Below are 57671 nucleotides of genomic sequence, written 5' to 3'. Positions count from 1 at the left end.
ACGAACCTGCCCCGCGGCCTCGGCCGCGCGGGCGCGTGGGGACGCAACAAGCGCTGGGAGTACTGGGGGATCATCAGCCCCACGCACGTCGTGGGGCTGACGGTCTCGAGCCTGGACTACGCCGGGGTGCACCAGCTGTGGGTGCTGGACCGCGCCACCGGCGAGGTGGTGGACGCCTCCGTGCTCGCCCCCTTCGCCGCCGACACCGTGCTCCCGCACAGCCTGAGCACCGGCACCGCCTCTGCCCGACGTCGCGGCTTCACCGCGGAGATCACCCCCGGCCCGGAGTCGGTCCGGTTGCAGGCCGCGACCGACCGGGTCCGCCTCGACCTCACCGTGGCGATGCCCGCGGACCAGGAGTCGATGTGCGTGGTGGTCCCGTGGAGCGCGCGGCGCTTCCAGTACACGGTCAAGGCCCCCGCGCTGCGGGTCGGCGGCCGGCTGCGGGTGGACGGCGTGGAGGTCGTGGTGCCGGCGGACGCCAGCTGGGCGGTCCTCGACCACGGCCGCGGACGCTGGCCGTACTCGATGACGTGGAACTGGGGCGCCGGGTCTGGTGTGGTCGACGGGCGGACGGTCGGGCTGACCATCGGCGGTCAGTGGACGGTGGGGACCGGGTCGACCGAGAACGCCCTCGTCGTGGACGGCCGCGTGCACAAGCTGCACGACGAGCTGACCTGGACCTATGACCGCGAGAGCTGGTTGGCGCCGTGGCGGGTCACCGGCCCCCGCGCAGACCTGACCTTCACCCCGTTCCACGAGCGGGTCGCGGTGACCAACCTCGTGGTGCTCGCCGGCCAGACGCACCAGTGCTTCGGCCACTGGTCCGGGCACGTGGTGGACGACGCGGGCCGGGAGGTGCGGGTGGACGGGCTGGTCGGCTGGGCCGAGGAGGCCCGCAACCGCTGGTGAGGGCAGGTCAGCGCGGCTCAGTGGGAGTCAGCGCGGCTCAGCGCGGCTCGGGCGCGGTCCCGTCGCCGAAGGGTCGTCCGCCCAGCGCCTCACGTCCGTGCGGGGTGGTCCAGACCGTCTCGTCCGGGCCTGCGGGGATGATCCCGGAGGGGTTGAGGTCGCGGTGCACCCCGTAGTAGTGGGTCTTGATCTGGTCGAAGTCGATCGTCTCGCCGAAGCCGGGGGTCTGGAACAGGTCCCGTGCGTACGCCCACAGCACCGGCATCTCCGTGAGCTTGGACCGGTTGCACTTGAAGTGCCCGTGGTAGACCGCGTCGAAGCGGGCCAGGGTGGTGAACAGGCGAACGTCGGCCTCGGTGATCGAGTCGCCCATGAGGTAGCGCTGGGAGGCGAGGCGCTCCTCGAGCCAGTCGAGCGCCGTCCACAGCCGGTCGTAGGCGGCGTCGTAGGCCTCCTGGGTGCCGGCGAAGCCGCAGCGGTACACCCCGTTGTTGACCTCGGTGTAGATCCGTCGCATGACCTGGTCCATCTCGGCGCGCAGGTGCACGGGGTAGAGGTCCGGGGCTCCCTCACGGTGGAAGGCGGTCCACTCGGTCGAGAAGTCCAGGGTGATCTGGGCGAAGTCGTTGGTGACGACCTTCCCGGTGGGGACGTCCACGATCACCGGGACCGTGATCCCGCGGGGGTAGTCGGGGTCATAGGCGAAGTAGGCCTGCTGGATCCGCTCGATCCCCAGGACCGGGTCCACCCCGCCGGGGTCGAGGTCGAAGGTCCAGCTGTTCTTGTCGTGCAGCGGACCGGGCATCCCCAAGGAGATGGCGTCCTCCAGGCCGAGCAGCCGGCGGACGATGATCGACCGGTTGGCCCACGGGCAGGCCTTCGCCGCGATGAGGCGGTACCGGCCGGCCTCGACCGGGAACCCCTCACGCCCGTCGGCGGTGATGCGGGTCTGGATGTAGTTCGTGTCCCGGGTGAAGGACGTTCCGGGGACGGAGTACACACCTTGTTCGTTGCTCATTCAACTAGTCTCCTACACACCGGCCTTCCGCTCGACCTCACCCCGAGCCAGCACGAGCTTCACCGGCCACGTCAGCCCGGAGCGTCCGCGAGGACCGGGTGAATCTGCACGATGAGCCCGAAACCCTCGTCCGGCGCATCTCGAAGACCTCTACTGTGAGGCCGTGACCAGTCAAGACGCATACACGCCGCCGCCCTCCGGCCCCGGCGCAGCCCCCTCCTCCACCGGCTACGCAGCCCCCACGGACGGCTATGCCGCCTACCCCGTGGCGACCGTCCCGCAGCCCGGCTCCTACCGCAACGGCCCGTCAGGCCTGCCCCGGTCGCCGATCGGGGTCTTCCTGCTCTCGATCATCACCTTCGGGATCTACGGCCTGGTCTGGTACTACAAGATCAACGTCGAGCTGAAGAACTTCAACTCCTCGATCCAGGTCAACCCGGCCAACATGATCCTGCTGTGCCTGTTCGTGCCGTACTTCTTGCTCTTCTCGGTCTACTGCACCGGGCAGCGCATCCAGCAGGCGCAGGCCGCCGCCGGTCTGCCGTCGTCCACGTCCCCTGCGATCGGCGTGCTCCTCGCGATCGTCGTCGGCGGGCACTCCTTCTACTACCAGGACGCACTGAACACGCTCTGGCAGCACCGCCAGGCCTGAGATCCCCGCGCCGGCTGAGACCCCCCTCAGCCGGCGCGGACCGTCAGGGTGCTCGACCCGTCCGGCAGCCGGCGCACCGAGATGCCGTCGGAGATCGTCTGCTTGAGCGCCTCCACGTGCGACACCACTCCGACAACCCGCCCGCCGGCCCGCAGCCGGCCGAGGATGGCCAGGACCGAGTCGAGCGTCTCCGGGTCGAGCGACCCGAAGCCCTCGTCGACGAAGAGGGTCCCCAGGTCCACCCCACCCGCCTCCGCCGTGACCACGTCGGCCATGCCCAGCGCCAGGCACAGGGAGACGTAGAAGGTCTCACCGCCGGACAACGAGCTCGGCAGCCGCGGGAGACCGGTCTGGTGGTCCAGCACCCGCAGCGCGAGACCCACCTTCGTGTTCCCCTTGACCTCCTTGAGGTCGGAACGGACGAGCTCGTACCGGCCGTCGGACATCGTCTCGATCCGTGAGTTCGCCGCAGCCACGACGTCCTCGAAGCGGCGCATGAGCACAAAGGTGGCCAGGGTGAGACGTGTCGTGTTGTCCGGGGACGTGCCACCGGCCAGGTCCGCCATCCGCACGACCGGCTCGGTGGTCACCTCGACCGACTCGAGGTGGGCGCTCGCGCGAGCGATGGCCGCAGCCTCCCGCTCCGCGTCCTGGACCGTGCGGCCAGCCAGCGCCGCCGCCACCTGGGCCTCGTGCACGGCGGCCTCGGCCGTCGACTCGTCCGTGCGCACCGCCTCGAGGTCGATGTCGATGTCATCGGCCAGCGCGATGATGCGGTCCTCGGCCAGTCCGCTGCGCACCCGTTCACAGGCGGCCCGGTGCGTCATGATCTCCTGCTCCAGGGAGGAGGTCCGCTCCGGGGGCACCATCGCCTCGCGAGCAGCGCCGACGTCGTCGAAGTGGTTGCCGACCAGGCTCTGCTCGAGCTCCACGTGGCGCTCACGGTGCCCGGACCATGCGGTGGCGGCGTGGTCCTGGGAGGTCAGCAGCGCGTCGACGGCCGAGACCCGGGCGGTGAGGTCGGCGACGACCTCGGCGACGGTCCGCGTGCCTGCCGCGGCGGAGATCTCCGCCTCGTCGGCGAGCAGGACCGTCGCGTCGTGGTCGAGGCGCGCCTGGTCGGTCACGGCCTGCTCCACCCGCGCGGCGTGGTCGGCGCGCAGCCGGACCGTCGCCTCGTCGAAGGCCGCCAGGTCCTGCGCGGCGGCGGTGGCCTGCTGCTGCGCGGCCTCTGCTGCGGCGACCGCATCCTCGGCGGCGGTGAGCTCGGCAGTCGCCGCAGCCAGGTCGGTGCCGGCGACCAACTCGCGCAGGGCGGTGAGGCGTTCTGCGAGACGGACGACGAGCTGGCCCGCTGCCACCAGGTCACCCTCGCGGTCACGACGCTCGGCCTCCGCGCGGTCCACTGCCTCCTGGTCCACGTGGTCCGCGCCCCGCGAGGCCGGCTCGGGGTGCTCGGCCGAGCCGCAGACCGGGCACGGCGCGCCCGGGTGGAGGCTGGCCGCGATCTCTCCGGCGATGCCGGCGATCCGGGCACGGCGCAGGTCTCCCTCGACCTCGACCGCCCGCTGAGCGACCGCACCGGCCGCGGTGCGCGCCTCGAGCGCGGCGTCGTGCTCGGCGGTGAGGGTGTCGAGGCGGGCGAAGGTCTCCACGACCTCACCAGCTGCGGCGCGCCGGGAGGTCCGTGCGGGCAAGTCCGCTGCGAGGGCTCGGGCCGCGTCGCGTGCGCTCTCGAGCTCGAGACGCGCGGCCGGACGCGCGGCGAGGTCCGTCTCCAGGTCCGTGATCGCGGCGCGCTGGCCGGCCAACGCCGCCACGGCCTCCGTCTGGGCGCTGCGACGCGCCGCGAGGCCTGCCTCGATCGGCAGCAGCCGGTTGAGCAGCGCGATCTGCCCGGCGTCGTCATCCCGGCCGCGGCGCAGGGTTGCCCTGGCCTCCTCCCGCGACGCGAGCTCGTCGTCGGAGCGGGACACGCGTCCGGCGTCGGCGAGGGCAGCGAGGGCGGCGGGGACGTCCAGGACCTGCTGCGCGCGCTCGAGGTCGGCGCGCAGACGCTCGGTGGCGTCCTCGGCCGCGCGGCGCGCGACCTCTTCAGCGGTGATGGACGGCTCGACCATGGCCGCGCGGCGCGCGGCCACGAGCAGTGTCTCCAGCTCCTGGACCTGCTGCGTGCGGCTGTCGAGCGCAGCCTGCTCGGTGAGCAGCGCTTCGCGGCGGGCGGCGGCCTCGGTGAGCTGCTTCGCCTCGTCCAGGGCGACCCGAGCCGCTGTGAGGCGGACCCGCGCGGCGGTGTCGGCCCGGTCGCGGGCATCAGCCACGGACACCAGCCCGGCGACGTGCTCGTCGGCGAGCTTGGGGACGTCGTGCGTCCCGGCGCCGCGCAGGATCTCGGCATCGGGCCCGGGCAGCGAGGTGGTGGTGATGAAGTTCTCGACTGCGGAGGTGACCTGGGACCTCGCCGCGGACAGCTGCTGGTGCGCGGCGGCGCGCATCGAGGCGAGCTGAGCCTGAGCCTTCTCGTAGATCTCGGTGCCGAACACCTTCTGCAGCAGACCTCGGCGGTCCTCGGGGTTGGCCCGCAGGAAGTTCGCGAACTCCCCTTGCGGCAGCACGATCGTCTGGACGAACTGGCTGCGGTCGAGCCCGATGATCCGCGTCAGCTCTGCCCCCGCCTCGTCGAGGCGGTTGGACACGAGCCTCCCGCTGTCACCCGGCGCACCCAGCCCGGCGGCGAGCTCGTCGACGGTCAGCGCCCAGAGCGTGATGCCCGCCTGCTGCTTGGTGGTGCCCTCCCCGCGCTTCTTGGGACGTAGCCGCTCCGGGGTCCGCACGACGCGGTAGATGCCCGCACCGGTCTCGAAGGTGAGGTCGACGAAGGACTCGGTCGCGTCCGCGGCGTAGGCCGACCGCAGCCGGTCGTCGCTCGCTGCGGCCGAGGCGACCTTGCCGTACAGGGCGAAGACGACCGCGTCGATGAGCGTCGACTTCCCGGCTCCGGTGGGCCCTTCGAGGAGGAAGAGCCCCGCTTCGCTCAGCGCGGCGAAGTCCACTGTGTGGGTGCCTGCGAAGGGGCCGATGGCCTGCAGCGTCATGGAATGGAGGTGCATCAGGCGCTCCGCTCGCTCGCGTTGGCGGCCTCGAAGGCTGACCGCAGGACATCAGCCTCGGCGGCGCTGGGCGCCACGCCCGTCACGTGCGCCACGAAGTCGCCGGCGACGGCCACCGGGTCGCTCGCCGCCGTGACCGCGAGCGTGAGGGACTCCCGCGCGCGCTCGACGGGTGGACGGTGCTGCATGACCAGCGCGTGCGGGAACCTCTCCTTGAGGCGGGCGTTCATCTCCCGGGGGCGCATCGGGTCGGTGACCACGAGACGGACCCAGTCCTCACGGTGGGGCGCCCCCGTCGCCCCGAGCAGCTCCTCGAGCGTGCCGGTGACCTCGGCGAGGCGGCGCGGGACGGGGGCGGTCACGAGCTCAGGCTCGCCCACCACGCCGTCGGCCCCGAGATCCACCAGGACGGTGGACTTCGCGTGCCGCATCTCGGAGAAGGAGTAGGCGAGCGGCGAGCCGGAGTACCGCGCGACCGTCGGGCCGGTGCAGGCCACCCGCTGGGGACCGTGCAGGTGTCCCAGCGCCACGTAGTCTGCGCCCGCGAAGGCGCCCGCAGGGACCGAGTCGACCCCTCCGACCCGGATGTCCCGCTCGGACTCCGAGACCTCCCCGCCCACGACGAAGGCGTGCGCCATGACCACCGAGCGCAGCCGCTGGCCAGGCAGGGTCTTCTGGCGACGGTCCAGGTCAGCCCGGACGCGGCGCATGGCCGCAGACATGACCGCCTCGTGCGAGCGACCCAGGGACTCCTCGCCGTCCTCGCGCAGCACGGTGCGCGCCGCATCCGGATCGAGGTAGGGCAGCGCGTAGACCATGACCGGCGCGCCGCCGGCCGGGTCGGCCAGCTCGACGGGGACGCCGACGTCGGCGACCTGGGTGCGCAGGTAGACCCCGCCGCGCAGGAGCTCGGCGGCGAAGCCCAGCCGGATCGCGGAGTCGTGGTTCCCCGGCGTGACGACCACCTGAGCGTGCTCCGCGAGGCGGGCGAGGGTCTGGGACAGCAGCACGACCGCGTCGACCGGCGGGATGGCACGGTCGTAGACGTCGCCGGAGATCACGACGGCACCGACCTGCTCGCTGCGGACGACGTCGACGAGGTGGTCGAAGTACGCCGCCTGGTGCTCGAGCAGGTCTACCCCGTGCAGGGTCCTACCGAGATGCCAGTCCGAGGTGTGCACGATTCGCATGCCCAGACGGTATCCCGGGCCACCGACACCTCAGACCGACGGGCACCCTGCATCGACGGTCTCTCGCACCCGGGAGCGCGTGATCGTGAACTCACCGGCCATCCCGAGGACCTCAAGGAGGTCGACGATGTTCTCGGACGGGTCACGTAGCTCCAGGTCCAGGCCGCTCTCCGCGCACAGACGGTGCAGCTGCACGAGGAAGGCCAGGCCCGACGAGTCGATGAACGTGACGCCCCCGACATCCGCGACCACCGGGTTGTTCGCTGAGACGACGAACAGCATCGCCTCGCTGGCTCGGTCGCGCAGTGCGGCGTCGATCTCGCCACGCAGGATGACGTGGGTGGTTCCCTCGATGTCCTGGGGGGTGATCGAGGATCCGACGGTCGACTCGCTGGTGGTCATTCTCTGCCTGCCTTGTCCTGCGGAACTGTGCTGTCCTGACGAAATGCTCGATCGCGCGCCACCGACTGAGCCGATGGAATCACAAGACGGTAACGCCCTCGACCGACGCGCGCCAGCCTTCCGGCCTGATCGTCACAGTTCCCATGCATCTGCACCCTCGCACGCAGCGAGCGACGCGAGCGGTACCGGCGCGGCGCCCGCTACTCGGCCGTCAGGTCCAGAGAGTGCAGCAGGGCGAGGGTTCCTGCGCTCAAGGTCACCAGCGCCGGGTTCGAGCTGGAGGTCAGGCCCTTCCAGATCTGGTTGGAGCCGGTGGTCCGCCCGTACATCCCGGGCGTGGCCGGGGTCAGGTGCCGGTACAGGTCGAGGTAGCTCGACGTCGCGCTCTTGAGGTGACCGTCGCTCTCGTGGGTCCACACCTGCGAGCCGGTGGCCGCCGAGCACTCGGTGAGGGTCGCCGGGGTCGCGGCCGTGAGACAGAGACCGGGCGCTGCGACGGGATGGATGGCGCCGCGAGCGTCCATGACCCAGCGCTGTGCTGCGACGTCGGCACACAGCGCGCCGGTCGCCGTGGCGACCACCGCGGTGGTTCCACCGACGTCGTCGACGCTCAGGCAGCGACCGTTGTCGACCGTCAGCGCTGCACCAGCAGGCAGGACGACGGACTCGCTCTCGGTCATCCCGGCCGCCGAGAGCAGGTCGACCAGCGCCCCCGTGGTCACCGGGTCGCCGGCGTCGAGCGCCGCCCTGTTCGTGGACACGAAGCTCTCCACGGACTGCGCCGCCGCGCGCTGCGCCTGGATACGCTCCACGACGGCCAGGGACGAAGGGCTCAGACCGGTGAGGTCGTCCTCCCAGCTCGCAAGCTGGACCGCTGCGGTCGCCGGCAGGACCGGGACGGCCGCGCCGACCAGCTTCTGCAGTGCGGCGTCGAGCTCGGGCAGCTCGACCGCGCGGAGTGCGCTGTAGCCCTGCTCCTTCCCGATGACGACCACCGGCTCGAGCGGGGCGAGGTCCGTGGCGATCGTGATCGGGTCACCGAGCTGGGTGGTCACGCCGTTGGTGCGGCAGCTGATGCTGGCGCCGGTGGGCTTGTCTGCCGCGTCGAGGTTGACGTTGAACTGCTTGACGCCTGCGGTGGCCAGGAGCGCCGTGTTCTCCTGGTGCCCGTCGAGGAAGGACACCGAGATCCAGCACTGGCGGGTGGCGCTGACCGCCTCCGTGTCGACCGAGTCGGCCGCCGGGGTGAACACGTTCCCGAAGTTGCTCCGGAAGGCCGGGTACATGAGCGTCTGGTCGACGACGGACGGGTTGTATCCGCCGAGCAGCGTCACGACCGGGACGCCGACCTCGCTGGGCCTCGGCGAGGCGAAGGCCGGGTTGGCGATCCGGGCGTCGACGTAGGAGCCGCTCGCGGCGTCCCAGTCGCGGTACCCGCTCGGGTAGGCGAGGTCCGGGACCACCGTCTTCATCGAGCGCTGGATGATGTCGGCGCTGTATCCCGTGTAGTGCGTGTACCGCGAGAGGGAGCTGGTGACCCAGCCGCCTGACATCGCGTCACGGTTGTAGTTGTAGATGCCCTGGTAGTTCTGGAGGAACGGTCCCGCGCCGACGTCGAAGCCTCCGGGCAGGAACGTGCTGTCGCCCGCGAGGTTGGAGCGCATGCGGTCGCGGTAGGCGATGTAGCCCCATCCGCTCTCGCTGTGGTGCGAGGCGTTGATGACCCGGTCGTCGCCGGTCGCCGCGTTGTTCGTCCCCGGGTAGTGACCCAGGCCGTAGGAGTGCCCCAGCTCGTGGCTGAGCTCGTTGCCGACGGAGTCCCACAGCGTCGCCATGCCGTTCCCGCCGCTCAGCCCGTGCCGCACCACGCCGTTCTGGTAGCTGCCCGCTGAGTGGTGGATGATCCGCTGGTTGAAGGTCCCAGGCTGGACCTGGGACATGGTCGAGCTCGACGTACCGAAGTTCGCCAGGTTGATACCCGTGCTCACCTGGGCCTTGCCCACGTTCTCACGCATGTCCCCGCTGTAGACGTCGCCCGTGCTCGCGCTGGCACCGGTGTAGATCACCCCGCTCGCGACGATGACCTTGTCCAGGCTGACCGTCTCGTAGTCCGCGACGACCATCGTGGCCACCGGGACGGTCTGGAAGTAGTCGGACCCGGCCCGTGCCGGATCGTTGAGGAAGTAGTGGCCGGCCGAGGTCGGTGCGCCCGTGAGCATCCCCAGCTCGATCGAGCTGATGATCAGCTCGGTCGGAGCGGCAAACTCGATCTCGTCGGCTGCCAGCACGCCGGTCTCACCCGTGTCGGTGGTGAAGGTCAGGGACAGGCCCGTCGTCATCACGTCCCACGGGAGCTGGGTCGTCCAGGCCCGCCGCGTGTAGACGACGTCATCACGGTTGTCCGTGATGACCATGTCGGACCGGGGGATCTGGGTGGGGTCGTCGAGGGGGATCGTGCTGACCACCGTCCCGTCGAGACTGACCTCGACGGACACGGACCTGGCCGTCTTCTCAGGGGAGAACAGCAAGAGCGCAGCACGCTGCGTGACCAAGGTCGGCATGGAGCGTGCGCGGTTGCCGCTCGGGTCGATCGTGTGGCTCTGCGCAAACTGCACCTGCCCGCTCAGCGTGCCGGACAGGTCGTCGCGCAGCGGGCGAGCCGCGCCGGACGACGTCGTGTCGAAGAAGCCCAGCGACGGGAGACGCGACAGATCGTCGTCCGCAGCGGGCGGCGAGGGGTCCGGCCTAGAGGTCGGCGCGTCCGAGGGAGTCGGTGTCGGCACAGGGGTGGGTGTGGGTGCGGGAGCGTGGGTGGGGATGGGCGTGGGGGTGGTCTCGCCGGACGGCGCGGTCGGTGGCTGGTCGGGGCTCGGACGACCGCTCGGGCTCGGCGGAGTGACGGCGGCTGGCGTGTCAGGTGCCGGCACACCAGGGACGGAGGCGCCCGGTGCGCCGGGGACCCGCGTCGGTGGTGACTCCGGCGCGGTACCGCTCGGATTCACGGCAGCTTCCTCCTCCGCCACCGTGTAGGTGGAGGCGCCGCCCGGCGAGTTCTCCGTGTCGTCCCCCCTCGGCGATTCTGCATCGTGGCCAGCCGCCGATCCGCTCGCCGCAGTGTCGCCGGGGGCTGTCGTGGGGGCGCTGGAGGCGGCGTCGCTGGGCGCCGCCTCAACGAGCGAGACGATTGAGGTGTCCGCCAGCCTGTTGGGCGATTCCGCCGCCCCCCAGAGGACGCTGACAACCCCCATGGTGACAACGAGCGCTCCGGCGACCGAGGTCGGGATCCACACGTGGGGACGGCGGGTGAAACGGCTCATCAGTGAGACCTCAGAGGGATAGCGCCCAACCCGTCATACCTGCAGGTAGGGCAGTGTTTCGCACCGTGCTCGGTGCACTGGGAGAGTATGGATGGCAGTGGTCGCGCGCGATCACCCGACGCGCCACAGCTCGAGACAGACATGGTGAATTCACGACGCGCGGGTGAATCTTTGGTGGAATCCAGCAAGTTCCCAGGATCTCGTTGCAGAATCGTTACATGACGTCAAAGACGACTCGACTAGCGACTGCGAGCCTCCTCGCCCTCGCGCTCCCCCTCGCGACCGGTTCGATCGCCTTCGCCGACACGATCGAGCGCCAGGCCACCCTCGTCCAGGTGCGCACCCAGACGGACGTCGTCTCCCGGGACATCACCCTCGCGGTCACCCACACCTCGATCCTGCCCGAGGCCCTGCGCACCCAGACCCGCAGCGCGATCGCCTCGGCGCAGGCGGCCACGTCCACCGCGCGCCGGGCCCTGCACGCGGTCGACACCGCCGACTCCTTCACGCTGTGGTCCGTCGAGGAGAACCTCAACGACGCCCGCACCGCCCTCGACGCCGCCTCGGCAGAGCTGCGCTACGTCACCGAGCAGGTCACCGGGGTCGACGCGGGGGTCTCGGCCGCGCTCGTGGCGCTCCAGCACGACCTCGACATCCTCCGCGGCACCACCGCCGGGGCCTGAGACCAGCCGGGCCGGGGCTCAGCGGCCGCGGAGCGTCAGCGTCGTGCCGGTCCACCGGCGCCGGAGCCACCGGTCGTGGGAGGCCACCACGATCGTCCCGAGCGCCACGCCGATCGCCTCGCCCAGCTCGTCGGCCAGGGTGAGGGAGATGTGGTTGGTCGGCTCGTCGAGCAGCAGCACCTCGGGGGCCTGAGCTACGAGCATGCCCAGCACCACACGACGGCGCTGTCCCACGCTCAGCTCTCGCAGCGGACGGTCGAGATCCTTGCCGCCCACCAGCCCGAATCCCGCGAGCTGGTCCCCGGCCCCGATGAGCTGGAAGAGCTCACGCGGCGAGCGCACGTCGTCCTGGAGGTAGACGTCCTGCTCGAGCATGCCGACCTGGACCCCCTCACCCCAGGTGACGGTCCCCCGGGCCGGGACGACGTCCTTGGCCATGACGTGCAGCAGAGTCGACTTCCCCGACCCGTTGGCCCCGGTGACCAGCAGCTTCGTCCCGGCAGTGAGGTCGAGGGAGGCCAGCTCCAGGCGCCCGGGCACGACGACGTCCCGCAGGGACAGCGCCACGCGCGCCCCGCCCGCGGCTGCCAGCCCGTAGGAGGAGGCCCGGAAGGCCAGCGGGCGCGGCGGCTTGCGGACCTGTGCGCTCTCCAGGGTGTCCAGGCGCTGCTGGGCGTTGCGCACCCGTCGGGAGACCTGCCCTTCCACGCGGTCGCCGCGGCGACCGTAGGCCATCTTGTTGTGGTCGGTGGCCTCGCGCCCGTGCGAGACGTTGCGGGCCGTCGTCGCGACCGAGGACCGGAGGTCGGCGATCTCGTCCTGCTCCGCCTCGTACCGGCGCTCCCACGCGGCGCGCTCGGCCTTCTTGGCCTTGCGGTAGTCGGAGTACGTCCCCGCGTACAGGGTCCCCGAGATGCCCGACGGCGTGGGGTCGAGGTCGAAGATCTCGGTGCACACCTCGTCCAGGAACACCCGGTCGTGGCTGGCCAGCACGACGACGCCGGGCATCGCCCGCACCGCCGCGGCCAGGAAGGTCGAGGCCTCGTCGTCGAGGTGGTTGGTCGGTTCGTCGAGCAGCAGCGCGCCGGGCTGGCGGACCAGCAGGGCCGCCAGGTGCAGGCGGGTGCGCTCACCGCCGGACATCTCGTCGACCGTGCGGTCCATGACGTGCTCGATGCCCAGGCCGGCCAGGGTCACCTCGACGCGGCGGTCGGCGTCCCAGACCTGGGCCACCTCCGCCCGGCGCAGCGCGTGCTCGTAGGCGGCCTCCGCGGCCGCGCGCTCCTCGGGGGAGCCGCCCGGCGCACCGAGCACGTCCGCGGCGGCCTGCACCGCCGCCTCGAGGGCGCGCACCTGGGCGAGGGCGTCGGCGATGACGTCGGCGACCGGCGTCGACGGCGGGAAGGGCATCTCCTGGTGCAAGAACCCGAGGTCCTCGGGGCGGGAGATGCGACCGGCGTCGGGCTCCTCGAGCCCGGCGAGCAGGCGCAGCAGCGTGGACTTGCCCACGCCGTTCTCCCCCACCACACCGGTCCGGTGGCCCGGGGCGACCGTGAGGTCGAGTCCGCTGAGGACCTTCTGGGCTCCGTAGAACTTGGTCACGCCCTCGGCGACCAGCGGGGTCAGCGCGTCGTCCGACGGCACGGGGGGCGCGGTCGTCACGGGGACGAGCGGATCGTCATGGGTCATGAGAGCTCCTTGCACAGGGTCCCCGGCAGGCCGCGGCGACGGGTGTCTCCGGCGGTGCGCACAGGGATGGACGAACAGTGTCGCAGGCGAGGTCAGATCCACATGGGCTCCAGTGTGGACCGGCCGCCTCGGCTGGCGCGAGATGTTTTCGGCATCTTCACCGGGCGCACGCTCAGTATGAGTGATCTTCCCGCGCCGTTCAGCAAGACTTGGACCATGAGCCGCCTCCTTCGCCGTGACCAGCCGATCTCCCGACGCGTGCGCCTGGCCGCTGGCGCGGTCGTGCTGCTCGGCGCGCTGGCCGCCGGGTGCTCCCAGATCCCGGAGGTCTCCATCTCCACGGAGCAGCTCAAGCAGCTCGCCTCCGACGCGAAGGCTCAGGTCGAGGTGATCGCCGCGGACGCCAAGACCATCGGTGCCCAGCTGGGCACGCTCCCGGCCACCGCGCGGGAGAAGGCTCAGCAGGCGGTCGACGCCGCGACCTCCGCCTCGCAGCAGGCGCAGTCGGCGCTGGAGAGCGCCCAGCAGAGCCAGGACGGCGCCCAGCAGAAGATCGACGACGCCAAGACGGCGCTCGACGACGCCTCCACCAAGCTCGCGGACCTCACCTCCTCCGCGGGCGACGCGGTGACCCCGGAGGTGCAGTCGGCGATCGACGCGTTGTCCGCGCAGATCGCCGAGCTCAAGGCGTCGGTCGACGACGCCGCGTCCTGAGCCTGCTGACGCCAACGCTGTGACCTGCGAACCTGCTCACCAGGCAGGTGGGAGTTAGCAGGCGAAGGGCCATCGCACCACCTGCTGACGCTGAGCCGAACGTCACGGACGACAGGTCGGACAGATCCGATTCACCCCCTCCTGGCAGTGGGACTTTCGACCTACTGTCGAGAGATGAATCGCACGTACATCATCACCGGATCAGCATCAGGGATCGGCGCAGCCACCGCCGAGCTCCTCACCTCTCGCGGAGAGCGCGTCATCGGCATCGACCTGCGCGGCGCGGACATCGAGGCTGACCTCAGCACCCCCGCCGGACGCACCGCGGCGGCCGCTCAGGCCGTCGAGCTCGCCGGCGGCTCGATCGACGCCGTCATCGCCTGCGCGGGCATCTCCGCCCCCATCCCCCTCACCGTGGCCGTCAACTACTTCGGCGTCACCGAGCTCCTGGACGCCCTGGCGCCCACGCTCGCCAAGAGCGCCGCACCGCGCGCCGTCGTCGTCTCCTCGATGGCCAGCCTGCAGGCCAACTCCCCCGAGCTCGTCGAGGCGCTGCTCTCCGGCGACGAGGAGCTCTCCCTGAAGATCGGTCAGCAGCTCGCCGACGAGGGACCTCGCAGCGGGTACCTCAACTACCCCTCGAGCAAGCGTGCGCTGAGCCGCTGGGTGCGCCGCGAGTCCATCACGCCCACCTGGGCCGGCGCCGGCATCCCGCTCAACGCCGTGGCCCCGGGAACCGTCATCTCGGCGATGACCACCCAGCTCCTGGCCACCCCCGAGGGTCGCGAGATGGTCGACTCCAACGTGCCCATGCCGCTCAACTACCACTCCGAGGCCGTCGTCCTGGCGCGGCTGCTGGTGTGGCTGGCGAGCGAGGAGAACACCCACGTCACCGGCCAGACGATCTACGCCGACGGCGGGGCTGACGCCACGCTGCGCGGGGACGACATCTGGTCCTGATCGGGCGCCGCGACGGCGGCACGTGCCTGCGGGCGCGCGCCGCCGTCGTCGTCTGTGCGGTCAGCCTGCCGCCGTGGTGGCCGCTGCGGCGTCGGTGACGTCGGCGACCTGCGCACCAGTGACCCGCACGAGCTCGGCACCGTCGACGGTGGCACCCACCCCGTGCGCACCGGCGCCGATCGAGACCGGTCCGGCGGTGACCCGCGAGTCGGCGATCACCGGCCACGGCCGCAGCGTCCCGAAGGGCGTGATGGTCCCGCGCTCGTACCCCGTGACCTGCTGGGCGACGGCGGCGTCGGGCATGGACAGGCGTTGGACGCCGAGCAGGGCGCGCAGCTTGGGCCAGGAGATCGTCCGGTCCCCGGGGACCAGCACGAGGAGGAAGTCGTCCTCGCCGCGGCGCACCACGAGGGTCTTGACCACACCGGACGGGTCGACGCCCAGCGCGGCAGCGGCCTCGGCGAGGGAAGACACCCTGCCGTGCCGGTGGATCTCGTAGGTGATGCCGGAGGCGTCCAGGGCAGCCACTGCGCGTTCTTCGCTCATCGAGCCAGCCTAGCCACGTCGGTGCCCAGCCGTGGGTGAGAGCAGGGTCTGCGCGCGGTGGCGCTGATACGGTTGGCCCAGACTTTGATCCTGGAGGAACACCTATGCGTCCCGTCTTTGCCATCGCGATGATCGCGCTCTTCGTGCTCGGCCTGTACGTCATGGCCATCGCCTTCGACCACCCCGGCGCCGAGGCCTACATCTTCTGCGGCGGCCTGGTCATCTCAGGCCTCGCCTTCCTCATCCCGTTGCAGCTGACGAAGGACTAGTCCTCCGTCCCCCTCCACCCAGCCGTCCGCCGGTGAAAAGACTTGCGGGGGCTGGGAGAATAGTGGCTTGTGAGCACGGCACCGAAGAACCCCGATCAAGGCAGCATCCCCGCGGGCCCCTCGGACGCAGCGGGCCCCTCGGGACCCGGTGGCTCGTCGACCCCTGAGCGCCCGGCGCGGTCCTCCCGAGGACGGCGCAGCGGACGTGGGAAGGCCGCGGGGCGCGGGCAGGGCGCACGCCCCACGGCCGCTGCGGCGCAGACGGACCGCGCGCCGAACCGTGCCCGCCTCGAGCGGGCCGCAGCCGCGCGCGCCGCGGTCGTCGTGCCGCCGATCACCTACCCCGAGCAGCTCCCGGTCTCCGCGCGCCGCGAGGACATCGCCGCGGCGATCCGGGACAACCAGGTGGTCATCGTCGCCGGTGAGACCGGCTCGGGGAAGACGACGCAGATCCCCAAGATCCTGCTGGACATGGGCCGCGGGCGCGCCGGGCAGATCGGGCACACCCAGCCGCGACGGATCGCGGCGCGCACCGTCGCCGAGCGCATCGCCGAGGAGGTGGGCACCCCCCTCGGCGAGATCGTCGGCTATCAGGTCCGCTTCACCGACACGTCCTCGGCGAACACCCTGGTCAAGGTCATGACCGACGGCATCCTGCTGGCCCAGATCCAGCGTGATCCTCAGCTGCTCGCCTACGACACCCTCATCATCGACGAGGCGCACGAGCGCAGCCTGAACATCGACTTCATCCTCGGCTACCTCACCCGACTGCTGCCCCAGCGCCCGGACCTCAAGGTGATCATCACCTCCGCGACCATCGACTCCGAGCGCTTCGCCCGGCACTTCGCCCCCGGCGGTCCCGTCCCCGAGCCCGGGGAGGGCGAGGCCGACGACCGCCCGCTCGCCCCCGTCATCGAGGTCTCCGGGCGCACCTTCCCCGTGGAGATCCGCTACCGCCCTCTCACCCCCGAGGACGCCTCGGCGAAGAAGGGCGGCGAGCGGGACCTCATGACCGGGATCTGCGACGCGGTCGACGAGCTGTGCGCCGTCGGGCCGGGAGACATCCTCGTCTTCCTCTCCGGCGAGCGAGAGATCCTCGACGCCGCCGACGCCCTCTCGGGACACCTCGGCGCCCGCACCACCGACCCGCGACGCCCCGACTACGTCGAGATCATGCCGCTGTACGCCCGGCTCTCCGCAGCCGAGCAGCACCGCGTCTTCCAGTCCCACCCGGGCCGCCGGGTGGTGCTGTCGACCAACGTCGCCGAGACGTCGCTGACCGTGCCGGGCATCCGCTACGTCGTCGACCCCGGGACGGCGCGCATCTCGCGCTACTCCAAGGCCACCAAGGTCCAGCGCCTGCCGATCGAGCCGATCTCCCAGGCGAGCGCGAACCAGCGCTCAGGGCGCTGCGGACGCGTGGCCGATGGCGTCGCGATCCGCCTGTACTCCGAAGAGGACTTCCTGTCTCGGCCGCCCTTCACCGAGCCGGAGATCCTGCGCACCTCCCTCGCCTCGGTGCTGCTGCAGATGATCTCCGTCGGGGTGGTCAGCTCCCCCGGAGACATGGCCCGCTTCCCCTTCGTGGAGTCCCCCGACACCCGCGCCATCCGCGACGGCGTGCAGCTGCTCACCGAGCTCGGAGCCCTGGAGCCGGCCAAGCGCGGGACCGGCTCGGCCGGCGACGACGGCGACGGCACCCGGCTCACCGAGACCGGCCGGGCCCTGGCGCAGCTGCCGATGGACCCGCGCCTGGCTCGGATGATCGTCGAGGGCGGCGCGCGTCATGCCGCCCGCGAGGTGATGATCATCGCCGCCGCGCTGTCCATCCAGGACCCGCGTGAGCGGCCCACGGAGTTCCGTACGCAGGCGGACCAGCTGCACGCCCGGTTCACCGACCCGACGTCGGACTTCCTCACCTACCTCAACCTGTGGGAGTACGTCCGCGCCCAGCAGCGGGACCTGTCCTCCTCGGCCTTCCGGCGACTGTGCCGAGCGGAGTACCTGAACTTCCTGCGGATCCGGGAGTGGCAGGACGTCGTCGGGCAGCTGCGGGAGATGGCCAAGCCGCTGGGGATCGTCATGAATGCACCGTCTCCGCGGCGGGCGGGGGACTCCGGGAGCGCGTCGGCGGCGGAGGGCTCGGGAAACACCGTGGCCTCCGCGGCCGGTCAGGCCACGGACGAACTCGACCTGCGTCAGACGTGGGACGGGGACACCATCCACCGGTCGCTGCTGGCCGGGCTGCTGTCCCAGATCGGCATGCAGGAGGCCACCGAGGTCAAGGCCTCCACCGTCAAGGGGCGGGAGACCGCCGCGGACCGCCGGGCCAAGAAGTTCGCGCGCAACGAGTACCTCGGTGCCCGCGGTGCCCGCTTCGCGATCTTCCCCGGCTCCGGCCTCGCCAAGAAGCCGCCGGCCTGGATCATGGCCGGTGAGCTCGTGGAGACGAGCCGGCTGTGGGGCCGCGACGTCGCCAAGATCCAGCCGGAGTGGGCCGAGGAGCTCGCCACGCACCTGGTCAAGCGCACCTACTCCGAGCCGCACTGGTCCACCAAGCAGGGCGCGGCCATGGCCATCGAGAAGGTGCTGCTCTACGGCGTGCCGATCGTGGCCGACCGCAAGGTCCTCTACTCCAAGGTCAACCCCGCCGAGGCCCGCGAGCTGTTCATCCGGCACGCCCTCGTCCAGGGTGAGTGGACCACCCACCACGAGTTCTTCGCCGAGAACCGGCGGCTGCTCGCCGAGGCGGCCGAGCTCGAGGCCCGCTCCCGCCAGCGCGGCCTGGTCGTCGACGACGACGCGCTCTTCGCCTTCTACGACGAGCGCGTGCCCGAGTCCGTGGTCTCCGCACGCCACTTCGACCAGTGGTGGAAGACCGCCCGGCGCACCGACCCCGAGCTGCTGACCTTCACCCCGGAGCTGCTCGTCCCCGAGGGCGCGGACACCGTCTCGGCCGAGGACTTCCCCCAGCAGTGGGTCCAGGGCGACCTCACGCTGCCGCTGACCTACCAGTTCCAGCCGGGCACCGAGGCGGACGGCGTGACCGTCCACATCCCCATCTCGGTGCTCAACCGGGTGGTCCCGGACGGCTTCGACTGGATGGTCCCCGGGCTGCTCGACGAGCTCACCACCGCGACCATCCGGTCCCTGCCCAAGCCCGTGCGGGTCCAGCTCGTGCCGGCCCCGGACGTCGCTCGCGGCGTCGTCACGTGGCTGCGGGAGAACTGCCCGGCGTGGCCGGACATCACCCGGGCCGGGGACATGGCCGAGTCCTTCCAGTCCGCCTTCTCCCGCGCGGTGGCAGCGCTGCGCGGGGTGGAGATCCCCGAGGACGCCTGGGACCCCGAGAAGCTCCCGCCGCACCTGCGGATGACCTTCCGGGTCTTCGAGGAGCGTGGCGGCCGGGCCGGGTCCGGTCCCCGCGGCGAGGTGGTGCTCGACGAGTCCAAGGACCTCGTCGCGCTCCAGCGCCGGTTGGCCGCCCAGTCCCAGGCCGCGGTGCGCTCGGCGGTCAAGACCGCCGTCGGCACCGCGCTGCGCGAGGCCCAGGCCGCCGCAGCTGCGCCCGCCACCCCGGCCCCCGGCTCCCCCGAGGGCGCCGAGGTCGTCCATCCGGGGCGAGGTCGTCTCGCTGAACAGACGACCTCGAACGCGACAGACGACCTCACCGGTGGGCGGGCCGGGCAGGGCGAGCAGGGCGGCGCGGGCGAGCAGGGCGGACCGGCGACCGGGGTCACCCTCGCCGAGTCGGGGCCGTTGAGCACCTGGCCCACCCCTCCGGCCACCCTGGCCGACGGCGTGCTGCCGGCCCAGGTCGACTCACCCGGGCCCGGTGGGATGGTCGTGCGCGGCTACCCCGCGCTCGTGGAGGAACGGTCCGGGAAGCAGATCACCGTGGCGCTGCGGATCCTCGCGGACGCGTCCCGGCAGACCAGCGAGCACACCCGTGGCGTGCGCCGGCTGCTGCTGACCGAGACCGCGATGCAGGCCTCCCGGGTGACCTCACGCTGGACCGGGACACAGTCGCTGACCCTCGCGGCGAGCCCGTACAAGAACACCGCGGCGCTGGTCGCCGACCTCCAGCTCGCGGCGGTCATCGCGCTCACCCCGAGCGCCGGGACCATCCGTGACCTGGCCGCCTATGCCACGGCGCGCGCAGCGGTGAAGGCGCGGCTCGAGGACGAGGTGCACGCCGTCGTCGGGCACGTGGTCGCGGCGCTCACCGCGGCGCGGACCCTCGACGGGGAGATCCGCTCCGCGAACTCCCTCGCGCTGCTCAACACCCTGGCTGACATCCGCGACCACGTGGGCGGGCTCGTCTACGACGGCTTCGTCTCGGCGACCCCGCCTGCGCAGCTGCCGCACCTCGTGCGGTACCTGCGCGCGGCGTCGTACCGGCTGGACAAGGCGATGGCCAACCCGAATCGCGACGCCGAGCTCGCCTGGCGGGTGCACGACGTCGAGGAGGCCTACGACAAGGCCCGTGCCGCCTACGCGGCGGGACGGCCGGACCCGGCCCGCGCGGCCGTCCTCGACGAGGCTCGCTGGATGATCGAGGAGCTGCGCGTGAGCCTCTTCGCCCAACAGCTCGGTACCAACGGCCCGGTGAGCGAGAAGCGGATCCGCAAGCTGCTGGACGGCTGACCGCCGAGGCACGTGCCCTCAGGGGGAGCGAACGCTACCGTGGGGGTCTCGCCGTCGCGGCGGGCTCTGCCGCTCAGAGGAGCAGATCATGACCCGGTTCCTCGCCCTGCCGCTCGTGGTGCGGTGGCTCGTGGTCTGCGCCCTGCTGCCGACGGCCCTGTGGGCGGCGCTCCTCGTGGTCGGTGCAGTGACCGAGAGCTTCTCGTCCGGTCTGGAGGGGCTCGAGCCTCTCGTCATGAGCATCGGCTATCTCTTCGTCATCCCCCTCTACACCGCCGTGCCCGGTGCTGCCGTCGGCGTGCTGCTCGGCTGCGCAGACCGGGCTCTGGGGCGGTCGGTCGAGGGGAGCCCGCATCGGCGCAGGGCAGCAGCTGTGGCCAGCACCGTGATGAGCGCACTGGTGGTGCTGGTGGCTCTGGGCCTCCAGATGCTCTGGTTCTCGGCCGAGTCGGTGCTGGTGTGGGTTGTCGGGAGTGTGGCCTGCGCTGTCATCCCGGCAGGGATCTGCTGGCGGCGGTACAGACGGATCGCCCGCTCCGAGGTGAGCGGGGACGGCCAGCGGGCTGATGCCCTGACGTGACCTCCGGTCGAGGCCAGAGCGGCCAGCACGGCCCGACCAGTCATGCCGGTCAGGGCGCGAGGGTGGGCGGGACCTCGGCGTCGGTGAGCGCCGCGCGGTCCTTGGCGAGCAGGCTGTGGCGGTAGGAGTAGGCCAGGTAGATGGCCGTGCCCAGGGCCAGCCAGGCGGCGAACCGCAACCACGTCAGGGTGGTGAGGTTGGTCATGAGCCACAGGCAGGCGACGCCGGACACGATCGGCAGCACCGGTGACCACGGCACGCGGAAGCCGCGCGGGAGGTCGGGACGGCTACGGCGCAGGAGCGGGATGCCGAAGCTCACCAGGACAAAGGCGGAGAGCGTGCCGATGTTGATCATCTCTTCGAGCAGCTCGACCTGGGCCAGCCCGGCGATGAGCGCCACCACGATCCCCGCGCCGACCTGCAGCCGGACCGGGGTGTGGAAGCGGTGCGACGTCTTGGACAGGCCGCGGGGCAGCAGACCGTCGCGGCTCATCGAGAAGACGATCCGGGTCAGGCCGAGCAGCAGCACCATGATCACCGAGGTGAGACCGAGCAGGATGCCGATCGAGATGACCTTCCCGGCCCAGTCCGCCCCCACCAGCACGAAGGCAGTGGTCAGCGACGGGCTGTCGGCGGCGGCCAGCTCGCGGAAGGAGACCATCCCGGTGACCACGATGGTCACGAGGATGTACAGGACGGTGACGACCGCGAGTCCGCCGAGGATCCCGCGGGGCAGTGCCCGCTGCGGGTCCTTGGTCTCCTCGGCCGTGGTCGCCACGACGTCGAAGCCGATGAAGGCGAAGAACACCAGAGCCGCGCCGGAGAGCACTCCGACGACCCCGTACATCGTGGGGTCCTGACCGGTCATGAACGCGAAGAGCGACTGGTGCAGACCGGAGGCGCTCTCGGCGGGCTCGGCCGGCGGGATGAAGGGCGAGTAGTTCTCGGCCTTCACGTAGAAGAAGCCCACCGCGATGATGAACAGCGTGATGGAGACCTTGAGGATGGTCAGCACCGCGTTGACGCGGGAGCTGAGCTTGGTGCCGATCGCCAGCAGGAGGGTGAACACCCCGACGATGACCACGGGGCCCCAGTCGATCGCCACCGGTCCGGCGTGGATGGTCGCCGGGACGTCGATGCCGAAGAGCGCGAAGGCGTCCGAGAGGTACACACCCCAGAACTTCGCGATCACCGCCGAGGCGAGCAGCATCTCCAGGATGAGGTCCCAGCCGATGATCCACGCCACGAACTCACCCATCGTGGCGTAGGAGAAGGTGTAGGCAGACCCGGCGATCGGCAGCGTCGAGGCGAACTCGGCGTAGCACATGATCGCCAGCCCGCACACGACCGAGGCGATGATGAAGGAGACGATGACCCCGGGGCCGGCGTAGTTGGCCGCGGCCGTCGCCCCGACGGAGAAGATGCCGGCGCCGACGGCGACCGCGACACCCATGACCGCCAGGTCCCACGCGGTGAGGGATCGCTTGAGCGACCTCTCGGGGTCGGTCGTCGACGCGAGTGCTTCCTCGACGCTCTTGCGCCGGAAGATGCTCGTGCTGCTGGCCATGCTGCTCCCTCATCGGCGACGTCATGGGTCGACAACGAGCATGCACCTACAACAACGGCCCCGCTACCCACGAGGGCGATACTTTACCGCCGTCTCACCGCCCTCAGTCCGCCGATGGTCCCCCGCCCGGGCCATCTGGCCGTGGCAGCGCTCTGGCCAGCGGCGACGCGACCAATCTCGTGCCGATCGCCGTCCACCAGACAAGATGTGGACGGCTCCGGACCGGCACGGCGACCCTGTGCAACCATGGCAGCGTTCGCAGCGCATCATGCGAGGCCTCGCGCCCGGCACCCCCGGGCACGCCTGCGATTCCCCGTCAGACATGCCCGGGGAGTCGTCCCCCTCGTGGCTCTCGGCTCCCTGCGGGACCACCGGCTCCACCAGCGGCGGTCCCAGGAAAGACCCGAGAGGACCTTCGATGCTCACCAGCGCCGACCACATCCAGACCACCCACGCCGGCTCCTTGCCGCGCACCCCCGAGCTCATCGCCGCGAACGAGGCCCGCGAGGCCGGTCGCGCCGACGCCGGCACCGACCACGAGGCCCTGCTCACCGCTGCGGTCGTCGACCTCGTCCAGCGTCAGAAGGACGCCGGCATCACCGTCCCTGGCGACGGCGAGTACGGGAAGTCGATGAGCTCGGCCATCGACTACGGCGCCTGGTGGTCCTACTCCTTCCAGCGCACCGGCGGCCTCGAGCTGGGCACCGACGTCAACTGGATCACCGACCAGCACGAATCCACCCCCGGCAACGTCCGCCTCACCGGCTTCGGGAACCGCCGCGACCGCGCGATCTTCGCCGAGGCCTACGCCGACCCGGAGTCGGGCATCTTCACCGGCGGCGCGCCCAAGCCCTTCCCCAAGACCACCGGTCCGCTCACGTACACCGGGCAGGCGGCCATCGCCTCCGACGTCGCCAACCTCAAGGCCGGGCTCGACGCCGCGGGCCTGAGCGAAGGCTTCATCACCTCGCTGTCCCCGGGCAGCGCCTCACGCATCTCCAACGAGTACTACGCGACCGAGGAAGAGCACATCTACGCGTGGGCCGACGTGCTGCGCGAGGAGTACACGGCGATCATCGACGCCGGCCTGGTGCTGCAGATCGACGACCCCTCGATCGCGGAGAACTGGGACCAGATCACCCCGGAGCCGAGCGTCGAGGACTATCTGGCATTCACCCGCATCCGGGTCGAGGCGCTCAACCACGCCCTGCGCGGGCTGCCCGAGGACCAGATCCGCTTCCACCTGTGCTGGGGTTCCTGGCACGGGCCGCACACGACCGACCTGCCGATGAAGGACATCGTCTCCACGATGCTCTCGATCAACGCCGGCGCGTACTCCTTCGAGGCGGCCAACGTCCGCCACGAGCACGAGTACCGGGTCTGGGACGACGTGGCGCTGCCCGAGGGCAAGCTCATCCTGCCCGGCGTCGTCAGCCACGCGACCAACGTCGTCGAGCACCCCGAGCTCGTGGCTGAGCGCATCGAGCGCTTCGCCGCGCGAGTGGGTCGCGAGAACGTCATCGCCTCGACCGACTGCGGCCTCGGTGGGCGCATCCACCCCCAGATCGCCGCGGCCAAGCTGGAGACCCTCGCCCAGGGTGCCGCGCTCGCGAGCGCTCGCCTGTGGTCCTGACCACCTGAGACGCGACAGGCCTGGACCGGCTCGTGGGAGCCGGTCCAGGCGTGCTCAGACCAGCTCCATCACCGGCCCCTCGTGCACGGCCGTGTAGATGATGTTGCGCATCGCGTTGGCCCCCTCCGACGTGAGCGTCCGGTCGATCGGGCGCAGGACGATCCTCAGGAGCAGATTGACCTGACCGGCCGTGATGGCCAGGCGCTCGCGCGCCGCCGGTGGCAGCTCGTCGTAGGTGGTGCGACTGAGCAGCTCGACCGACTCGACGACGTCTGCATCGTCCCCGAGAGCGGTTCTGATCCTGTCTCCCACCGTCTCCTCGTCTTCCTCCTCTCCGGTGACCACCGAGATGTCACGCCGTGCGGAAGGAAGGGCCGAGACGTGCTGCCAGGGCTCCAGGGTGAGCATCTGCGCGGCGATGCGCGGGTCCTGGGCCCTGAGGTATCGGATGTCGGGCACTGCCTTGCGCAGCATCAGCGCACGCTCCAGGCCCATGCCGAGCGCCAGCCCCGACCACCTGTCGGGGTCGAGGCCCGATCCCCGCAGGACGTCGGGGTGGATGCGGCCGCACTCGGCCAGCTCGAGCCACTCGCCGTCGTGGAGCACGTCGATCTGACGTCCACCGGTCGTGTAGGGATGGGTCACGTCGCTCACCGTCCACCGGGCTCCTGGGAGCACGGCGTCGACCACGAGCCCGATCATGGCGAGCATCTGCGCGTCGTCGGTGACCGGTGTGCTGCGGATGCGCCACAGGTCCACCTGGTGCGGTTCGCCGACATGGGTGCGGTCGACCGCGTCGCGCCGGTAGACCAAGCCGGGTGCCACGATCAGCTCGTCGACGCCGTCCCGGCCGGCATAGTCCTCGAGCGCAGCGGGAAGGTCGGCGCTCGTATGACTGCGCAGCATGACGGTCGGGCTGACGTACCGGGTGTACCGGCGGGCCCGGGTCACGTCCCCTCGGGCGTAGCCGAGGCGGTCGTAGTTGTCACGGACCGCGACCAGCGGGGTGTTGCGTACGTATCGAAGGGTCGCGCCGGACTCTGCGCGCACGGCTGCGACGACCGCGTCGAGCAGCGTCTGGACGGCATGCTCGCCGTGGGCGGGGTCTGTCAGGTCGCGCAGCGACAGGGCGCGTGAGAGCTGGTCAGGGGTCAGGTAGTGAGCGTGCGACATGGGGATATCTCCGTTGGACGTGCGGGCAGGTGAGGGATGAGCTCCCCCCGGCCGTGCCTACGGAGATCGTGCGCGCTAGGCGCGTGCGTCACAGACCCCGCGGCCATGTCCCGGCCGGGGGTGAGAAAATCGCTGCTGCTGCCAACGCACCGCATCAGGGTACATGCGGCCCCAGGGTGCGGCTAGCGGCTGCTTGAGCCGGCGGCCCGGGGACCGGTCCGTCACAGAGACGCGACGTCGAGCCTGCGGAAGGTCGCCAGGGCAGAGCCGAGCACGCCGGCCCGCTGACCGAGCTGGGCGGTGACGATCGGCGGGACCGTGGCCACGTGGGCCAGCGCCAGCAGGCGCTCGCGCAGCGGGACCACGAGCGTGTCCCCGGCTGCCGAGAGCCCGCCACCCAGGACGAGGCGCGAGGGGGACAGCAGGGTGATGACCCCCATCAGGCCGTGAGCGAGCCAGTCGATCGCCTCGGCCCACACCGCGTCGGCGCGCGGGTCCGTGCCCAGGTCGTTGACGACGTCGAGGGAGGTCGCACCGGGTCGCCCGATGGCCGCGGCGTAGGCATGGCCGATGGCGCGCGCCGAGCAGTACATCTCCAGGCAGCCGCGCTGCCCGCACGGGCAGGGACGTCCGTCGGGGACGATCGGCACGTGACCGAGCTCCCCGGCCTGGTGCAGCCCGCCTTCCACGGCCTGGCCGCCGCTGACGATGGTGGCCGCGATGCCGGTGCCGATGAACACCGCCACGAGGTCGTCGGTCCCGGCACCGGCGCCGAGGCGGTGCTCGGCCAGGCCGGCGACCGTGACGTCGTGGTGGACGTGGACGGGCAGGGCGACCCTCTCGCTGAGCCGGTCACCGACCGGCGTCCCGACCCACCCGAGGTTGCTGGCCAGCCGCACGACTCCGGTCTGCCCCTCGATGATCCCGGGGACACCCAGACCCACTGCGCGGACCCGGCCGCGATCGATCGGGTCGAGGGAGTCCATGAGCTGGCCGCAGAGCCGTTCGATGGTCGTCAGCGTCGCCTCGCCGTCGCCGTAGGGCGTGGGCAGGCTCGCGCTGGCGAGCGGGCGGCCGAGCCCGGCGTCGAGCACCTCACCGCGTGCGTTCGTCCCGCCGATGTCGAGGGCGAGGACGAGGGTGTCACTCACAGCTGCTGCCAGTCAGGCTTGTGGGCGTAGGAGTAGCGGTAGTAGTCGGTGAACTTCAACTGGGACGCGGCGGCCTCGTCGAGCAGGACGGTCGCATGCGGGTGCAGCTGGAGCACCGAGCCAGGACAGAAGGCGCTGAGCGGTCCTTCGACCATGGCCGCGACCACCTCGGCCTTGTTCTCCCCGCTGGCCACGAGCACGAGGTGGCGTGCCTCCAGGATCGTCCCGAGACCCTGGGTGAGGACGTGGAAGGGCACGTCCTCGACGCTGTCGAAGAAGCGGGCGTTGTCCTGGCGGGTCTGCTCGGTGAGGGTCTTGAGGCGGGTGCGCGAGGCGAGGGAGGAGCCGGGCTCGTTGAAGGCGATGTGCCCGTCGGTGCCGATGCCCAGCAGCTGCAGGTCGATGCCGCCGGCCGCCGCGATCGCGGCGTCGTAGCGTTCCCCTGCCGTGGCGATCTCCGCGGAGAAGCCGTCCGGGCTCTGCACGTGGTCATCGGTGATGTCCACGAGACCGGTGAACTCGCGGCGGATGACCTCGCGGTAGGACTCCGGGTGCCCCGCGGGCAGGCCGACGTACTCGTCCAGCAGGAAGGCCCGGGCATGGGCGAAGCTCATGCCCTGCTCCACGTGGCGGCGCACGAGCTCCCGGTAGACCGGCAGCGGGGAGGAGCCGGTCGCCAGCCCGAGGATCGGGGCCTCGTGGGAGCCCAGCAGCTGCTCGATCGAGTCCGCGACGATCGATGCGATGTCCTCGGCCGTCGGCTGGATCACGATCTCCATGGTGGCGCTCCTTCTGTGAGCGCAGCCGTCGCGCGCTCGTCGTCGATCCGGCCTGCTCGGCCGGACGGGGTTCTGGTCACAAGGGTCAGCTGATGCCGGACGCTCGGGTCATGACAGACCGAGCTCACGGTCCAAGACGTGGGCGGCGGCGCCGGCGAGGACGCCGTCGTGCCCGAGGCCAGACATCCGCAGGCGGACGTGCTGCTCACCGAAGGGACGGGTGAGGGCGAGCACCGTGGACTCGGCGGCCTGCAGCAGCGGGCCGTTGAGCAGCTCGTCGGGCCCGGAGAGGACGACGTCGCGCAGGCCGAGGGCCTGGGTGATGGGGGCGAGGATCTTGCCCAGCTGGCGTCCAGCCGCGGCGAGCACACCCGCTGCCTCCGCCTCGCTCAGGCCCTTGATCTTGGCGCGCAGGCGCGGCACGGCCACGAGGGACTCGAGGCAGCCGCGTCGTCCGCAGGAGCACTCTGGGCCGTCGGCCAGCACGTTGACGTGGCCGATCTCTCCCGCGGTGCCGTCCGGTCCGCGCAGCAGCGAGCCGTCCAGGAGGATTCCCGCGCCCACGCCGTGGCCGATCTCCACCAGCAGCAGACCGGAGCCGGACCCTTCCCCGAAGGTGTCCTCGGCGAGGGCGGCGGTGTCAGCGTCGTTGGCGACGTAGGCGGGGTAGCCGACCGCCTCTTCGAGCTCGGTGCGCAGGTCGACGTTGGTCCAGCCGAGGTTGGGCGCCCGGCGCACCACTCCGTCGACCGTGACGACGCCGGGGGTCCCGACGCCGATCCCGAGCACGCGTCCCGGTGAGGTCTTGATGAGGTGCTTGGTCAGCGCGATGGTCTTGTCGACCGCGTCCTGACCGGTCGCGCCGTCCAGGTCCACCTCGGTGGTCTTGACCCGTGACCCGGCGAGGTCGACGAGCGCACCGCGCAGCACCGCGTCGTCGGACAGGTCGAGGCACACGACGAAGCCGCCGGTGACGTTGACTCCGACGAGGGTGGCGGGCTTGCCCATGTGCGTGCCGGGGCGGACGCCGAGCTCGACGATGAGGCCGCTGTCCAGAAGGTCGGCGACGACGTCGGAGACCGTGACCCGGGCGAGCCCGGTCAGGCGCGCCAGGTCAGCTCGGCTGACCGGCCCTCCGTCGAAGAGGTGCTGGAGGACGAGGGCACGATGATGGATGCGTGCGTCCGACGGTAAAATCTTGCCCGCCGGAGATCCGGAGCGCGCCGATGAGCGACGGACATCGGCAGGGGCTGCGTTGCGTGCCATATACTAAGTACACCTTACATACTTAGTCGCTGTCAATCGGCTGGTCAGCGCTGATCCCCATCATGACAGGTCCTCAAAGGAGAGCACAATGCCCGTTCCGGTCCTTCCCGCCCCACTCCACACACGGTGCACAGATGGGAGAGAGTCACCCCTTCTGGTCCAGGACGTCGACGCGCTGGCCGCGTCGCTGACCTCGTGGGCACCGCGAGCAGGGGCCCTCGCCGCGCGCCTGGTGGACCGCATCCCCTCGACGGATCCGGCGGTGGACCCGGCTCCCCCGGTGGCCGTGGTCACCGGCATCGACGAGGCCCTCCCGGCCGAGGGCTACACCCTTGCCCTCACCGACGGGCGGTGGACGCTGCGCGCCGCCGACGAGGCCGGGGCGTTCTGGGCCGTGCAGACCCTCACCCAGCTGGTCCGCGACGGCCAGGTCCCCGACGTCGAGATCTCCGACCACCCCGCCTACGCGGTGCGCGGCGTCATGCTCGACATCAGCCGGTTCTTCCTCGGCCCGGACTCCATCAAGAAGGCCATCGACCTCGCCTCGGCCTACCGCCTCAACACGCTGCACCTGCACCTCACCGACGACCAGGGCTGGCGCCTGGAGATCGAGAACCGGCCGCTGCTCACCGAGCTCGCCTCCGGGACCGACGTCGGCGGGGGCACCGGCGGGTTCCTCACCCTCGCCGACTTCGAGGAGCTCCAGGACTACGCGGCCGCGCTGCACGTCACGATCGTCCCCGAGATCGACCTGCCCGGTCACAGCCACGCGGCGCAGATCGCCTACCCCGAGATCAGCCCGGACGGCGAGCCCCGCGAACCGTACCTGGGCACCGAGGTCGGCTTCAGCGCGCTGCACCTGACCGCCGAGGAGTCATGGAGCTTCGTGGACGACGTCGTCGCCTCCGTCGCCAAGCACACCCGCGGGGAGTACATCCACCTCGGCGGCGACGAGTCGCTCACCCTGAGCGAGGAGGACTACCGGGTGTACATGGAGCGCCTGGCGCAGGTCGGGGTGAAGTACGGCAAGAAGCTCACCTTCTGGCAGGAGGCCTCCGTCGCCCAGCTGCCCGCTCAGACCCGCCTGCAGTTCTGGAACATGCGCGAGCGGACCGCCCACATGGCCGCGGTGGCCCGTGACCAGGACGTCACCTTCATCGCCTCCCCGGCCACCCGTGCCTACCTGGACCAGAAGTACACCGCGGACTCCACGCTCGGCCTGGACTGGGCGGCGCTGGTCGACGTCGAGGACGCCTACGGCTGGGACCCCGTCGCCGAGCTGCCGAACATCCCGGCAGAGTCGATCGTCGGCGTCGAGGCATGCCTGTGGTCGGAGACGGTGCGCTCCTTCGACGACGCGACCACGCTCATCCTGCCCCGCCTGCCCGCCGTCGCCTCGGTGGCGTGGGGCTCGCCCAAGGACTTCCCGGCCTTCGCCGCAGCCCTGAGCCAGCACGGCACCTGGTGGGCCAGCGAGGGCCTGGCCTTCCACCGGTCAGAGGCCATCGCCTGGGCCTGACCTCCTGCACCCGAGCACGACGACGGGGCCGGCAGCCGTGAGCTGCCGGCCCCGTCGTGGTCAGAGAGCGGTGTCTCGTCAGACCGCGGCGTCGTCAAACCACGGCGTCGTCAGAGAGCGGTGCGTCAGACTGCGGTCGTCGAGCGCTGCGTCGCCCGGAACACCTCGCGGACGGTCAGCGCGTCGTCGAGGATCACCACGTCAGCACGGGCACCCGGCTCGAGGTTGCCCACGTCGGTGCGCCCGAGCACCGCGGCCGGGGTGGTGGTGACGGCGGCGAGGGCGTCCTCGAAGGGGACGCCGGCCACCGCCGTGGCGAAGCGCAGCGCAGCGTCCAGGGTGAGGGTGCTGCCAGCGATCGCGCCGCCCTCGCGCAGCCGCGCCACACCGTCGACGACGTCGACGACGAGGTCGCCGAGCAGGTACTCCCCGTCACTGACCCCGGTGGCCGCCATGGCGTCGGTGACCAGGACGGTGCGGCCAGGGCCGGCCGCGCGCGCCGCGTGCTGCACGGTCAGGGCGTGCAGGTGGACGCCGTCGGCCACGAGCTCGACCGCCACGCGGGGGTCCTCGAGCAGCGCGAGGACCGGTCCGGGCACGCGGTGGTGGACGGGCAGCATGGCGTTGAACAGGTGGGTGGCCAGGGTGACTCCGGCATCGACCGAGGCGACGGCGGTCGCGGCGTCGGCGTCGGTGTGCCCGATCGCGGCGACCGCACCGTGGCTGACGATCCGGCGCACGGCGTCGAGCCCACCGGGGAGCTCGGGGGCGATGGTGACCACCTTGACGGCGCCGGGACGAGCGCCGAGCAGGAAGTCGATGTCCTCGATCGCCGGGTCGCGCAGCAGCTGGGGGTCGTGGGCACCGCGGTGGGCGGGGCTCAGCCACGGGCCTTCCAGGTGGATGCCTGCCAGGTCCCCCGCCTCCACGAGGTCGGCCAGCGCCTCGACCGCGGTGCGCAGCGTCGGCAGGGACTGGGTGACCAGGCTCGCGATCATCGTCGTGGTGCCGTGGGCGAGGTGGGTGGCGATGACCGTCCGGGCGTCGTCGACGAGCGAGTCGCCGGCCCCGAAGGCCGCCCCGCCGCCGCCGTGGGAATGGATGTCGACGAAGCCGGGCACCACGCGGTGGCCGGCGGCGTCGACCTGGCGAAGGTGCGCCCGCTCGGCGGGCACGTCCCCCTCGCCCACCGCCGCGACCAGGCCGTTCTCGACCGCGAGCCAGCCGTCCACCAGGACCCGCTGACCGGTGTGCACTGTCCCGCCGGTGATGACATACGCCTCGAAGTTGGTCACGCGCACACCATAGCGACGTCGATGTCGCCCGCGCACCTTCGCACCGGACGCCCCCCGGCCGGGACTGGCGGCCCGCACGAGCACCGACCTTCTGCGCCGATCTGGCCACCCAGGAGCCATGTCCCTGCAGGTGGCGCTGTGGCAGGATGCCGCCATGGGAATCCAGAGCACGCTCGGTGCGGACGAGCACGTCGTCCTCAACCTCCGCACGCACGTCAAGGCGCTCTTCCTGGCGATCGTCATCGCCGTGGTGACGATCGTGGCAGGCGTGGTCCTCGCCCTCCTGGTCCCGGCGGGATCAGCGCAGGCGGGCCTGCGCTGGGCGATCCTCGGCGTCGCGGTGGTGATCCTCGTGGCGGGCAGCGTGCTGCCCTTCCTGCGCTGGGCCACCTCGCGGTACACGATCACCAACCGCCGGCTCATCACCCGCAGCGGGATCATCACCCGCACCGGCCGGGACATCCCGCTCTACCGGATCAACGACGTGACGTACGAGAAGGGCCTGCTGGACCGGATCCTGGGCTGCGGCACCATCGTCATCTCCGACGCGACCGACAAGGCCGGCGTGGTGCTGCACGACGTCCCCCGCGTGGAGCAGGTCCAGGTCCAGCTGCACGAACTGCTCTTCGCCGCGGACGACGGCTCCGACGACGGCGAGTTCCCGCCCACCGAGCCGCGTCGACGCTGAGTGCTGGGTTGTTCACGCAATTACGGCTGATGTGCGTGCACAAGCCAGCACTCAGCGTCTCCGGTTGGTGGGGTCTCGGCATGTGAGAAGGTCTAGACCGACAGGTGGATGGCTCCTAGGGTGGGACCACCATCCAGAGCGGTTGAGAGTCCTGGCTCGTCGACACCGCAGCAACCCCCCACAATGGAAGCCTCCTGAGGGTGCGGGTGCTAACGCCAGGTCCGATGGAGAGACCCATGACGGCTTCCGACGTACCTCCGACCGCTCCGGCGGCGGTTCCCCTGTCCGTGCACGAGAGCGCCCACATCCGGCCGCCCTCGCGTCAGCGGCCCACGATCTCCTTCGAGCTCATGCCGCCCCGCAACCCGTCCGCCGCCCCGAAGTTCTGGGGCACGGTCGAGCGCCTCATCGCGGCCCGCCCGGACTTCGTCTCGGTGACCTACGGCGCCGCCGGCGGCGACCGAGACACCGCGCGCACGGTGATCAGCCGGATCCTCGAGCACGCCCCCGTGCTGCCGATCGCCCACCTCACCTGCGTCGGCGCATCTCGGGACAACGTCGCCGAGGTCATCGACGAGTTCCTCGCTGAGGGCGTGCGCAGCTTCCTGGCGCTGCGCGGGGACCCCCCGCGCGACCAGCCGGACTGGCGCCCGCACCCCGACGGCGTGCACTCCTCCGACGAGCTCGTCGCCCTGCTCCGCGAGGTCGAGGCCACCCGCTGCGCCGCCAACCCCTCCACCGCCCTGCGCTCAGCCGCACGCCCGCTGACCATCGCGGTGGCCACGTTCCCCGACGGCAACCTCGCCGCCGGCACCACCCGCACCCAAGAGGTGCAACGGCTCCTGGAGAAGCAGCAGGCGGGGGCGAACTTCGCCATCACGCAGCTGTTCTACGAGGCCAGCACATACATCGACTTCGTCACCGAGGCCCGCGCGGCCGGCGTGACGATCCCGATCCTCGCGGGGATCCTGCCCATGACCGACCCCTCCCGGCTCGCCCGGGTCGCCTCGCTCACCGGCGTCCCCGCGCCGTCGGCCCTGGTCCGTGAGCTGGATGCTCTCGACGACCCGGCCGCACGCCACGCACATGGCATTCGCGCCTCGGTCGAGCTCGCGAACGCCGTCCTCGCAGCCGGAGCCCCGGGCCTGCACATCTACACCTTCAACAAGCACGAAGCCGCACTTGACCTGCTCGAGGGCGTACACCTCGGCGGCGGACCAGCTCACCCGGACTCCTCGGGCACTGGTTCTGACCTGGCCAGCGGGCCGTGGGTCGGCGCATCCCAACCAACCATCGCACTGACCTAAGGGATGACCATGACGACACCTCACGAGCGCAGCTCTGCCTCCACCCCGGGAACGTTCCCGGCATTTCCGGCCGGATCGATCCTCGGCTACCCCCGTATCGGCCCGCGCCGCGAGCTGAAGAAGGCGGTCGAGTCCTTCTGGGCCGGACGCATCGACGCCGCCGAGCTCGAGGCCGCCGCCGCGACCCTGCGCAAGCGCACCCGCGACCACCTCGTCAGCCTCGGCCTGTCCGCGGACGACGCCGCCATCCCCGGCTCCTTCTCCTTCTACGACCAGGTGCTCGACGCCGCAGCGACCGTCGGCGCCGTCCCGACCCGCTTCGCCGGGCTCACCGACGCCGACGGCGGCCTGGACCTGGCCGGGTACTTCACCGTCGCCCGCGGCGCCGGTGACGACGCCCCGCTCGAGATGACCAAGTGGTTCGACACCAACTACCACTACCTCGTCCCCGAGATCGGCCCGGACACCGAGTTCCGCTTCGCCAGCGACCGGATCGTGCGGGAGTTCGCCGAGGGCCTGGCTGACGGCGTCACCACCCGCCCCGTGCTCGTCGGCCCGGTGACCTTCCTGCTGCTGAGCAAGGCTGCCGACGACGCACCCGCCGGCTTCCAGCCGCTCGACCGCCTCGCTGATCTGCTGCCCGTCTACGTCCAGGTGCTCACCGCCCTGGCCGCCGCCGGCGCCCCGTGGGTCCAGCTCGACGAGCCCGCGCTGGTCACCGACAACATCGACGTGCCGCTCGGCGACGTGCTCACCGCGGTGACCACCGCCTACCGCACGCTCGCGACCGACCTGGCCCGCCCCGAGCGCCCGGCCATCGTCCTCGGAGCGCCCTTCGGCGACCTGCAGGAGGCCCTCGCCGTCGTGGCCGCGACCGACGTCGAGGCGCTGGCCATCGACCTGGTCAAGGGTTCCGGGCCGACCAGCCCGGTCGCCGGGCTGGAGACCAAGACCCTCGTCGCCGGTGTCATCGACGGCCACAACATCTGGCGCGCGGACCTGTCCGCCAAGCTCGAGATCGTCGAGCGCCTCGAGGTGCTCGGGGCCGGCGCGATTACGGTGGGCACGTCCACCTCGCTCCAGCACGTCCCGCACACCACGGCCGACGAGCCGGACCTCGACGAGACCCTGACGAGCTGGCTGGCCTTCGCCGACGAGAAGGTCGCCGAGGTCGTCACCTTGGCCGAAGGCCTCACCGAGGGCCGCGAGGCCATCCACGCCCAGCTGCTCGCCGCGAGCGCGGCGGTCGCCTCCCGTGCCAGCGCGACCGGCGTCGTCGTGCAGGCGGTGCGTGAGCGCACGGCCGCGCTGTCCGGTGCGGACTTCCACCGCGGCCCGGCCGACGAGCGTCGCGCGGCGCAGGCGGAGCGGCTCAACCTGCCGCTGCTGCCGACCACGACCATCGGGTCCTTCCCCCAGACCCTCGACATCCGCAAGGCCCGTGCCGCGCACGCCAAGGGCGAGCTGTCCCTGGAGGCCTACGAGGAGGAGATGCGCGCGGAGATCAAGCGCGTCGTCGAGCTCCAGGAAGAGATCGGGATCGACGTGCTCGTGCACGGCGAGGCCGAGCGCAACGACATGGTGCAGTACTTCGCCGAGCTGCTCGACGGCTTCGCGGTGACGCAGAACGGGTGGGTGCAGTCCTACGGTTCGCGGTGCACGCGACCGTCGATCCTGTGGGGCGACGTCTCCCGCCCGGCACCGATGACCGTGCGCTGGACGCAGTACACCCAGTCGCTGTCGACCAAGCCGGTCAAGGGCATGCTCACCGGCCCGGTGACGATCATGGCCTGGTCCTTCGTCCGCGACGACATCCCGCTGGGGGAGACCGCGAACCAGATCGGTCTGGCGCTGCGCGACGAGATCGGCGACCTCGAGGCCGCCGGCATCGCCATCATCCAGGTGGACGAGCCCGCCCTGCGCGAGCTGCTGCCGCTGCGCAAGGCGGACCAGGGCGCCTACCTCGACTGGTCGGTGAGCTCCTTCACGCTGTCCACTGCGGGGGTGCGCCCGGACACCCAGATCCACACGCACCTGTGCTACTCCGAGTTCGGCGAGGTCATCGGCGCGATCGACGCCCTCGACGCGGACGTCACCTCGATCGAGGCGGCCCGCTCGCGCATGGAGATCCTGCCTGACCTGCGCGGCTCCGGCTTCTCCCGCGGCGTGGGCCCGGGCGTCTACGACATCCACTCCCCGCGCGTGCCCTCCCAGGAGGAGGTGACCGAGCTGCTCGAGCTCGCGGTGAAGTCAGTGGACCCCGCGCTGCTGTGGGTCAACCCGGACTGCGGGCTCAAGACCCGCGGCTACGCGGAGACCACGCCGTCGCTCGAGCACCTGGTCGGTGCTGCGCGCGCGGTGCGCGCTCAGCTCGGCTGACCCGCTGCTGAGAGCACCCTGCTGAGAGGCTGTCGGCGTGGCACCCCCGGGTGCCGCGCCGGCGGTCTCTCACAGGTCTCTCACAGGGTCTTGGTCATCAGCGCGGCCGGTCCCAGCACGGTGGTGACCTTGTCCAGCACCCGCCACCCGGTCTTCTCGTAGAGCACCTGGGCGTGCTCGGTGACCAGGTAGAGGATGCCTTCCCCGCGAGCGCGGGCCAGGTTCTCCACCTCCTGGCCCAGCCGGGTGGCCAGGCCGTGACCGCGGTGCTCCTCGTGGACGAAGACCCCAGCGAGCCACGGCGTGAGGTCCGGTCGCTCGGGGAGGTCTGCCGGCCACAGGCTCGCCATCCCGATCGCGTGCCCGTGCTTGACCGCGACGACCGTGGCCGGACCGTCACCGTCGCTGTCCTCGTGGGGAGTGAACTTCGTGACGGCGCGCGCCAGGGTGCTCCCGCTCTGACTCCCCCACAGCCCGAACGACCAGGCCGCGCACACCTCGATGTGCTCGGGGTGCTGGCTCAGCAAGACGAACTCGATGCTCATCCTCCAGTTCTACCCGACCCCTGGTGCCTCCACCCGCGCAGCCGGGCGTCGTCGTCTCCCCGATGTCCTTGCGGCACTAGTGTGGACGGTATGCCTGACATCGCCCCGGACGCCCCGCGGCCCACCTCCAGCGACGCCGCCATCAAGGTGACCCTGTCCAGCGCATCTGTGTATCCGCGCAAGGTTGCCTACGCCTTCGAGCTCGCTGCCGAGCTCGGTTATGACGGGTTGGAGGTGATGGTGTGGTCGGACCCGACCACTCAGGACGACAACGCTCTGGTCCATCTGGCCCAGCAGTCCGGCGTCCCGATCCGCTCCATCCACGCCCCGACCCTCCTGGTGAGCCAGAACGTCTGGGGCGCCAAGCCCGGGCCCAAGCTCGCCAAGGCTGTCGACATGGCCCAGTCGCTGGGGGCAGACACCGTCGTGGTGCACCCGCCGTTCGCCTGGCAGCGCAAGTACGCCCGCCAGTTCGTGGACCAGGTGCACGCGCTGACCGCGGAGTCCGGACTGACCATCGCCGTGGAGAACATGTACCCGTGGCGTCCCCGCAAGCACGACTACGGCGCCTACCTGCCCGGCTGGGACCCCACCGAGCACGACTACGACTCCGTCACCCTCGACCTGTCCCACGCCGCGACCGCACGCCAGGACTCGCTGCAGATGGCCAAGGCCTTCGGCAGCCGGCTGCGTCACGTGCACCTCACCGACGGCACCGACTCCGGCATGGATGAGCACCTCGTCCCCGGCCGCGGCACCCAGCCGGCGGCGAAGCTGCTCCAGCACCTGAGCAGCACCGGCTGGCAGGGGGACGTGGTCGTCGAGATCGGCACCCGAAAGGCCCGCACCGCCGCCGAGCGGTATGACGACGTCGCCCAGTCCCTGGCCTTCGCCCGCACCTACCTGACCCCCGGCACCGAGGCGCAGTTCGTCCCCACCCCCGCCCACCACCGCCCCGACGACGCCTGGGACCCCACCGCCTGACCCCACCCACCCCTCCCCACCCAAGCCCCTCGCTGAGTGCTGGGTTGTGCACGCGACACGCCGGTGTCGAGCGTGCACAACCCAGCACTCAGCGGGTGGGTGGGGGTGGGGAGGGGGTTGTGGCTGGTGGGGACGGGTGGGTCTGAGGGAGCGGGAAACGGGGGATAATCGGTGTCATGCCTATCGATCCTGCCGAGCTCGCTGCTGCCGTCCGCGTGCTCGAGGCCGCGAACCTCCTCGACCCCGAGCACCCGGACAAGATCGCGCTGCAGCGCGCCACGGCCAAGCTCTACAAGACCGTCAAGAAGCAGCGACGCGACGCCGCGAAGGACGCGATCCGCTCCGCGGACAACGCCGTCATCGCCGCGACCGCGACCGGGGCCCCCACCCGGATCGACGACGAGACGCAGGGCCTGGAGCTGCTGCCCGCAGCGACCGGCCACTCGGCCGGAAAGCTCATCAAGTCCCAGGCCTGCTACGTGTGCAAGCAGCAGTACAACGACGTGGACGTCTTCTACCACCAGCTCTGCCCCGAGTGCGCTGCCCTCAACCGGGACCGCCGCGACGCCCGCACCGACCTCACCGGCAAGCGCGCCCTCCTGACCGGCGGGCGGGCGAAGATCGGCATGTACATCGCGCTGCGGCTGCTGCGCGACGGCGCGCACACCACCATCACCACGCGCTTCCCCAACGACGCCATCCGCCGCTTCAAGGCCATGGACGACGCCGACGAGTGGATCCACCGCCTGCGGATCATCGGCATCGACCTGCGCGACCCCGCCCAGGTCGTGGCCCTGGCCGACGACGTCGCCGCACAGGGCCCCCTCGACATCCTCATCAACAACGCGGCCCAGACCGTGCGCCGCTCCCCCGGCGCCTACGCCCCGCTCGCCGCGGCCGAGGACTCCGAGCTGCCGGGCGGGTACCTGCCCGAGACGCTGACCTTCGGGCGCAGCCACGACACCCACCCGGCCTCGCTGGAGGGCACCGTCCCGACCGAGGCCACAGCCATCGCCCACGCGAGCGTGACCAGCGCGGACCTGCTCACCAAGCTCGCGCTGACCGCTGGCTCGGCCTCACTGGACCGCGTGGCCAACGCGACCGCGATCGACGCCGCCGGGCTGGTCCCGGACCTCGTCTCCTCCAACTCCTGGGTCCAGAACGTCGAGGACGTGGACCCGTTGGAGCTGCTCGAGGTCCAGCTGTGCAACTCCACCGCGCCGTTCATCCTCATCAGCCGGCTGCGGGAGTCCATGCGCGCGGCGGCCGCCGAGCGGACGTACATCGTCAACGTCTCGGCGATGGAGGGGCAGTTCTCCCGCGGGTACAAGGGCCCCGGCCACCCGCACACGAACATGGCCAAGGCAGCGGTGAACATGCTCACCCGGACCAGCGCGCGCGAGATGTTCGAGACCGACAACATCCTCATGACCAGCGTCGACACCGGGTGGATCACCGACGAGCGGCCGCACACCACGAAGGTGCGCCTGGCGGAGGAGGGCTTCCACGCCCCCCTCGACCTCGTCGACGGCGCGGCGCGGGTCTACGACCCCATCGTGCGCGGGGAGCTGGGCGAGGACGTCTTCGGCTGCTTCCTCAAGGACTACAAGCCGTCCGCCTGGTGAGCCGGGGGGTGGACCTGGTGGCCTGAAGGGCGGCCAGCGGGACGCCTCAGAGGGGATGGGCCGGTCGGCGGAGAGATCCGCCGCCGGTCACTCCTGGAAATACGGCGCGAGCGCCTCGACGATCCGGACGTCGCCGTCGAGCCACGGCACGTCGAAGAAGGCGGCCGGCGTCAGCCAGCGCAGCTCGTCGTGCTCGATGAGGGGTTGGGGCTCGCCGTCGACCACACGGGCGAACCACAGGCGCATGAGGTGGCGGTCGGTGATGGTCCAGCCGCCGTCGTCAGGCCCGACGAGCTCGGTGCCCAGCTCGACCTGCACGCCCAGCTCCTCGTGGAGCTCGCGGTGCAGGCCCTCGACCGGCGTCTCCCCGGGATCGACCTTGCCGCCGGGGAACTCCCAGCGGCCGGCAAGGTGCTCGGGGCGCGACCTGCGCGCAGCCATGAGCATCGTCGGACGGGTGAGGTCGTCGACGAGCACGGCTGCCACGACCAGGACGGGTGTGCTTGACATACCTGAGATTGTTCCAGGCATGTGTGTCATGCGTGTGACGTCCTCGCGTGGGTCACCCTTCGCTGGTGTACAGACCTGCTGCGCGGGCCCACTCCACAGCCTCGGAGCGGGTGGAGACACCCAGCTTGCGGTAGACGCTGCGCACCTGGGACTTGACGGTGTTGCGCGTCACGAACAGCTTCGAGGCTATCTGCTCGAGCGTCACCTCTTCAGTGAGGTTCGACAGCACTACGCGCTCGCGTCGCGTGAGTGAGCCGTTTGACGCCTTGGCCGTTCCTTGCAGCTCCATCGTGGTCATTCTTCCTCCAGCCCTTCCCGGCGGCCCAGCGAGTCTGGATCAGTGCCCGGTTCCATCTGTCCTAAGGAGAGACGCCCTGACCGGGGGTCTATGACGCGGATTTCACCCTGAGTTTGGGAGATTTCCCCCGCTGCGGGTGATGACACGTCGCTCCGTTGGTGTATCCGCAGGTCATCGGCGTTTTTCGTGACCTGCGAGGCCGTCGGCCGTCCCGAATCTCTCCACAATCCCCTGAATACTCCTCCAATCCAACCACCTCCTGGCAGATCCGCACTCCCGGCACACCGGACAGATCGTCAGATAAAGGCCGAATCGGGTGGGCGGCGCATCGGCCGAAACCGGACGCCCCGTAAGGCGCCCACCCGATTCGTTATGAGACCGTTAGAAACCGACCTTAGCCTCATACTCGGCTGCCGTCAGGACGGGACCGACCTCCGAGACGTCGACCTTGATGAGCCAGCCCGCCCCGTAGGGGTCGGAGTTGAGCAGCTCAGGGCTGTCCACCGCGGCGGCGTTGACCTCCACCACGGTGCCGGTGACCGGCGAGAAGAGCTCGGAGACGGACTTGGTGGACTCGACCTCACCGATCACCGACCCGGCCGTGATCGCGGTGCCCACGGCGGGCAGCTCAAGGTAGACGATGTCACCCAGAGCGTCCTGAGCGGTCCAGGTGATGCCGATCGTGGCGGGCGAGCCGCTGGTGAGCCACTCATGCTCGGCGGTATAGGTGAGGTCAGCGGGGAAGTTCGTCATCGTGGTCTCCTGAACGGGTTGAGCGAAGGATGGGACGGGGGCAGAGGCTGGCTGTGGTGACCTGGGTCAGGACCGCGGCCGGCGGTAGAAGGGCAGCTCGACGACCTCGACAGTCTCGCCCCGGCCGCGGACGTCGACCGCGAGCCGGGTGCCCACAGCGGACACCTCCGGCGTCACGTAGGCCAGGGCGATCGGGTACCCGAGCGTGGGGGACGGCGCCCCCGACGTCACGTGCCCGATGACGAGGTCGAGCTTGGTCGCGTCGAAGGCGACCGGGTACCCCGCCCGCGCGGGGCGGCGTCCGTCGACCTTGAGCCCGACGAGGACCCGCGCGGGCTGAGAACCCTTGCGGGAGGCCAGCGCCTCACGGCCGACGAAGGGCAGCGGCTCGCCGTCCGGCCCGGTCTTGTCCAGGCGCACCACGCGCCCGAGCCCTGCCTCGTAGGGCGTGGTGGTGAGGTCGAGCTCGTGGCCGTAGAGCGGCATGCCGGCCTCCAGGCGCAGGCTGTCTCGGCAGGACAGGCCCGCCGGGACCAGTCCGGCCGGTTCCCCGTGGGCGAGCAGCGCCCGCCACAGCGCCACCGCGTGGTCCGCGGGGACGAACAGCTCGAAGCCGTCCTCCCCCGTGTACCCGGTGCGGGCGACGAGCACGTCGATCCCGGCGACGACGGCGCCGGTGATGGCGTAGTACTTCAGCCCGGCGACGGCGGCGGCGGACTCGGGGCTGGCCAGCGCGGTGACGATGCCCTCGGCGAGGGGGCCCTGGACGGCGACGAGCGCCGTCTCGGGCGAGGTGAAGGTGACCTCGGCGTCGAAGCCGACGGCACGCTCGACGAGCTCGCCGTGCACCACCTCGGCGTTGCCCGCGTTGGCGACCACGAGGAACTCGGTCTCCCCCGTGCGGTAGACGACGAGGTCGTCGATCACCGCACCGTCCTCCTGGGCGATCATCGTGTACCGGGCCCGGCCCACCTCGAGGGTGCTCAGCCACCCGACGAAGGCGTAGTCCAGCGCCGCACCGGCCTGCGGCCCGGTCAGCGTGATCTCGCCCATGTGGGAGAGGTCGAACAGGCCTGCCGCAGTGCGTACCGCGTTGTGCTCGGCCAGGTCGGAGCCGTAGCGCAGCGGCATCTGCCAGCCGCCGAACTCCGTCATCGAGGCACCGAGGGCGACGTGCTCGTCGTGCAGCGGGGTGAACCGTTCGGTGCTCATGCGTTCTCCTTGGTCACGATGGGCGCGGCGGGCGCGGTGGCGGGCGGCGCAGCAGATGCTGCGACGTCGTCGGCGTAGGCCTCGATGGGCGGGCAGGAGCACACGAGGTGACGGTCGCCGCGGGCGCCGTCGATGCGGCGCACCGGCGGCCAGTACTTGCTCGCGCGCAGCGAGGCCAGCGGGTATGCGGCCAGCTCCCGGGAGTAGGGCTTGTCCCAGGAGTCGGAGACGACGGCGGCCGCCGTGTGCGGGGCCTGGCGCAGCGGCGAGGAGGCCAGCTCCCAGGTCCCCGCGGCGACCTCGTCGATCTCGGCGCGGATGGCGAGCATCGCAGCGATGAACCGCTCGATCTCGGCGAGGTCCTCGCTCTCGGTCGGCTCGACCATGAGCGTGCCGGGCACCGGGAAGGACAGCGTCGGGGCGTGGAAGCCGTAGTCCATGAGGCGCTTGGCCACGTCCTCGGCGGTGACGCCGGTCGCCGCGGTGAGCGGACGCAGGTCGAGGATGCACTCGTGCGCGACGAGGTCGCCCGGACCGGTGTAGAGCACCGGGAACGCGTCGGTGAGCCGTGCGGCGAGGTAGTTCGCCGAGACGACGGCCATCTCCGTGGCCCTGCGCAGCCCGTCCGGTCCCATGAGGGAGACGTAGGCGTAGGGGATCGGCAGGATGCTCGCGGAGCCGAAGGGCGCCGCGGAGACCGGGATGCCGGTGCTCGGGTCGAGCGGGTTGCCGGGCAGGAACGGCACGAGGTGCGCGGCCACGCCGACCGGGCCCACGCCGGGCCCGCCGCCGCCGTGCGGGATGCAGAAGGTCTTGTGCAGGTTGAGGTGGGAGACGTCCCCGCCGAAGGTCCCCGGCTTGGCCAGGCCCACGAGCGCGTTGAGGTTGGCCCCGTCGATGTACACCTGGCCGCCGACGGCGTGCACGAGGTCGCAGACCTCGCGCACCCCTTCTTCGTAGACGCCGTGCGTCGAGGGGTAGGTGATCATGATCGCGGCCACCTGCGGGCCGTGCGCCTCGAGCTTGGCGCGCAGGTCCGCCAGGTCGATCTCACCGTCGGGCGCGGTGGCCACGACGACGACGCGCATGCCGGCCATCGCAGCTGACGCGGCGTTGGTGCCGTGCGCCGACGCGGGGATGAGGCAGATGTCGCGACCGGTCTCCCCGCGTGAGCGGTGGTACCCGGCGATGGCGAGCAGCCCGGCGAACTCACCCTGCGACCCGGCGTTCGGCTGGACCGAGACCGCGGCGTAGCCGGTGATCTCGGCGAGGTTCACCTCGAGGGTCGTGATGAGCTCGGCGTAGCCCTGCGCCTGCTCGGTGGGCGCGAAGGGGTGCAGGCCCGCGAACTCCGGCCAGGAGATGGGCTCCATCTGCACGGCGGCATTGAGCTTCATGGTGCACGAGCCGAGCGGGATCATCGTCCGGTCGAGGGCGAGGTCCTTGTCGGCCAGGGTGCGCAGGTAGCGCAGCATCTGGGTCTCGGAGTGGTGCGTGTGGAAGATCGGGTGCTGGAGGTAGTCGCTTGTTCTGAGGTATGCGTGGGGCAGGGATTGGGGGAAGCCCGGCCCGCCCGCGGCGACTTCGTCGCCGATGCCCGAGCCACGCCCTGCCGGGCTTCCCCCAATCCCTGCTGCTGTTGAGAAGACTGCGGCGAGCTGTTCCACGTGGAACGGGGTGGTGGTCTCGTCGCAGGCGATCTGGAGGTGGTCGGCGTCGGGGGCGTGGAGGTTGATGCCGGCGGCGTCGGCGGCTGCGAGCAGGGCTGCTGCGCGGCCGGGGACGGCGAGGCGGACGGTGTCGAAGTAGGTGTCGTGCTCGACGGTGAGGCCGGCGGCGCGGGCGGCGTCGGCGACGGCGTCCGCGCGGGCGTGGACGCGCTCGGCGATCGCCTTGAGGCCTGCGGGGCCGTGGTAGACGGCGTACATGGAGGCGACGATGGCCAGCAGCGCCTGGGCGGTGCAGATGTTGCTCGTCGCCTTCTCCCGGCGGATGTGCTGCTCACGGGTCTGCAGCGCGAGGCGGTAGGCCACGTCGCCGTCGGCATCGACGCTCACGCCGACCAGGCGGCCAGGAAGCATCCGCTCGATGCCCGTGCGCACCGACATGAAGGCGGCGTGCGGGCCGCCGTAGAACAGCGGGACACCGAAGCGCTGAGCGGATCCGACGACGACGTCCGCACCGAGCTCGCCGGGTGCGGCGAGCAGGGTGAGGGCGAGCAGGTCCGCGGCGACGGTGACGAGCGCGCCGGCGGCCTTGGCCTCGGCGACGAGCGGTGCGAGGTCGCGGGCGTGCCCGCTCGCGCCGAGCTGCGCCACCACGAGGCCCACGACGTCGGCGTCCTGCTGGCCGGCGGCCGCCAGAGCAGCCTCGACCCCGGCGGCAAAGCCGCTGGTCAGGTCGGCGATCACGACGGGCAGGCCGATGGCCTCGGCGCGGCCCAGGGTGACGGCGAGGGACTGCGGGAACAGGTCGGCGTCGAGCACGACGACGCCGGGGCCGGCCGTGGCCGGGCGCTTGGCTGCGCGCCACATGAGGGCGACGGCCTCCGCGACGGCGGTGGCCTCGTCGAGCAGGGAGGCGTTGGCGACGTCTAGGCCGGTGAGGTCGCAGACCACGGTCTGGAAGTTGAGCAGGGCTTCCAGGCGGCCCTGGGAGATCTCCGGCTGGTAGGGCGTGTACGCGGTGTACCAGGCGGGGTTCTCCAGCACGCCGCGACGGATGACCGCCGGGGTGATGGTGTCGTAGTAGCCCAGGCCGATCATCTGCGTACGGGTCTGGTTCTTCGCGGCGATGGCGCGCAGGTCGGCGAGGACCTCGGCCTCGGTGCGGGCCGCGGGCAGGTCCAGGGGCCCGTCCAGGCGGATGGAGGCCGGGACCGCGGCGTCGATGAGGGCGTCGACGCTCGGGTAGCCGAGGTGGTCGAGCATGAGGGCGACGTCGTCGCGGGAGCCGGCGGAACCGTCCCGGGGGCCGATGTGGCGGTTGACGAACACGTCGTCTGCGGTCGCGTGCGCGGGGTGAGGCGTGGTCACGGGAGGCTCCTGTGGTCGGGGACGGCGGCAGCCGACCCCATGGGCATGGATCCTCCCCGCTCTGTCATCGGACCTGGACAGCCCGAGTGACCGGGCGGGAGGGTCTACCTGAGAGTTTGGCCCGCGACGGTGAGCGGGCTTGCCCCTTCGGTGAGGCACGCGGCGGGACTCCCCGTAGGGAGGGCCGCCGTCGGGCCTGCTGTTCAGAGTTGCCTCGCCGCGGCGGTACGTGAGCCTGAGAGTTTCCCGGGGAGGGTTTGCTCCTTCGGCGCCTGAGGTGATGGGTGGCCTCTCAGGACTCTCCCACCGCGGTTCGAGCAGCGCGATATGCGGTTGTGCTGCCAACTTTACAGGCGCAGGGACCTGCGGGAAGGCACCGTCTCACCCGGCGCGCGTCCCGTCCAGGCCCGCCTGCCACGCCACGATCCGGTCGACCGCCTCGGCGACGACCTCGGGGGCGGCCGCGAAGGACAGCCGGACCCAGTCCGTGCCGCGGACCGCGTCGAAGTCGGTGCCCGGGGTGAGCGCCACACCGGTCTCGGCGAGCAGCCGCGCACACCAGGTGACCGAGTCGAGGCCGGAGCGGGAGATGTCGGCGTAGACGTAGAAGGCGCCGTCGGCCGGGGCGACCGGACCCCAGCCGAGGTCGCCGAGGCGGTCCAGGACGAGGCGCCGGGAGACGGCGTACTGCTCGACGTTCTCCCGGGCGGCGGCGTAGCCCTCCGCGCTGAAGGCGGCGATGCCGGCGTGCTGGGCGAGGGCCGGCGGGCACAGCGCGACGTTGCCGGCGAGGGCGTCGACGGGGACGACGAGGTCCTCGGGCAGCAGCAGCCAGCCCAGCCGCCAGCCGGTCATCGCCCAGTACTTGGAGAAGGAATTGACCACCACGGCCCCGCCACCGAGGAAGGCCGCCGCGGTCGCGGCTCCGGCGCCGGGGGCCGCCGCGCCGTCGGCGTCGTAGGAGATGCCGTGGTAGATCTCGTCGCTGATGAGGCGGACGTCGTAGTCCTCGCACCAGGCCGCGAGCGCGGCGAGGTCGTCGGCGGGGAGCATCGTGCCGGTCGGGTTGGCCGGGCTCGCCAGCACCAGTCCGTCGAGGCCGCCGTCGTAGTAGGCCTGCTGCAGCTGGGAGATGGTCGGCTGGTACCGGGTCTCCGGGCCGCAGTCGAGCTCGACGACCTCGCAGCCGAGGGAGGTGAGGATGTTGCGGTAGGCCGGGTAGCCCGGGCGCGCCAGCGCGACGCGGTCCCCGACGTCGAAGGCCGCGAGGAAGGCGAGCATGAACCCGCCCGAGGACCCGGTGGTCACCGCGACCTGCGCGGGTGAGACGTCGACGTCGTACCAGCGGGCGTAGTGGTCGGCGATCGCCTGGCGCAGGGCCGGTGCGCCCATCGCCTCGGTGTAGCCGAGGTCCCCCGCGGTGAGCAGGTCGATCGCCCGGCGTCGCACGGCGTCGGAGGCGCCGGTGGATGGTTCGCCCGCGCACAGGTTGAGCACGGACCGGCCCGCAGCCCGCAGCGCATTCGCCTCAGCGAGCACCTCCATGACCGCGAAGGCGGGAACCTGGGACCGACCGGAGATCTTCATCTGACCATCCTCTCCTACGCCCTCCGCCGAGTGCGGGATGTCGGCTGCCCTCTCCTACGCCCTCCGCCGAGTGCGGGATGTCGGCTGCTCGCCCGGACCCCGGGGCACCGTGCGGTCGCCTCAGTGAGCGGGGCGGTGGGTGGACCGTGCGGGGATCACGCCGGCGGCGCGCAGCTGGCGGGCGAGCGCCTCGCCATCGGGGCCACGGACCTCAGGGACATCCGTGCCGGACACGGTCCCGCCGTCGGACCGGGCGGCGTCGGTGGGTGCGGGCGCACCGTGGGCGAAGACGTGCTGACCGGGTGAGAGCTCCCGGATGACGACGGCGCGCACCTCCTCCGGGTGCGCTCGGGCGAAGGCGCGGTAGATCTGCGGGTCGTGCTGACCGTCGTCGCCCACCAGGACCCAGCGCACGTGCGGGAGCTCCCTCGCCAGACGTTCCAGGACGCGGTGCTTGTGCTCGGGGCCGCTGCGGAACCATCCGGTGTTCGTCGGTCCCCAGTCGGTCAGGAGCAGCGGGCCGGCCGGGAAGCGGTGGTGGGCGAGGAACCGGCGGATCGCGGGGGCCACGTTCCAGGCGTTGGTGGACAGGTAGACCACCGGCATCGACGTCCCGAGCGCACCGAGGTCGGCGTAGAGCCGAGACATCCCCGGGACCGGGCGGCGGGCGTCCTCGTGCAGCACGAGCAGGTTCCAGATCGCGGTCAGGGGACGCGGCAGCATCGTCACCATGACGGTGTCGTCGATGTCGCTCACGAGTCCGGTGCACGGCTGCGTGGACATGACCCGGACCGGTGCCGCCACGGCCGGGCCCCCCTCGGGGATGACCTGCACGTCGTGCCAGCCGGCGTCCAGGTGCGCAGGGAGGGTCACGTCGACGTAGCCGCCACGGTCGGTCAGCACCTCGTGCACGACGTCGCCGACGACCACCGTGACCCGCGCACCCGGGAGCTGCGCGGTGACGAAGCTGCGCCAGCCGCGCACCGCCAGCAGCGGGTCTGGCGTGCGGGTGCGGTCACGGCGCCGCCGTGGCTGCGGGGCGGAGTCCTCGGGCAGCGCGGAGGGGTCGGCCGGCTCGTGGCGGCCGCGCTGGCGGGTGGGGTCGGTCGGGCCGACCGGGGCGAGCATCACGCGTGCCAGCACGCGGACCCAGCCCTCGGCTCCGTCGCCGGTCCCGTCGCCGGTCCCGTCGCTGGTCCCTTCCGCGGCTGCCGCGGCCAGGCCGTACCCGGTGTAGGGCTCGACCCGCGGCGCCCATCCACGGCGGCGCAAGGAGCGAGCAAGACCACGGTCGAAGCGCGACTCCCAACGCCCTGCCCAGTGCGGCCTGCTCGATGACTGGGTGTGTGACGAGGTGCTCATGGTGCAGCAGTCTTCCAGCCCTGGCTCCCTCGTGCGCGGCGGAGCAGCGTGTCATCAGGCGTTTCTTCGCTGGTCACAGGAGTATGGGGGGATGTCCTCAGCACCTCACGACTCCACAGAGCCGTCTCCCCCTGCCTCTGCCACCCCCCGCCCGCCGTGGCAGCGGACCGGGCTGGTGGCCGCGGTCGCCCTGGGTGGCGTCGCAGCGGTGACGGCGATCGCGCTGGGAGCCGACGCCTACTGGGGCGGCGAGGCGGAGAACCCCGTGGCGGCGTCCACCCCCGACCCGAGCCCCGCCCTGACGCAGGAGCCACCGTCCTCCCCCGAGCCGGTCGACCCCACAGCCCCGGCGGGCCCCACGGTCGACTACACCACGGAGCCGACCCAGGTGTGGCAGGTCAGCGCCCCCGACCTCATGTCCGGTGACCCGATGACCCTCGTCGCGCTCGCCGCCGGTGACCCGCTCGACCGGCCCAACAGCCAGGACACGGTGGTCGTGACGGTCGAGGCCGGCTCAGCAGCCGCTGTGGTCGGCCTGGACCGGGACAGCGGAGCAGTGTCGTGGCGCACCGATCTCGCCGGGTCGGTGTCCGTCGACTGTCACGTCGTGGGCACCGGAGCCTCAACCGTGTGCGTGACCGGCACGGACCTCCTCGACTCCGAGACCTGGGACGTGGCGACCTTCGAGACCAGCACCGGCACCGTCCAAGGGCGCGACAGCGTCACCTTCAAGCCGGTGACGGTCACCGAGATCAACGGAGACCTCGTCCTGGCGGGGAGCGCGCTCCTCACCGGCGCGCTGCACATGACGCGCGGCACCCCGGACGACCTTGACGCCCGCTGGCAGACGTCGTCGGAGAACGGATACGTACCGGCCACCGAGTACTACGGCGGGTTCCTCGTGGACGAGGGCACGGCGTGGTCCTACGTCTCGGGGGCAACCATGATCGTGGACCTGGCCACCGGCCAGGGGGAGAGCCTGTCCGCGGCGAGCAAGCAGACCAGCGCCCCGTGGCCGGGCGGGACCCTGCTGGAGTCCGTCACCGAGGTGGACGAGAATGCGCCGGAGCCCACCGCTGAGGTGGACGAGACCGTCACGGTGACCGTCACTCCCTCGGGTGCGGCGCCGTTCACCGCCGCCGGGAACGCATGGGCGCGACTGGGGTCCAGCGACGTGATGGAGGCCTTCGCCGGCGTCGGTGACGCCGCCTACGACTCGCGCACGGGCGTCGAGCTGTGGTCGGCCACGCCTGATCCCGAGGCGCTGTGGACGAGCTACACGGCCGTCGACGACCTCGTGCTGCACCAGACGTGGTGGGAGGAGTCCGTCACGATCGCCGCGGTCGACGCCCTCACCGGGGAGCCGCGCTGGACGAGCGGGACCCGCAGTGCCCTGCTCCTGTCCCGGACCGGCGACGCCCTGCTCGCCGACACGTCCTTCGGCATCGAGGCACTGCACCTGGGCACGGGCGAGACGGTGTGGTCGCTGGACTACACCGATCTCATGACCCAGGAGTCCTACACCTACGCAGCCGCGCACTCGGTCGCCGGGGAATCCCTGGTGACGACCTTCGACCAGCTCGTCACCGGCTACGCCTTCGACTGACGACCCACTGACGACGCCGTCGACTGAGCGGCCTCCCGGCAGCGCCTCGGCCGTCGGTGCGTCTCAGGCGCCTTCCAGCACGTCGCCCAGGCGCACCCGGGCCCACTCCACGATGCCGTCCGCGGCGGCCTCGACCTGGCTCAGGCAGACCTCGAAGTCGCTGATGTCCCCGTACCAGGGGTCTTCCACGTCGAGCAGGCGCTCCTGGGAGGAGTCCTGGGTGCGCGGGGCGGCCGGGTCGAAGGTGCGGAACATGATGATGTCGGCGACGGCGTCGGGCAGGCCGTGACGCAGGGCGAGGCGGCGCAGCTCGGCGGCGTGGACGGCGGTCATCGGCAGGACGAGGTCCCGTTCGCCGAGGTCCGCCGGACGCACCCGGCGAGCACGGTGCTCGGTGAGCGCGGGGTCGGAGTACCCGGCGGCGAGGAGCACCTGGCGGGCCCGGCGGTCCATCGGGTTGCCCTGCTCCTCGGAGCTGATCCCCGTGGAGTCGACGACGACCCGATCACCCAGCCCCGCGGCGTCGAGGCGTTCCCGCAGGACGACCTCGGCCATGGGCGAGCGGCAGATGTTGCCCGTGCAGACGGTCATGATGTGCAGCGTCATGGCTTCCATGATGCCTGAGACGCAGCGCCCATCGGGCATCTGCGGGCGGACCGGCCCAGGCCCGGGGAACTCGTCGGAGAAAAACCCTTGAGCCTCGCCCGGCTCAGGCGTAGCGTCGCTGGAACACACGAAAGGAGGTGGTCCAGAACATGATTTCTCCTAGGACACATGAGGTGGCGTCCCGCTAGTCGCCGTCAGGCGAGGGACGCTTCCGAAGCCCGTGGGAGCCGCGAATTCGTCCGCCGCGGCCGGTGCCGTTCACCAGCCCACGGGCTTTTCCACGCCTACCCCGCGACGCCGATCGCCTCCTCCACGCCGAGCTCGAGCAGCAGCTGACGGCGCAGGTCCCCGAAGCCCGGCACCCCGCGCCGGCGCGGCTTGGCGAAGGGCACCACGTGCTCGACCCCGACCTTGCCCTCCTGCAGCACGACGATGCGGTCCGCGAGCAGGATCGCCTCGTCGACGTCGTGGGTCACCAGCAGCACCGCAGGGCCGTGGGTGGCCCGCAGGTCCGCCACGAGAGCCTGCATCTTGATGCGGGTGAGCGCGTCCAGCGCGGCGAAGGGCTCGTCCAGGAGCAGCAGCTCGGGCTCGCGGACCAGCGCCCGGGCCAGGGCGACGCGCTGCGCCTCCCCGCCGGAGAGCGTCGTCGGCCAGGCGCGCTCGCGACCGCCCAGGCCCACCTCGGTCAACGCGGCGGAGGCGGCGTCGCGGACGCTACGGGTGCGCCGCTGGCCGAGGGTGACGTTGGCACCCACCCGCTTGGCAGCGATGAGCCGCGGCTCCTGGTAGACGACGGTGCGTCGGCGCGGGGTCAGCACGGTCCCGGAGTCGGTCGGCTCCAGCCCGGCGAGGATCCGCAGGAAGGTCGTCTTCCCGCTGCCGCTCGCCCCGAGCAGGGCGACGAACTCCCCCGGGGCGATGTCGAGGGTGAAGCCGTCGAGGATGGTCCGGTCGCCGAAGGACTTGGTCACGGCGTCGACGTGGACGGCGAGGGCGCCGGCCGGTCGTGCCTGGGCCGGGGCCGGGGTCGGCTGGACCTGTGCGGAGGTGGTCATGATCGCTTCCTGGAGTGCTTGTAGGGCAGGAGCGCGCGCTCGAGGAGGCGCACGAGGAGGTCGACGCCGAGGCCCCAGACCGCGTAGATGATGATGCAGAGCACGAGGATGTCGGTCTGGAAGTACTGCTGCGCGGAGGTCATGAGGAAGCCCAGGCCGCGCGGTGCGTTGGACTGCTCGGCGACGATGAGCGCGAGCAACGACACCGACAGGGACACCCGCAGGCCCACGAGGATCGACGGGATGGCCTCGGGCAGGATGACGTGACGTACGAGGCCGAGCCCGCGCAGCCCGAAGGTGCCGGCCGCCTCGAGGATCTTCTTGTCGACGTTGCGCACCCCGGAGTGGGCGTTGAGGTAGAGCGGGAACAGCGCGGCCGCGGCGATGATGACGATCTTGGGCAGCTCACCGATGCCGAACCACAGGATCAGCAGCGGTGCGATGGCCAGGAACGGGATGGTGCGCAGCATCTGCAGGGTCGGGTCGAGCAGCTGGTCGCCCAGGCGGAACAGCCCGGCCAGGATCCCCAGGCTGAGGCCGAGCGACCCGCCGATGGCGAAGCCGACGGCCACCCGGGACAGGGACACCGAGGCGTTGTCCCACAGCACCCCGTTGGCTGACAGGGTCTGGAAGGCGGTCCACACCGACTGCGGGGACGGGAAGACCTTGGGGTCGATGGCCCCGCTCGACGAGCCGAACCACCACGCCGCGAAGAGCGCGAGCGGAACCCCCGCCCGCAGCGCGGCCGAGATCCACGGCGCCTGATGAGACACCCGCCGCACGGCGGGCGTGACCAGCCCCGCCGTGGTCGACGCCGTGGTCAGCGCGGTCACTGGACGACCCAGCCGGCGACGTCGAAGGCCTCGGGGACGGTGCCCTGCTCGACGAGGAAGTCGAGGGTGGTGCCGATCGTCGCCAGGCCGTCGGGGTCGATCGCCTCAGTGCCGTAAGACCACAGCTCGGCGTCGTTGATGATGTCGACCGGGGACCCGGTCGCGTCCGAGAGCCACTGGGCGTAGGCGTCGGTGTCCTGGAGGATCTTGGCGCTGCCCGCCTCGGTGACCGCCCACACCGCGGCGGCGAGCTCGTCGTTGGCCTCGAGGGTGGCGCGGGAGGTCAGCACGACGGAGGTGGCGAGCAGGTCAGGGTCGTCCTCGCTGGCCTTGGACAGCACCGGGAAGTCGTTGACCGCGCGCCAGATCCCCGCGGTCGTGGCGGGCACCGGGACGGCGTCGATGTCCCCGCGCTGCAGCGCGGGGAGCGCGTCGGCGAAGAGCAGGTTGACGTACTCCACGGAGTCCGCGACGCCGTGCCGGGCCAGGACCGCGCGACCGTACTTGTCGAAGTTCGACCCGAACTGCAGCCCGACCTTCTTGCCGGCGAGCTCCTCGATGGTGGCCACCCCGCCGGTCTTGGTGAGGAACCAGATGTCCGAGCTCGGCTTGGCCACCACGAGCGCGGGCACGTCGAGGCCAGAGCCCTTGGCCTGCGTGGCGGGGGTGTCGCCGATGAAGCCGAGGTGGATGTCACCGGTCTGCAGCGCCTGCACGACGGGCGGGCCGTTGTTGAAGCCGACGAAGGCGTCGTAGACGAAGCCGTGCTCGGCGAGGATCGGGTCCGCGATCCCCGTCGCGACGGCGTAGCCGAAGGGTCCGGTGAGCACCGGGTCCTTGCCTGCCGCGCCGTTCCACGGTCCGCCGGTGACCAGCGGGGTCAGGGCAGCGTCGGAGGTCGTGGCCGGGCCGGTGGCCTCCGTCGCGTCAGAGGAGGAGCACGCGGCGAGGGCGGCGACGAGGCTGGTCACCGCGAGCGCGACGGTGAGGCGGCGAAGCGCAGAGGGACGGACGGGTGTGCGATTCATGGTGTGCTCCTGTGCAGGGTCTCCACCAGGCGGTGGTAGTCGACGGACGAGGACGGCAGGGGTGCTGTGGGTGGGGTGGGTGGGGTGGACGAGACGGTCGGTGAAGCGCTGGGCTGGTCGGCGGCGACACCGGCACCCGGCTCGGCTGCGGCGGTGACTGCGGCGGCGCCGGGCGTCGTGCGCCAGCCCACCCGGTCCCGGTAGAGGCCGAGCTGACCGGCGGCGCGCAACGCGTCGCCGTCGGCCATCGGGGAGCCGGGCCGCAGCGGGATCCGTGACGGAGCCACGAAGATCGCGTCCGCCGGGCAGTACGCCTCGCACTGGAAGCAGGTCTGGCAGTCGGAGTGGCGGGCGATGACCGGCACCCCGCCCTCGACGGCGTCGAAGACGTTCGTGGGGCAGATGCGCACGCAGATGTCGCACTCGGTGCAGCGGTCGACGTCCAGGATCTCGATCACGAGGTGGCTCCGGTCAGTGCGGGGACGGGCTGCGGTCCGGTGACCGGCAGCTCTGGGTCGACGGCGACCCACACCTCGTCCAGGCCGCCGGTGAGCAGGCGGTGCGTCTGGTGGGGGTCCTGGTCGGGGTGGTCGGTGCGGGTGTGCATCCCGCGGCTCTCGGTCCGCGCGAGCGCCGCCCGGCTGGCCCACCGGCCCATCGCGAGCATGCCGGCGGCCTCCCGGGTGCGGATCTCGGTGGCGCCGCGCCCGGTCAGGGTCTCCGGGGCGGCCGCCCACGCGCGGTCGAGCACGGTGAGGGTGCTGGTCAGGCTGGCCGCGCTGCGGAAGGCGGACTTCGTGATGGGCAGCAGCTCGGCCTGGGTCGCGGCGACCACGGACCGCCAGGCGCGCTCGTCGGTGCCCGGGCCGGCGCGGTGCAGGCCGATGGTGCCGGTGCGGGTGAGCGCGGCCGGCGTCAGGCCGTGGCGGTGCCCGGCTGTGCCGGCGCCGCGGGCGAAGCGCGCGGCCGAGGTGCCCGACCACGTGCCCGAGGCGATGGCCCACGAGAGGTTCGGTCCCCCGGCGCCGGTCGCGGCGCCGACGATCCGGTCCCGCGCTGCGACGTCACCGGCGGCGTACAGCCCCGGGACCCCCACGGTGCCGCTGCGATCCAGGACGTGCAGGCCGCCGGTGCCGCGCACGGTGCCCTCGTTCACCCAGTCGATGGGGAAGCGCTCGGTGAAGGGGTTCACCCCGAGCTTGTCGGTGACCATGAAGAAGTTGGGCATGGCGGCGCGCAGCTGCGGCCACAGGTCCGGGGTGAACTGCGTGAACTGGGCGGTGATGGTGCCCTGGGTCGAGGCGGAGAGCAGCTCGGCGCGGCTCACGTGCAGGTCGGCGTACTCGATCGGGGCGCCGGTGTGGTCCCAGTAGGAGGCGTGGACGAAGAACCCGTTCTTGTCCATGCTCGTGCCGAAGGGGACCATGCCGTAGAAGTTGGAGAACTCCATGCTCGACAGGTGCGCCCCGACCTCCGCACCCATGAGGTGCCCGTCACCGGTGTTGACATCCCCGCCCAGGGAGTGGCTCTTCCACGTGGTCCCGCCGGTGGCCAGCACGACGGCGCCGGCGCCGACCGCCCACGCCCGGCCCACCTGACGCTGGTAGCCGCGAGCGCCGGAGACGACGCCGGCGGCGTCGACGAGGAGCTCGAGGGCAGGGCTGTGGTCGAGGACGACGACGCCAGACTTCTTGACCTTGCCGCGCAGGAAGCGCAGGTAGTCCGGGGCGGGGCCGTTGAAGGCGCGGTCGGCGGGACCGGTGCCGAAGAGGCGGTTGGCACCGCGGACCCCGCGACGTTCCCAGCCCCAGCCGGGCAGCTCCGCGGTACGGTCCCAGGCGACGTCGAGGGTCGCGTCGGTCCAGGTGCGGTCGGTGAGGAAGGCGCCGGCGCGCTCGCGCCGACCGATCTCCTCGTCACGGCGGGCGACCTCCGGGGCGACGAGCCAGTGCCCGACGCCCGACGTCGCCGCGACCCCGCTCGAGCCGCAGTGCCCCTTGTCGACGAGCACCACGGAGGCACCGGCCTCTGCGGCTGCGATCGCCGACCACGTCGCGGCTGGTCCCCCACCGATGACGAGGACGTCGGTGAGCAGCTCCAGGGGGTCGGTGAGGTCGGCGGAGTCGGTGAGGATGACGGGTCTTGGGGCGCGCGGGGCCCGCACAGTGGTCATAGGGGTGTCCTTGAGTGCCGCGACTGCACGGTCGCGGTGAGGGGTGAGAGCGGGGCCGGGGGTGATGCCCAGGGCGGGGGGCGTCGTGCGCTGTCAGTGCTGGAGCAGCACGGGTGCGCGGTCGTCGCAGGCGACCGGCGACGAGGGCGCCGGGTGAGGGCGCGGGGCGGCAGGTCGGCGTGCAGATCCAGATCTAGGCGAGCAGATCCGGTGGAGCGGGATCAGGCCGGACAGCACCGGGCGCGCAGGCAGCGTCGCGCGTCGCTCACCACGGCGGTGAGGGGCATTGCTGGCATCTGCGGGCTCATAGGTCAAAGGTCCCATGGTGTCCGCAAGGTGGCCATACCCGTCTCGCGCCTCGGGAGAAGGTTTCGCCAGGTTTCGCCCGGTGAACGGCCACCGCCCGGGGTCAGCGGGGACGGCTCAGCCGAGGTACCCGAGGTCGAGGGTGACCACCTGGGCCACGAGGGCGTCGATGACCGCTCGCACGGCCGGCGTCGGCTCGTGGCGGTTGCCGCGGTGGCGGGCGGCGATGTGGCGCATGCCCAGCCCGGCGATCGGCACGACGTCGACCGCGGTGAGGTCGGCGCCCTCCAGGGCGAGGGCGGGCAGCAGCGCGACGCCCTGGCCGGCTGCCACGAGGGCGATGGCCACCTCGTAGGAGTAGTAGCTGTGCAGGGTCGGCCGGTTCGGGCGGGCGAGGTCGACGACGCGGGTCAGCGCGCGGGCGGCCGCCGTCGACTTCTCCGCGCCGATCCACGTGACGTCCGTGAGGTCCTGCAGGCTGGTGGGCACGGCCATGGACGAGGGGACGGCCACCCGCCACGGCTCGTCGAGCAGCGGCACCTCGCGGAAGCCGCGCGGCACCGGGCGCTCGGCGGAGGAGTCGTGCTCGACGATCGCGACGTCGTACTCCCCGCTGCGCAGGCCGCGGTTCGCCTCCTCGGTCTCCACCTCGTGGACGGTGATCTCGATTCCCGGCGCCGTCACGGCCAGGTCGGCGAGCATGGGCGCCACGACAGAACGGGTGATCGTCTGGAAGGCGCCGATCGCCACGCGCCCGCTGACGTCCGGGCCGATCGTGGCGATCTGCTTGCGGGCCTCCACGAGCTCGGACTCGATGCGCTCGGCAGCCTCGGCGAGCATGATCCCGACGGCGGTCAGCGTCACTCCGCGCGGTCCGCGGTGGAGGACCTCGACGCCCTCCTCGGCCTCGAGCTTGGCGATCTGCTGAGAGATCGCCGACGGCGTGAGGTGCAGCAGATCGGCCGCGGCGACGACCCCGCCGGCCCGGTGGACGGCAAGGAGAACACCAAGCCTTTTCGCGTCAAGAACCATGTAGCGATGCTACATGGGGTTTGGAGTTTGATTCGATTGTGCTAAACGACTTTTGGCCCCACCATTGAGGTACCTCGAGGGGGCGACGCCGGTGGCTCGGCTCGTTTTTCTCGTTCACCCCACCCTTTTTCAGGAGACAGCTATGTCCACCGCCGCTGAGCTCGCAGTCACCCTCGCCGGGTGGACTGGTGCCCTGTCCACCGTCTTTGCGTACGGGATGGTCACGGCCAAGCGGATCACACCGGACTCGCTGCTCTTCCAGGGGCTGAACATCGTCGGTGCCGGGCTGCTCGCCGTCAGCGCCTCGACCTACGGCGCCTGGCCCTCGGCTGTGGTGAACGTCATCTGGGTGGCCATCGGCGTCTGGGCCCTGATGACCCTCCTCAACCAGCGGGCGCGCCTCGTGGCCGCTGCCGTCGTCGAGCCCGCCCTCCTGCTCGGCGCCACGGACACCATCCCGGTCGCCGTCTTCGACGGCGCCGAGCAGGACCGCCTGTCCGCACGCCAGGCCGAGGAGTTCCTCGCCCAGGAGGACGCGGTCGCCCCGCTCGCACGGAATAGCGCGCACCACGCCCCAGTTGCAGTGTGAGTGACCTCGACCCTCTCAGCACTCCCTGACCCGTCCGCGCCCACCACCCCCGTCGCCGCACTCTCGGTCCTCGACCTCATCCCCGTCAGGACCGACCAGACGACCTCTGACGCCCTGGCCGCCAGCACCCGCCTGGCACAGACCGCCGACGAGCTCGGCTTCCGGCGGTACTGGGTGGCCGAGCACCACAACATGCCGGCCGTGGCCTCGACCAACCCCGCCGTGCTCATCGCCCTGCTGGCCTCCGCGACGCAGCAGATCAGCATCGGGTCCGGTGGCGTCATGCTGCCCAACCACGCCCCGCTCGTCGTCGCCGAGCAGTTCGCCCTGCTCGAGGCGGCCTTCCCGGGCCGCATCGACCTCGGGATCGGACGGGCCCCTGGGTCTGACCCCGTCACCAGCCACATGCTGCGTTCCGGCGCTGCCCGCGGCACCGACTCCGTGGACACCTTCCCCGACGACGTGCGGGACACGATCGACCTCATGTCCCCCGGCGGCGTCCTGCTCGACCTGCGCGGACGCACCTACCCGCTGTCAGCGACGCCGCGCGCCACGAGCGTCCCGGACGTCTGGCTCCTCGGCTCCTCCATGTACTCCGCCCAGCTCGCCGCGGCCCTGGGCCTGCCCTACGTCTTCGCCCACCACTTCGCCGGGCAGGGCACGGCCGAGGCGATGGCGGCCTACCGCTCGTCCTACCGCCCGTCCGAGGCCTACCCGGAGCCGCGGACCTTCGCGATCATCAACGCCGTCGTCGCCGAGACGGCCGAGGACGCCGAGCGCCAGGCGCTGCCCTACATCCGGTCCATGATCCGTCTGCGCACCGGTGGCGAGATGGGCCCCGTCGAGCTCATCGAGGACGCCGAGGCTGCCGGCATCGCCCCCGAGCACGCCGGGCTCGCCCAGCAGATCCGCTCCACCTGGGCCATCGGCACGCCCGACGTCGCCGCTCGCCAGGTGCGTGCCCTCGCCGAGCTCGTGGGCACCGACGAGGTCATGCTCTCCCCCGTCGGATCGGCCCACGCCGGCACGGACCCGCGCACCGCTACCACCCGTGAGGCCACCCTGCGGCTGATGGCAGCCGAG

General features: G+C 71.5%; 46 protein-coding genes and 2 riboswitches (2 of these 48 cut by a window edge). Of the genes, 18 read left to right on the top strand and 28 right to left on the bottom strand.

Features of this window, described 5'->3' with window-relative positions:
• Positions 1-912 carry the 3' portion of a DUF2804 domain-containing protein gene (locus SS2_RS02270; RefSeq protein ID WP_066460753.1) on the top strand. It extends 114 nt beyond the left edge of the window, so 912 of the gene's 1026 nt are visible here — the last part of the coding sequence; its start codon lies beyond the left edge, outside the window; its stop codon occupies positions 910-912.
• A gap of 37 nt (positions 913-949) precedes the next feature.
• On the opposite strand, the gene SS2_RS02265 is transcribed toward SS2_RS02270, so the two are convergent.
• A complete protein-coding gene (locus SS2_RS02265) occupies positions 950-1930 on the bottom strand; it encodes a glutathione S-transferase family protein (protein ID WP_066460752.1) in 981 nt (326 codons plus the stop codon).
• Between the two features lie 163 nt (positions 1931-2093).
• Between SS2_RS02265 and SS2_RS02260 the strand changes: the two genes are divergently transcribed.
• On the top strand, positions 2094-2582 hold the full coding sequence (locus SS2_RS02260; protein ID WP_066460751.1) for a DUF4234 domain-containing protein: 489 nt from the start codon (positions 2094-2096) through the stop codon (positions 2580-2582).
• Between the two features lie 26 nt (positions 2583-2608).
• Here the strand turns inward: SS2_RS02260 and SS2_RS02255 are convergent, their stop codons facing one another.
• The 4 genes from SS2_RS02255 to SS2_RS02240 all read right to left on the bottom strand — a co-directional run bounded on the left by SS2_RS02255 (position 2609) and on the right by SS2_RS02240 (position 10286).
• Entirely contained in the window at positions 2609-5692 is a 3084-nt protein-coding gene (locus SS2_RS02255; protein WP_066460750.1) for an AAA family ATPase, read from the bottom strand.
• The gene (locus SS2_RS02250; protein WP_066460749.1) at positions 5692-6882 is read right to left on the bottom strand and encodes an exonuclease SbcCD subunit D; all 1191 of its coding nucleotides are present in this window, start codon (positions 6880-6882) and stop codon (positions 5692-5694) included. Before SS2_RS02250 ends, SS2_RS02255 begins: the two co-directional genes overlap by 1 nt.
• Before the next feature lie 30 nt (positions 6883-6912).
• Positions 6913-7284, bottom strand: a complete 372-nt coding sequence (locus SS2_RS02245) for an STAS domain-containing protein (protein WP_066460748.1) — start codon at positions 7282-7284, stop codon at positions 6913-6915.
• Positions 7285-7484: 200 nt separating this feature from the next.
• Positions 7485-10286 (bottom strand): M66 family metalloprotease, encoded by a 2802-nt coding sequence (locus tag SS2_RS02240; RefSeq protein WP_169796245.1) that lies wholly within the window; start codon positions 10284-10286, stop codon positions 7485-7487.
• Positions 10287-10819: 533 nt separating this feature from the next.
• Between SS2_RS02240 and SS2_RS02225 the strand changes: the two genes are divergently transcribed.
• Positions 10820-11284 carry a hypothetical protein gene (locus SS2_RS02225; protein ID WP_066460744.1) on the top strand — a complete coding sequence of 155 codons (465 nt, stop codon included), beginning with the start codon at positions 10820-10822 and terminating at the stop codon, positions 11282-11284.
• Between the two features lie 18 nt (positions 11285-11302).
• Here SS2_RS02225 and SS2_RS02220 read toward each other — a convergent pair whose 3' ends face one another.
• A complete protein-coding gene (locus tag SS2_RS02220) occupies positions 11303-12973 on the bottom strand; it encodes an ABC-F family ATP-binding cassette domain-containing protein (RefSeq protein ID WP_066460743.1) in 1671 nt (556 codons plus the stop codon).
• A gap of 216 nt (positions 12974-13189) precedes the next feature.
• On the opposite strand from SS2_RS02220, the gene SS2_RS02215 reads away from it, so the two are divergent.
• Both SS2_RS02215 and SS2_RS02210 read left to right on the top strand, forming a co-directional pair.
• Positions 13190-13687, top strand: a complete 498-nt coding sequence (locus SS2_RS02215; protein WP_066460742.1) for a hypothetical protein — start codon at positions 13190-13192, stop codon at positions 13685-13687.
• 174 nt (positions 13688-13861) lie between these two features.
• Complete coding sequence (locus SS2_RS02210) at positions 13862-14647, top strand: SDR family oxidoreductase (protein ID WP_066460741.1); 786 nt, start codon at positions 13862-13864, stop codon at positions 14645-14647.
• A 60-nt stretch (positions 14648-14707) separates the two neighbouring features.
• On the opposite strand, the gene SS2_RS02205 is transcribed toward SS2_RS02210, so the two are convergent.
• Entirely contained in the window at positions 14708-15193 is a 486-nt protein-coding gene (locus SS2_RS02205; protein WP_066460740.1) for an aminoacyl-tRNA deacylase, read from the bottom strand.
• A gap of 104 nt (positions 15194-15297) precedes the next feature.
• Here SS2_RS02205 and SS2_RS17295 point away from each other — a divergent pair, with 104 nt between their 5' ends.
• From SS2_RS17295 to SS2_RS02195, 3 genes are all read left to right on the top strand, one after another.
• Positions 15298-15462, top strand: a complete 165-nt coding sequence (locus SS2_RS17295; protein ID WP_157607155.1) for a hypothetical protein — start codon at positions 15298-15300, stop codon at positions 15460-15462.
• A gap of 69 nt (positions 15463-15531) precedes the next feature.
• Positions 15532-20109: an ATP-dependent RNA helicase HrpA gene (hrpA, locus tag SS2_RS02200; RefSeq protein ID WP_281178651.1), complete on the top strand. Its 4578-nt coding sequence runs from the start codon at positions 15532-15534 to the stop codon at positions 20107-20109.
• Between the two features lie 88 nt (positions 20110-20197).
• Positions 20198-20689: a hypothetical protein gene (locus SS2_RS02195; protein ID WP_066460738.1), complete on the top strand. Its 492-nt coding sequence runs from the start codon at positions 20198-20200 to the stop codon at positions 20687-20689.
• Between the two features lie 49 nt (positions 20690-20738).
• Here SS2_RS02195 and SS2_RS02190 read toward each other — a convergent pair whose 3' ends face one another.
• Positions 20739-22256 carry an APC family permease gene (locus tag SS2_RS02190; protein ID WP_066460737.1) on the bottom strand — a complete coding sequence of 506 codons (1518 nt, stop codon included), beginning with the start codon at positions 22254-22256 and terminating at the stop codon, positions 20739-20741.
• Between the two features lie 418 nt (positions 22257-22674).
• On the opposite strand from SS2_RS02190, the gene SS2_RS02185 reads away from it, so the two are divergent.
• Positions 22675-23889, top strand: a complete 1215-nt coding sequence (locus SS2_RS02185; RefSeq protein ID WP_066460736.1) for a cobalamin-independent methionine synthase II family protein — start codon at positions 22675-22677, stop codon at positions 23887-23889.
• Between the two features lie 54 nt (positions 23890-23943).
• On the opposite strand, the gene srmL is transcribed toward SS2_RS02185, so the two are convergent.
• The 4 genes from srmL to SS2_RS02165 form a co-directional block, all read right to left on the bottom strand.
• The gene (gene srmL, locus SS2_RS02180; protein ID WP_066460735.1) at positions 23944-25062 is read right to left on the bottom strand and encodes a PheS-related mystery ligase SrmL; all 1119 of its coding nucleotides are present in this window, start codon (positions 25060-25062) and stop codon (positions 23944-23946) included.
• Positions 25063-25283: 221 nt separating this feature from the next.
• Entirely contained in the window at positions 25284-26213 is a 930-nt protein-coding gene (locus SS2_RS02175; RefSeq protein ID WP_066460734.1) for an ROK family protein, read from the bottom strand.
• Positions 26210-26992, bottom strand: a complete 783-nt coding sequence (gene nagB, locus SS2_RS02170; RefSeq protein WP_066460733.1) for a glucosamine-6-phosphate deaminase — start codon at positions 26990-26992, stop codon at positions 26210-26212. The genes SS2_RS02175 and nagB overlap by 4 nt, the downstream gene beginning before the upstream one ends.
• Positions 26993-27100: 108 nt before the next feature.
• The gene (locus SS2_RS02165) at positions 27101-28258 is read right to left on the bottom strand and encodes an ROK family transcriptional regulator (protein WP_066460732.1); all 1158 of its coding nucleotides are present in this window, start codon (positions 28256-28258) and stop codon (positions 27101-27103) included.
• Between the two features lie 88 nt (positions 28259-28346).
• Here SS2_RS02165 and SS2_RS02160 point away from each other — a divergent pair, with 88 nt between their 5' ends.
• The gene (locus tag SS2_RS02160) at positions 28347-29777 is read left to right on the top strand and encodes a family 20 glycosylhydrolase (protein WP_083941548.1); all 1431 of its coding nucleotides are present in this window, start codon (positions 28347-28349) and stop codon (positions 29775-29777) included.
• Between the two features lie 125 nt (positions 29778-29902).
• Here the strand turns inward: SS2_RS02160 and nagA are convergent, their stop codons facing one another.
• A complete protein-coding gene (nagA, locus tag SS2_RS02155; RefSeq protein ID WP_066460809.1) occupies positions 29903-31072 on the bottom strand; it encodes an N-acetylglucosamine-6-phosphate deacetylase in 1170 nt (389 codons plus the stop codon).
• Positions 31073-31226: 154 nt separating this feature from the next.
• Here nagA and SS2_RS02150 point away from each other — a divergent pair, with 154 nt between their 5' ends.
• From SS2_RS02150 to metE, 3 genes are all read left to right on the top strand, one after another.
• Entirely contained in the window at positions 31227-31760 is a 534-nt protein-coding gene (locus SS2_RS02150; RefSeq protein ID WP_066460808.1) for a PH domain-containing protein, read from the top strand.
• 126 nt (positions 31761-31886) lie between these two features.
• Positions 31887-31991, top strand: a riboswitch (SAM riboswitch).
• A gap of 5 nt (positions 31992-31996) precedes the next feature.
• The gene (locus tag SS2_RS02145; RefSeq protein WP_066460730.1) at positions 31997-33067 is read left to right on the top strand and encodes a methylenetetrahydrofolate reductase; all 1071 of its coding nucleotides are present in this window, start codon (positions 31997-31999) and stop codon (positions 33065-33067) included.
• A gap of 9 nt (positions 33068-33076) precedes the next feature.
• A complete protein-coding gene (gene metE / locus SS2_RS02140; RefSeq protein ID WP_439646286.1) occupies positions 33077-35446 on the top strand; it encodes a 5-methyltetrahydropteroyltriglutamate--homocysteine S-methyltransferase in 2370 nt (789 codons plus the stop codon).
• Between the two features lie 80 nt (positions 35447-35526).
• Here the strand turns inward: metE and SS2_RS02135 are convergent, their stop codons facing one another.
• The gene (locus tag SS2_RS02135; protein ID WP_066460728.1) at positions 35527-35991 is read right to left on the bottom strand and encodes a GNAT family N-acetyltransferase; all 465 of its coding nucleotides are present in this window, start codon (positions 35989-35991) and stop codon (positions 35527-35529) included.
• Positions 35992-36081: 90 nt separating this feature from the next.
• Here SS2_RS02135 and SS2_RS02130 point away from each other — a divergent pair, with 90 nt between their 5' ends.
• A complete protein-coding gene (locus SS2_RS02130) occupies positions 36082-36975 on the top strand; it encodes a sugar phosphate isomerase/epimerase family protein (protein WP_066460727.1) in 894 nt (297 codons plus the stop codon).
• Positions 36976-37151: 176 nt separating this feature from the next.
• Positions 37152-38600 (top strand): SDR family NAD(P)-dependent oxidoreductase, encoded by a 1449-nt coding sequence (locus SS2_RS02125; RefSeq protein WP_066460726.1) that lies wholly within the window; start codon positions 37152-37154, stop codon positions 38598-38600.
• Between the two features lie 87 nt (positions 38601-38687).
• Here SS2_RS02125 and SS2_RS02120 read toward each other — a convergent pair whose 3' ends face one another.
• The 7 genes from SS2_RS02120 to SS2_RS02090 form a co-directional block, all read right to left on the bottom strand.
• The gene (locus SS2_RS02120; RefSeq protein WP_083941545.1) at positions 38688-39110 is read right to left on the bottom strand and encodes a (deoxy)nucleoside triphosphate pyrophosphohydrolase; all 423 of its coding nucleotides are present in this window, start codon (positions 39108-39110) and stop codon (positions 38688-38690) included.
• Between the two features lie 52 nt (positions 39111-39162).
• Positions 39163-39408 carry a LuxR C-terminal-related transcriptional regulator gene (locus SS2_RS02115; RefSeq protein WP_066460724.1) on the bottom strand — a complete coding sequence of 82 codons (246 nt, stop codon included), beginning with the start codon at positions 39406-39408 and terminating at the stop codon, positions 39163-39165.
• 381 nt (positions 39409-39789) lie between these two features.
• The gene (gcvH, locus tag SS2_RS02110) at positions 39790-40161 is read right to left on the bottom strand and encodes a glycine cleavage system protein GcvH (RefSeq protein ID WP_066460723.1); all 372 of its coding nucleotides are present in this window, start codon (positions 40159-40161) and stop codon (positions 39790-39792) included.
• 66 nt (positions 40162-40227) lie between these two features.
• Positions 40228-41373, bottom strand: a complete 1146-nt coding sequence (gene gcvT, locus SS2_RS02105; RefSeq protein WP_066460722.1) for a glycine cleavage system aminomethyltransferase GcvT — start codon at positions 41371-41373, stop codon at positions 40228-40230.
• Positions 41370-44408 carry an aminomethyl-transferring glycine dehydrogenase gene (gcvP, locus tag SS2_RS02100; RefSeq protein ID WP_066460721.1) on the bottom strand — a complete coding sequence of 1013 codons (3039 nt, stop codon included), beginning with the start codon at positions 44406-44408 and terminating at the stop codon, positions 41370-41372. Before gcvP ends, gcvT begins: the two co-directional genes overlap by 4 nt.
• Positions 44409-44621: 213 nt before the next feature.
• Positions 44622-44724, bottom strand: a riboswitch (glycine riboswitch).
• A gap of 65 nt (positions 44725-44789) precedes the next feature.
• On the bottom strand, positions 44790-45995 hold the full coding sequence (locus tag SS2_RS02095) for an aminotransferase class I/II-fold pyridoxal phosphate-dependent enzyme (protein WP_066460720.1): 1206 nt from the start codon (positions 45993-45995) through the stop codon (positions 44790-44792).
• Between the two features lie 120 nt (positions 45996-46115).
• Complete coding sequence (locus SS2_RS02090; protein ID WP_066460719.1) at positions 46116-47357, bottom strand: App1 family protein phosphatidate phosphatase; 1242 nt, start codon at positions 47355-47357, stop codon at positions 46116-46118.
• Between the two features lie 91 nt (positions 47358-47448).
• On the opposite strand from SS2_RS02090, the gene SS2_RS02085 reads away from it, so the two are divergent.
• Positions 47449-48963 (top strand): hypothetical protein, encoded by a 1515-nt coding sequence (locus tag SS2_RS02085; protein ID WP_066460718.1) that lies wholly within the window; start codon positions 47449-47451, stop codon positions 48961-48963.
• 63 nt (positions 48964-49026) lie between these two features.
• On the opposite strand, the gene SS2_RS02080 is transcribed toward SS2_RS02085, so the two are convergent.
• The 7 genes from SS2_RS02080 to SS2_RS02050 form a co-directional block, all read right to left on the bottom strand.
• Positions 49027-49569, bottom strand: a complete 543-nt coding sequence (locus SS2_RS02080; RefSeq protein ID WP_066460717.1) for a low molecular weight protein-tyrosine-phosphatase — start codon at positions 49567-49569, stop codon at positions 49027-49029.
• 284 nt (positions 49570-49853) lie between these two features.
• Positions 49854-50627: an ABC transporter ATP-binding protein gene (locus tag SS2_RS02075; RefSeq protein WP_066460716.1), complete on the bottom strand. Its 774-nt coding sequence runs from the start codon at positions 50625-50627 to the stop codon at positions 49854-49856.
• Entirely contained in the window at positions 50624-51460 is an 837-nt protein-coding gene (locus SS2_RS02070; RefSeq protein ID WP_217995557.1) for an ABC transporter permease, read from the bottom strand. The genes SS2_RS02075 and SS2_RS02070 overlap by 4 nt, the downstream gene beginning before the upstream one ends.
• Positions 51457-52488, bottom strand: a complete 1032-nt coding sequence (locus SS2_RS02065; RefSeq protein WP_066460715.1) for an ABC transporter substrate-binding protein — start codon at positions 52486-52488, stop codon at positions 51457-51459. Before SS2_RS02065 ends, SS2_RS02070 begins: the two co-directional genes overlap by 4 nt.
• Positions 52485-52946, bottom strand: a complete 462-nt coding sequence (locus SS2_RS02060) for a 4Fe-4S dicluster domain-containing protein (protein ID WP_157607154.1) — start codon at positions 52944-52946, stop codon at positions 52485-52487. The genes SS2_RS02065 and SS2_RS02060 overlap by 4 nt, the downstream gene beginning before the upstream one ends.
• Positions 52943-54661: an FAD-dependent oxidoreductase gene (locus SS2_RS02055; protein ID WP_066460714.1), complete on the bottom strand. Its 1719-nt coding sequence runs from the start codon at positions 54659-54661 to the stop codon at positions 52943-52945. The genes SS2_RS02060 and SS2_RS02055 overlap by 4 nt, the downstream gene beginning before the upstream one ends.
• A 423-nt stretch (positions 54662-55084) precedes the next feature.
• Positions 55085-55999 (bottom strand): LysR family transcriptional regulator, encoded by a 915-nt coding sequence (locus SS2_RS02050; protein ID WP_066460713.1) that lies wholly within the window; start codon positions 55997-55999, stop codon positions 55085-55087.
• Positions 56000-56141: 142 nt separating this feature from the next.
• Between SS2_RS02050 and SS2_RS02045 the strand changes: the two genes are divergently transcribed.
• On the top strand, positions 56142-56588 hold the full coding sequence (locus SS2_RS02045; RefSeq protein ID WP_066460712.1) for a CBU_0592 family membrane protein: 447 nt from the start codon (positions 56142-56144) through the stop codon (positions 56586-56588).
• A protein-coding gene (locus tag SS2_RS02040) for an LLM class flavin-dependent oxidoreductase (RefSeq protein WP_066460711.1) crosses the window boundary here: on the top strand, positions 56589-57671 show its 5' portion. It continues 12 nt past the right edge of the window; only the first 1083 of its 1095 coding nucleotides appear in the window; it begins with the start codon at positions 56589-56591; the stop codon falls past the right edge of the window.

Origin of the sequence: Sanguibacter suarezii NBRC 16159 (genome assembly GCF_001552735.1) — a bacterium.
In the GTDB taxonomy this organism is placed as follows: Bacteria; Actinomycetota; Actinomycetes; order Actinomycetales; family Cellulomonadaceae; genus Sanguibacter; species Sanguibacter suarezii.
Note: the sequence above shows the minus strand (reverse complement) of the source record. Positions and strands in the feature narration are given on the sequence as shown.

Coding starts and splice junctions, on each gene's coding strand:
- SS2_RS02265 (WP_066460752.1), bottom strand. CDS start 1,930: ATGAGCAACGAACAAGGTGTGTACTCCGTCCCCGGAACGTCCTTCACC.
- SS2_RS02255 (WP_066460750.1), bottom strand. CDS start 5,692: ATGCACCTCCATTCCATGACGCTGCAGGCCATCGGCCCCTTCGCAGGC.
- SS2_RS02250 (WP_066460749.1), bottom strand. CDS start 6,882: ATGCGAATCGTGCACACCTCGGACTGGCATCTCGGTAGGACCCTGCAC.
- SS2_RS02245 (WP_066460748.1), bottom strand. CDS start 7,284: ATGACCACCAGCGAGTCGACCGTCGGATCCTCGATCACCCCCCAGGAC.
- SS2_RS02225 (WP_066460744.1), top strand. CDS start 10,820: ATGACGTCAAAGACGACTCGACTAGCGACTGCGAGCCTCCTCGCCCTC.
- SS2_RS02220 (WP_066460743.1), bottom strand. CDS start 12,973: ATGACCCATGACGATCCGCTCGTCCCCGTGACGACCGCGCCCCCCGTG.
- SS2_RS02215 (WP_066460742.1), top strand. CDS start 13,190: ATGAGCCGCCTCCTTCGCCGTGACCAGCCGATCTCCCGACGCGTGCGC.
- SS2_RS02210 (WP_066460741.1), top strand. CDS start 13,862: ATGAATCGCACGTACATCATCACCGGATCAGCATCAGGGATCGGCGCA.
- SS2_RS02205 (WP_066460740.1), bottom strand. CDS start 15,193: ATGAGCGAAGAACGCGCAGTGGCTGCCCTGGACGCCTCCGGCATCACC.
- SS2_RS17295 (WP_157607155.1), top strand. CDS start 15,298: ATGCGTCCCGTCTTTGCCATCGCGATGATCGCGCTCTTCGTGCTCGGC.
- SS2_RS02195 (WP_066460738.1), top strand. CDS start 20,198: ATGACCCGGTTCCTCGCCCTGCCGCTCGTGGTGCGGTGGCTCGTGGTC.
- SS2_RS02190 (WP_066460737.1), bottom strand. CDS start 22,256: ATGGCCAGCAGCACGAGCATCTTCCGGCGCAAGAGCGTCGAGGAAGCA.
- SS2_RS02185 (WP_066460736.1), top strand. CDS start 22,675: ATGCTCACCAGCGCCGACCACATCCAGACCACCCACGCCGGCTCCTTG.
- srmL (WP_066460735.1), bottom strand. CDS start 25,062: ATGTCGCACGCTCACTACCTGACCCCTGACCAGCTCTCACGCGCCCTG.
- nagB (WP_066460733.1), bottom strand. CDS start 26,992: ATGGAGATCGTGATCCAGCCGACGGCCGAGGACATCGCATCGATCGTC.
- SS2_RS02165 (WP_066460732.1), bottom strand. CDS start 28,258: ATGGCACGCAACGCAGCCCCTGCCGATGTCCGTCGCTCATCGGCGCGC.
- SS2_RS02160 (WP_083941548.1), top strand. CDS start 28,347: ATGCCCGTTCCGGTCCTTCCCGCCCCACTCCACACACGGTGCACAGAT.
- SS2_RS02150 (WP_066460808.1), top strand. CDS start 31,227: ATGGGAATCCAGAGCACGCTCGGTGCGGACGAGCACGTCGTCCTCAAC.
- SS2_RS02145 (WP_066460730.1), top strand. CDS start 31,997: ATGACGGCTTCCGACGTACCTCCGACCGCTCCGGCGGCGGTTCCCCTG.
- metE (WP_439646286.1), top strand. CDS start 33,077: ATGACGACACCTCACGAGCGCAGCTCTGCCTCCACCCCGGGAACGTTC.
- SS2_RS02135 (WP_066460728.1), bottom strand. CDS start 35,991: ATGAGCATCGAGTTCGTCTTGCTGAGCCAGCACCCCGAGCACATCGAG.
- SS2_RS02130 (WP_066460727.1), top strand. CDS start 36,082: ATGCCTGACATCGCCCCGGACGCCCCGCGGCCCACCTCCAGCGACGCC.
- SS2_RS02125 (WP_066460726.1), top strand. CDS start 37,152: ATGCCTATCGATCCTGCCGAGCTCGCTGCTGCCGTCCGCGTGCTCGAG.
- SS2_RS02120 (WP_083941545.1), bottom strand. CDS start 39,110: ATGTCAAGCACACCCGTCCTGGTCGTGGCAGCCGTGCTCGTCGACGAC.
- SS2_RS02115 (WP_066460724.1), bottom strand. CDS start 39,408: ATGACCACGATGGAGCTGCAAGGAACGGCCAAGGCGTCAAACGGCTCA.
- gcvH (WP_066460723.1), bottom strand. CDS start 40,161: ATGACGAACTTCCCCGCTGACCTCACCTATACCGCCGAGCATGAGTGG.
- gcvT (WP_066460722.1), bottom strand. CDS start 41,373: ATGAGCACCGAACGGTTCACCCCGCTGCACGACGAGCACGTCGCCCTC.
- SS2_RS02095 (WP_066460720.1), bottom strand. CDS start 45,995: ATGAAGATCTCCGGTCGGTCCCAGGTTCCCGCCTTCGCGGTCATGGAG.
- SS2_RS02090 (WP_066460719.1), bottom strand. CDS start 47,357: ATGAGCACCTCGTCACACACCCAGTCATCGAGCAGGCCGCACTGGGCA.
- SS2_RS02085 (WP_066460718.1), top strand. CDS start 47,449: ATGTCCTCAGCACCTCACGACTCCACAGAGCCGTCTCCCCCTGCCTCT.
- SS2_RS02080 (WP_066460717.1), bottom strand. CDS start 49,569: ATGACGCTGCACATCATGACCGTCTGCACGGGCAACATCTGCCGCTCG.
- SS2_RS02075 (WP_066460716.1), bottom strand. CDS start 50,627: ATGACCACCTCCGCACAGGTCCAGCCGACCCCGGCCCCGGCCCAGGCA.
- SS2_RS02065 (WP_066460715.1), bottom strand. CDS start 52,488: ATGAATCGCACACCCGTCCGTCCCTCTGCGCTTCGCCGCCTCACCGTC.
- SS2_RS02055 (WP_066460714.1), bottom strand. CDS start 54,661: ATGACCACTGTGCGGGCCCCGCGCGCCCCAAGACCCGTCATCCTCACC.
- SS2_RS02050 (WP_066460713.1), bottom strand. CDS start 55,999: ATGGTTCTTGACGCGAAAAGGCTTGGTGTTCTCCTTGCCGTCCACCGG.
- SS2_RS02045 (WP_066460712.1), top strand. CDS start 56,142: ATGTCCACCGCCGCTGAGCTCGCAGTCACCCTCGCCGGGTGGACTGGT.